General features: G+C 72.8%; 56 protein-coding genes and 1 tRNA gene. 33 read left to right on the forward strand and 24 right to left on the reverse strand.

Going from position 1 to position 55,087, the window contains the following annotated elements; genetic code table 11:
* Positions 1-36: 36 nt before the first annotated feature.
* Positions 37-2,070 (reverse strand): bifunctional glycosyltransferase 87/phosphatase PAP2 family protein, encoded by a 2,034-nt coding sequence (locus tag HPT28_RS18390; protein ID WP_308119353.1) that lies wholly within the window; start codon positions 2,068-2,070, stop codon positions 37-39.
* Between the two features lie 158 nt (positions 2,071-2,228).
* Between HPT28_RS18390 and HPT28_RS18395 the strand changes: the two genes are divergently transcribed.
* Positions 2,229-2,555, forward strand: a complete 327-nt coding sequence (locus tag HPT28_RS18395; protein ID WP_219092224.1) for an antibiotic biosynthesis monooxygenase — start codon at positions 2,229-2,231, stop codon at positions 2,553-2,555.
* 70 nt (positions 2,556-2,625) lie between these two features.
* On the opposite strand, the gene HPT28_RS18400 is transcribed toward HPT28_RS18395, so the two are convergent.
* Together HPT28_RS18400 and HPT28_RS18405 are read right to left on the reverse strand one after the other, a co-directional pair.
* Complete coding sequence (locus tag HPT28_RS18400) at positions 2,626-3,159, reverse strand: GNAT family N-acetyltransferase (RefSeq protein WP_219092225.1); 534 nt, start codon at positions 3,157-3,159, stop codon at positions 2,626-2,628.
* A gap of 123 nt (positions 3,160-3,282) precedes the next feature.
* Positions 3,283-3,906 carry a DedA family protein gene (locus tag HPT28_RS18405; protein ID WP_219092226.1) on the reverse strand — a complete coding sequence of 208 codons (624 nt, stop codon included), beginning with the start codon at positions 3,904-3,906 and terminating at the stop codon, positions 3,283-3,285.
* 182 nt (positions 3,907-4,088) lie between these two features.
* Between HPT28_RS18405 and HPT28_RS18410 the strand changes: the two genes are divergently transcribed.
* On the forward strand, positions 4,089-4,697 hold the full coding sequence (locus HPT28_RS18410) for a superoxide dismutase family protein (protein WP_219092227.1): 609 nt from the start codon (positions 4,089-4,091) through the stop codon (positions 4,695-4,697).
* Positions 4,698-4,770: 73 nt separating this feature from the next.
* Here the strand turns inward: HPT28_RS18410 and HPT28_RS18415 are convergent, their stop codons facing one another.
* Positions 4,771-5,448 carry an HNH endonuclease family protein gene (locus HPT28_RS18415; protein ID WP_219092228.1) on the reverse strand — a complete coding sequence of 226 codons (678 nt, stop codon included), beginning with the start codon at positions 5,446-5,448 and terminating at the stop codon, positions 4,771-4,773.
* Between the two features lie 209 nt (positions 5,449-5,657).
* Positions 5,658-6,398 (reverse strand): peptidase E, encoded by a 741-nt coding sequence (locus HPT28_RS18420; RefSeq protein WP_219092229.1) that lies wholly within the window; start codon positions 6,396-6,398, stop codon positions 5,658-5,660.
* A gap of 347 nt (positions 6,399-6,745) precedes the next feature.
* Between HPT28_RS18420 and HPT28_RS18425 the strand changes: the two genes are divergently transcribed.
* The 3 genes from HPT28_RS18425 to HPT28_RS18435 all read left to right on the forward strand — a co-directional run bounded on the left by HPT28_RS18425 (position 6,746) and on the right by HPT28_RS18435 (position 10,958).
* The gene (locus HPT28_RS18425; protein WP_219092230.1) at positions 6,746-7,330 is read left to right on the forward strand and encodes a TMEM165/GDT1 family protein; all 585 of its coding nucleotides are present in this window, start codon (positions 6,746-6,748) and stop codon (positions 7,328-7,330) included.
* Positions 7,331-7,614: 284 nt separating this feature from the next.
* Complete coding sequence (locus HPT28_RS18430) at positions 7,615-9,666, forward strand: MDR family MFS transporter (RefSeq protein WP_219092231.1); 2,052 nt, start codon at positions 7,615-7,617, stop codon at positions 9,664-9,666.
* 74 nt (positions 9,667-9,740) lie between these two features.
* Positions 9,741-10,958, forward strand: a complete 1,218-nt coding sequence (locus HPT28_RS18435; RefSeq protein WP_219092232.1) for a choice-of-anchor A family protein — start codon at positions 9,741-9,743, stop codon at positions 10,956-10,958.
* 47 nt (positions 10,959-11,005) lie between these two features.
* On the opposite strand, the gene HPT28_RS27475 is transcribed toward HPT28_RS18435, so the two are convergent.
* Both HPT28_RS27475 and HPT28_RS18445 read right to left on the reverse strand, forming a co-directional pair.
* The gene (locus HPT28_RS27475) at positions 11,006-11,665 is read right to left on the reverse strand and encodes a TetR/AcrR family transcriptional regulator (RefSeq protein ID WP_219092233.1); all 660 of its coding nucleotides are present in this window, start codon (positions 11,663-11,665) and stop codon (positions 11,006-11,008) included.
* 10 nt (positions 11,666-11,675) lie between these two features.
* A complete protein-coding gene (locus HPT28_RS18445; RefSeq protein WP_219092234.1) occupies positions 11,676-12,674 on the reverse strand; it encodes an NADPH:quinone oxidoreductase family protein in 999 nt (332 codons plus the stop codon).
* 620 nt (positions 12,675-13,294) lie between these two features.
* On the opposite strand from HPT28_RS18445, the gene HPT28_RS18450 reads away from it, so the two are divergent.
* A complete protein-coding gene (locus HPT28_RS18450; RefSeq protein WP_219092235.1) occupies positions 13,295-13,966 on the forward strand; it encodes a DUF1579 family protein in 672 nt (223 codons plus the stop codon).
* A 259-nt stretch (positions 13,967-14,225) separates the two neighbouring features.
* On the opposite strand, the gene HPT28_RS18455 is transcribed toward HPT28_RS18450, so the two are convergent.
* Positions 14,226-14,759 carry a flavoprotein gene (locus HPT28_RS18455; protein ID WP_219092236.1) on the reverse strand — a complete coding sequence of 178 codons (534 nt, stop codon included), beginning with the start codon at positions 14,757-14,759 and terminating at the stop codon, positions 14,226-14,228.
* Positions 14,760-14,858: 99 nt separating this feature from the next.
* Here HPT28_RS18455 and HPT28_RS18460 point away from each other — a divergent pair, with 99 nt between their 5' ends.
* The 4 genes from HPT28_RS18460 (at position 14,859) to HPT28_RS18475 (ending at position 18,990) form a co-directional block, all read left to right on the forward strand.
* Positions 14,859-16,043, forward strand: a complete 1,185-nt coding sequence (locus HPT28_RS18460; RefSeq protein WP_219092237.1) for a helix-turn-helix domain-containing protein — start codon at positions 14,859-14,861, stop codon at positions 16,041-16,043.
* Between the two features lie 85 nt (positions 16,044-16,128).
* Positions 16,129-16,326 carry a hypothetical protein gene (locus HPT28_RS18465; RefSeq protein ID WP_219092238.1) on the forward strand — a complete coding sequence of 66 codons (198 nt, stop codon included), beginning with the start codon at positions 16,129-16,131 and terminating at the stop codon, positions 16,324-16,326.
* Between the two features lie 572 nt (positions 16,327-16,898).
* Entirely contained in the window at positions 16,899-17,081 is a 183-nt protein-coding gene (locus tag HPT28_RS18470; protein ID WP_219092239.1) for a hypothetical protein, read from the forward strand.
* Positions 17,082-18,438: 1,357 nt separating this feature from the next.
* A complete protein-coding gene (locus tag HPT28_RS18475) occupies positions 18,439-18,990 on the forward strand; it encodes an HD domain-containing protein (protein ID WP_219092240.1) in 552 nt (183 codons plus the stop codon).
* Here HPT28_RS18475 and HPT28_RS18480 read toward each other — a convergent pair whose 3' ends face one another.
* On the reverse strand, positions 18,991-19,461 hold the full coding sequence (locus HPT28_RS18480) for an NUDIX hydrolase (protein WP_219092241.1): 471 nt from the start codon (positions 19,459-19,461) through the stop codon (positions 18,991-18,993).
* Between the two features lie 28 nt (positions 19,462-19,489).
* Complete coding sequence (locus HPT28_RS18485) at positions 19,490-20,221, reverse strand: helix-turn-helix domain-containing protein (RefSeq protein ID WP_219092242.1); 732 nt, start codon at positions 20,219-20,221, stop codon at positions 19,490-19,492.
* A gap of 156 nt (positions 20,222-20,377) precedes the next feature.
* Between HPT28_RS18485 and HPT28_RS18490 the strand changes: the two genes are divergently transcribed.
* From HPT28_RS18490 to xerC, 10 genes are all read left to right on the forward strand, one after another.
* A complete protein-coding gene (locus HPT28_RS18490) occupies positions 20,378-20,722 on the forward strand; it encodes a hypothetical protein (RefSeq protein ID WP_219092243.1) in 345 nt (114 codons plus the stop codon).
* A gap of 3 nt (positions 20,723-20,725) precedes the next feature.
* Complete coding sequence (locus HPT28_RS18495; protein WP_219092244.1) at positions 20,726-22,090, forward strand: FtsK/SpoIIIE domain-containing protein; 1,365 nt, start codon at positions 20,726-20,728, stop codon at positions 22,088-22,090.
* Between the two features lie 86 nt (positions 22,091-22,176).
* Positions 22,177-22,872: a DUF2637 domain-containing protein gene (locus HPT28_RS18500; protein ID WP_219092245.1), complete on the forward strand. Its 696-nt coding sequence runs from the start codon at positions 22,177-22,179 to the stop codon at positions 22,870-22,872.
* A gap of 16 nt (positions 22,873-22,888) precedes the next feature.
* The gene (locus tag HPT28_RS18505) at positions 22,889-23,086 is read left to right on the forward strand and encodes a mobile element transfer protein (RefSeq protein WP_219092246.1); all 198 of its coding nucleotides are present in this window, start codon (positions 22,889-22,891) and stop codon (positions 23,084-23,086) included.
* Positions 23,087-23,105: 19 nt separating this feature from the next.
* Positions 23,106-23,282, forward strand: coding sequence for a hypothetical protein (locus HPT28_RS18510; protein WP_219092247.1), 177 nt, complete (start codon positions 23,106-23,108; stop codon positions 23,280-23,282).
* A 20-nt stretch (positions 23,283-23,302) separates the two neighbouring features.
* The gene (locus tag HPT28_RS18515) at positions 23,303-23,638 is read left to right on the forward strand and encodes a hypothetical protein (protein WP_219092248.1); all 336 of its coding nucleotides are present in this window, start codon (positions 23,303-23,305) and stop codon (positions 23,636-23,638) included.
* Between the two features lie 91 nt (positions 23,639-23,729).
* Entirely contained in the window at positions 23,730-23,933 is a 204-nt protein-coding gene (locus HPT28_RS18520) for a hypothetical protein (protein WP_219092249.1), read from the forward strand.
* Complete coding sequence (gene repSA / locus HPT28_RS18525) at positions 23,926-25,317, forward strand: replication initiator protein RepSA (RefSeq protein WP_308119354.1); 1,392 nt, start codon at positions 23,926-23,928, stop codon at positions 25,315-25,317. The genes HPT28_RS18520 and repSA overlap by 8 nt, the downstream gene beginning before the upstream one ends.
* A complete protein-coding gene (locus tag HPT28_RS18530; RefSeq protein WP_219092250.1) occupies positions 25,314-25,502 on the forward strand; it encodes a helix-turn-helix domain-containing protein in 189 nt (62 codons plus the stop codon). Before repSA ends, HPT28_RS18530 begins: the two co-directional genes overlap by 4 nt.
* Positions 25,502-26,656, forward strand: a complete 1,155-nt coding sequence (xerC, locus tag HPT28_RS18535) for a tyrosine recombinase XerC (RefSeq protein WP_219092251.1) — start codon at positions 25,502-25,504, stop codon at positions 26,654-26,656. Before HPT28_RS18530 ends, xerC begins: the two co-directional genes overlap by 1 nt.
* Positions 26,657-26,724: 68 nt before the next feature.
* Here xerC and HPT28_RS18540 read toward each other — a convergent pair.
* A tRNA-Val gene (locus HPT28_RS18540) sits at positions 26,725-26,799 on the reverse strand.
* A 153-nt stretch (positions 26,800-26,952) separates the two neighbouring features.
* On the opposite strand from HPT28_RS18540, the gene HPT28_RS18545 reads away from it, so the two are divergent.
* Positions 26,953-28,218, forward strand: coding sequence for a hypothetical protein (locus HPT28_RS18545; protein WP_219092293.1), 1,266 nt, complete (start codon positions 26,953-26,955; stop codon positions 28,216-28,218).
* Positions 28,219-28,238: 20 nt separating this feature from the next.
* Positions 28,239-28,460, forward strand: coding sequence for a zinc ribbon domain-containing protein (locus tag HPT28_RS18550; protein ID WP_219092252.1), 222 nt, complete (start codon positions 28,239-28,241; stop codon positions 28,458-28,460).
* 82 nt (positions 28,461-28,542) lie between these two features.
* Here the strand turns inward: HPT28_RS18550 and HPT28_RS18555 are convergent, their stop codons facing one another.
* From HPT28_RS18555 to HPT28_RS18565, 3 genes are read right to left on the reverse strand one after another with little or no spacing between them, the layout of a single operon-like run.
* A complete protein-coding gene (locus HPT28_RS18555; RefSeq protein WP_219092253.1) occupies positions 28,543-29,352 on the reverse strand; it encodes an HAD family hydrolase in 810 nt (269 codons plus the stop codon).
* On the reverse strand, positions 29,349-31,775 hold the full coding sequence (locus HPT28_RS18560; RefSeq protein ID WP_219092254.1) for a phosphoribosyltransferase: 2,427 nt from the start codon (positions 31,773-31,775) through the stop codon (positions 29,349-29,351). The genes HPT28_RS18555 and HPT28_RS18560 overlap by 4 nt, the downstream gene beginning before the upstream one ends.
* A gap of 23 nt (positions 31,776-31,798) precedes the next feature.
* On the reverse strand, positions 31,799-32,998 hold the full coding sequence (locus HPT28_RS18565; RefSeq protein WP_219092255.1) for an HpcH/HpaI aldolase/citrate lyase family protein: 1,200 nt from the start codon (positions 32,996-32,998) through the stop codon (positions 31,799-31,801).
* A 222-nt stretch (positions 32,999-33,220) separates the two neighbouring features.
* On the opposite strand from HPT28_RS18565, the gene HPT28_RS18570 reads away from it, so the two are divergent.
* Entirely contained in the window at positions 33,221-34,117 is an 897-nt protein-coding gene (locus HPT28_RS18570; RefSeq protein WP_219092256.1) for a TerD family protein, read from the forward strand.
* A 59-nt stretch (positions 34,118-34,176) separates the two neighbouring features.
* On the opposite strand, the gene HPT28_RS18575 is transcribed toward HPT28_RS18570, so the two are convergent.
* The 6 genes from HPT28_RS18575 to HPT28_RS18600 form a co-directional block, all read right to left on the reverse strand.
* Positions 34,177-35,169 (reverse strand): zinc metalloprotease, encoded by a 993-nt coding sequence (locus HPT28_RS18575; protein WP_219092257.1) that lies wholly within the window; start codon positions 35,167-35,169, stop codon positions 34,177-34,179.
* A 514-nt stretch (positions 35,170-35,683) separates the two neighbouring features.
* Complete coding sequence (locus HPT28_RS18580) at positions 35,684-36,445, reverse strand: Tellurium resistance (protein ID WP_219092258.1); 762 nt, start codon at positions 36,443-36,445, stop codon at positions 35,684-35,686.
* Positions 36,446-36,580: 135 nt separating this feature from the next.
* Entirely contained in the window at positions 36,581-37,729 is a 1,149-nt protein-coding gene (locus HPT28_RS18585; RefSeq protein WP_219092259.1) for a DUF475 domain-containing protein, read from the reverse strand.
* A 203-nt stretch (positions 37,730-37,932) separates the two neighbouring features.
* Positions 37,933-38,508, reverse strand: coding sequence for a TerD family protein (locus HPT28_RS18590; protein WP_219092260.1), 576 nt, complete (start codon positions 38,506-38,508; stop codon positions 37,933-37,935).
* Positions 38,509-38,703: 195 nt separating this feature from the next.
* Positions 38,704-39,171, reverse strand: coding sequence for a peroxiredoxin (locus HPT28_RS18595; protein ID WP_219092261.1), 468 nt, complete (start codon positions 39,169-39,171; stop codon positions 38,704-38,706).
* A 137-nt stretch (positions 39,172-39,308) separates the two neighbouring features.
* Positions 39,309-39,749: a DUF3052 domain-containing protein gene (locus tag HPT28_RS18600; RefSeq protein ID WP_219092262.1), complete on the reverse strand. Its 441-nt coding sequence runs from the start codon at positions 39,747-39,749 to the stop codon at positions 39,309-39,311.
* A 438-nt stretch (positions 39,750-40,187) separates the two neighbouring features.
* Between HPT28_RS18600 and aceE the strand changes: the two genes are divergently transcribed.
* The 4 genes from aceE (at position 40,188) to HPT28_RS18620 (ending at position 46,038) form a co-directional block, all read left to right on the forward strand.
* Positions 40,188-42,920 carry a pyruvate dehydrogenase (acetyl-transferring), homodimeric type gene (aceE, locus tag HPT28_RS18605; RefSeq protein ID WP_219092263.1) on the forward strand — a complete coding sequence of 911 codons (2,733 nt, stop codon included), beginning with the start codon at positions 40,188-40,190 and terminating at the stop codon, positions 42,918-42,920.
* Positions 42,921-43,091: 171 nt separating this feature from the next.
* Positions 43,092-43,766, forward strand: coding sequence for a TetR family transcriptional regulator (locus HPT28_RS18610; protein ID WP_219092264.1), 675 nt, complete (start codon positions 43,092-43,094; stop codon positions 43,764-43,766).
* Between the two features lie 85 nt (positions 43,767-43,851).
* On the forward strand, positions 43,852-45,069 hold the full coding sequence (locus tag HPT28_RS18615) for an alpha/beta hydrolase (RefSeq protein WP_374226984.1): 1,218 nt from the start codon (positions 43,852-43,854) through the stop codon (positions 45,067-45,069).
* A gap of 54 nt (positions 45,070-45,123) precedes the next feature.
* The gene (locus tag HPT28_RS18620; RefSeq protein ID WP_219092265.1) at positions 45,124-46,038 is read left to right on the forward strand and encodes a DUF4429 domain-containing protein; all 915 of its coding nucleotides are present in this window, start codon (positions 45,124-45,126) and stop codon (positions 46,036-46,038) included.
* A 59-nt stretch (positions 46,039-46,097) separates the two neighbouring features.
* Here HPT28_RS18620 and HPT28_RS18625 read toward each other — a convergent pair whose 3' ends face one another.
* Positions 46,098-47,144, reverse strand: a complete 1,047-nt coding sequence (locus tag HPT28_RS18625) for an aldo/keto reductase (protein ID WP_374226985.1) — start codon at positions 47,142-47,144, stop codon at positions 46,098-46,100.
* Complete coding sequence (locus HPT28_RS18630) at positions 47,141-47,716, reverse strand: MerR family transcriptional regulator (protein ID WP_219092266.1); 576 nt, start codon at positions 47,714-47,716, stop codon at positions 47,141-47,143. The genes HPT28_RS18625 and HPT28_RS18630 overlap by 4 nt, the downstream gene beginning before the upstream one ends.
* A 71-nt stretch (positions 47,717-47,787) precedes the next feature.
* Here HPT28_RS18630 and HPT28_RS18635 point away from each other — a divergent pair, with 71 nt between their 5' ends.
* On the forward strand, positions 47,788-48,600 hold the full coding sequence (locus HPT28_RS18635) for a serine hydrolase (protein ID WP_219092267.1): 813 nt from the start codon (positions 47,788-47,790) through the stop codon (positions 48,598-48,600).
* Positions 48,601-48,671: 71 nt separating this feature from the next.
* Here the strand turns inward: HPT28_RS18635 and HPT28_RS18640 are convergent, their stop codons facing one another.
* Complete coding sequence (locus HPT28_RS18640) at positions 48,672-49,346, reverse strand: pirin family protein (protein ID WP_219092268.1); 675 nt, start codon at positions 49,344-49,346, stop codon at positions 48,672-48,674.
* Between the two features lie 78 nt (positions 49,347-49,424).
* On the opposite strand from HPT28_RS18640, the gene HPT28_RS18645 reads away from it, so the two are divergent.
* The 5 genes from HPT28_RS18645 to HPT28_RS18665 all read left to right on the forward strand — a co-directional run bounded on the left by HPT28_RS18645 (position 49,425) and on the right by HPT28_RS18665 (position 54,347).
* Positions 49,425-50,630 carry a CdaR family transcriptional regulator gene (locus HPT28_RS18645; RefSeq protein WP_219092269.1) on the forward strand — a complete coding sequence of 402 codons (1,206 nt, stop codon included), beginning with the start codon at positions 49,425-49,427 and terminating at the stop codon, positions 50,628-50,630.
* Positions 50,631-50,724: 94 nt separating this feature from the next.
* Entirely contained in the window at positions 50,725-51,654 is a 930-nt protein-coding gene (locus HPT28_RS18650) for an ACP S-malonyltransferase (RefSeq protein WP_219092270.1), read from the forward strand.
* A gap of 13 nt (positions 51,655-51,667) precedes the next feature.
* Positions 51,668-52,672, forward strand: a complete 1,005-nt coding sequence (locus HPT28_RS18655; protein WP_219092271.1) for a ketoacyl-ACP synthase III — start codon at positions 51,668-51,670, stop codon at positions 52,670-52,672.
* Positions 52,673-52,751: 79 nt separating this feature from the next.
* Entirely contained in the window at positions 52,752-53,000 is a 249-nt protein-coding gene (locus tag HPT28_RS18660; protein ID WP_219092272.1) for an acyl carrier protein, read from the forward strand.
* A gap of 81 nt (positions 53,001-53,081) precedes the next feature.
* Positions 53,082-54,347 carry a beta-ketoacyl synthase gene (locus tag HPT28_RS18665; protein ID WP_219092273.1) on the forward strand — a complete coding sequence of 422 codons (1,266 nt, stop codon included), beginning with the start codon at positions 53,082-53,084 and terminating at the stop codon, positions 54,345-54,347.
* 202 nt (positions 54,348-54,549) lie between these two features.
* On the opposite strand, the gene HPT28_RS18670 is transcribed toward HPT28_RS18665, so the two are convergent.
* Positions 54,550-55,044: a DUF3145 domain-containing protein gene (locus HPT28_RS18670; protein ID WP_219092274.1), complete on the reverse strand. Its 495-nt coding sequence runs from the start codon at positions 55,042-55,044 to the stop codon at positions 54,550-54,552.
* Positions 55,045-55,087 lie beyond the last annotated feature (43 nt).

Consider the following 55,087-nt stretch of genomic DNA (forward strand, 5'->3'; position numbering starts at 1 on the left):
CCGGCGCCCCCGGGTCGCCCGGTGCCGTCGGGCCCGTCAACGGACGGCGGCCCCCGGGTCGGTGAGCGGCTCCGCGCGCTCGGCCGGTGCCCGGGCCGCGGGCGGTGCCGCCGCGGTACCGGACGCGTGGGCCTCCGCCGGGCCCCCGGACTCCGGGACGCCCGCCGTGTGGTGCCGCCACAGCGCCGCGACGCCGAAGCCCCCGGCCACCACCGCGGCACCCCCGACCGCGTCCAGCAGGTAGTGGTTGGCCGTGCCCATCACCACCACCGTCGTCAACACCGGGTACAGGACGGCCAGCAGCCGCGGCCACAGCGCCGGGGTGACCCGGACGACCACGACGGCGGCCCACAGCGACCAGCCGACGTGCAGCGAGGGCATGGCCGCGTACTGGTTGGAGATGCCGGTCAGCACGCCGAAGTCGGGATCGTCGAAGTCCTGCGGTCCGTGCGCGGTGTCCACGTAGCCCAGGCCCGGCATCAGCCGGGGCGGCGCGAGCGGGTAGAGCCAGAAGCCCACGAGCCCGAGCAGGGTGGCGAACGACAGCGCCGTCCGCGCCCAGCGGTAGGTGGCCGGGCGGCGCAGGTAGAGAACGGCCAGGAGGGCGATCGGCACCAGGAAGTGGAAGGCGCCGTAGTAGAAGTTCATCGCCTTCGTCAGCCCGTCGGAGGCCGCGACGAACTGGTTCAGCCCGTGCTCCACGTCCAGCCACAGCGGGCGTTCCAGCGCGAGGATCTGCGCGCCGTGGGCCTCGGCCGCCTCCCGGCCCCCGGCCGCGAGCGAACGCACGTAGGAGTAGGCGAAGTAGCCGACGCGGATCAGCAGCAGCTCCAGCATGAGGTTGGGGCGGCTGAACACGCCCGAGGGCTCCGGACGCGCCCACACCTCGGAGCGTCGGGAGACGAACGGCAGCACGCAGGCGGCCAGCAGGGCCGCCAGCAGCGTGGCGTTCTCGCCGAACGGCGCGAGCCAGGCGATGTGCGGCACGAGCGCGGCGCCGTCCATCGTCAGCACCAGGACGACGAACACCGGCCACACGTAGCGGTCCCCCTTGCGCCTCCCCACCCGGCCCACGGCCGCGAGCAACACCCACAGGTGCAGGTGCGGCCAGGCGACCGGGGAGACGGCCACGGCGGTGCACCCGGTGACGGCGGCCGCCAGCAGCCACTGGCCGTCCCGCGCGTAGTGCCCGGCGCGACGCAGGCCCAGGGCCGCGACCACACCGGCCAGCACCGCCCACAGCGCCGGCTCCAGGGGCCCGGTGAACCCGAGCCGCAGCAGCAGCCCGTGCAGCGACTGGTTGGCCACGTCGCCCGGGGCAGCCCCCAGTCCCACCCCGGCAACGTGGTGCACCCAGTACGTCCACGCGTCCGAGGGCAGCACCGCCCAGGCCAGCACGGTGCCGACGGCGAAAGCGCCGCCCGCCCACAGCGCCGCCGTCCGGCGCCCGGGGCCGGCGCCCCGGGCCGAGGCCCACCACAGCACGACGGCGAACAGCAGGAGCGGCGGCTCCAGCGCGGCTGCGAGGCCGAGCAGCACCCCGGCGAAGCGCGCGTACCGGCCGGCGGCGAGGAACCCGGCCAGCGCCAGCAGGACCGGCACGAGCCCGGTGCCGCCCGCCGAGAAGGCGTCCCGCACCGGCAGTGACACCATGAGCAGGGCGACGACGGCGGGCAGCGGAAGCAGCGCCCAGCGCCGGGAACGCGGACCGGGCAGGGCCCGCACGACGAGCATGCCGAGCCCGGCGACGAGCAGCAGGCCCAGCCCCGTCCAGACGACGCCGAGCCCGGGATCGTCCCCGGCCCCGGCCAGCGGTCTGAGCAGCAGCCCGGCGAGCGGCGTGCCGGTGAACCGCCCGTCGGCGTACAGCGTGCCGTCCCCGCTGAGGGCACCGCGCTCGCCCAGCCACGCCACCAGATCCGTCAACCGCCGCTCGGGCGGCAGCCGCAGCACCGCGACGGCCTGCCGCGTCAGCAACCCCGCCGCCAGCAGCCACAGCACCACCGCGGCCACGGGCGCCACGCCCTCGAGCGGCCGCCTCTCGACCCGCTCCCCGCTATCCGCCGTCACACCCGCCCCGTTCGTACGTCCTGTCGGCGCTATTCTCGCCGACGCCGCCCCGATCGTTTCCCCCGCGTTTCCTCCGAGACCAGACGCGGCTCACGCGGGAACCACCTGAGCCACGACGCGCCCGGTCCGGAGGGCCACCGGTGGGGCAGGATGGGGCCATGAGCATCGTGAAGATCAACGTTCTGACGGTTCCGGCCGAACAGCGTGAGGTACTGGAGCGGCGCTTCGGCGCGCGGGCCGGTGCGGTGGAGAACTCGGACGGCTTCGAGTGGTTCGAGTTGCTGCGCCCCGTCGAGGGCACCGACCAGTACCTCGTCTACACCCGCTGGCGCGACGAGGCCTCGTTCCAGGCCTGGATGGAGGGCCCGATGAAGGCCGCCCACCAACGCGGCGGCGAGGACGCCCCGCAGCAGAAGCCGGCGGCGTCCGGTTCGACGCTGTGGTCGTTCGAGGTCGTCCAGCAGGCGGCGCCCAAGCAGGGCTGACGCCCGCTCGGCCCACCGGGCAACCCCCGCAGCCGGGAGACCGCGCCCCGCGCGCGGTCTCCCGTCGTCGTCACAGGCCGAAGGCAGGCGGGTAGGTGACGGGGCCGGCGGGGGGCGGGGCCGCGGTGAGGGGGAGGGCGAGGAACGCCTCGCCGGGCCAGTCGTGGCCCGGCGGCGGCGTGATGCCGAACTCGGCGCAGGGCCGGAAGCCGAAGCGCGGGTAGTAGTCGGGGTGGCCGAGCACGACGACGGTGCTCTCCCCGGCCTCGCGGGCGGCGTCCAGGGCGGCGTGGATGAGGGTCGTGCCCGCTCCGCCGCCCTGCCACTCGGGCAGCGTGGCGCAGGGGGCGAGGGCCAGTGCCTCGGCGGCGCCGATGTGACAGCGGCTCAGCAGGACGTAGGCCACGGGCTCGCCGTCCGGCGTCTGTGCGAGCCAGGACAGGTGGGGCAGCCACGCGGGGCCGTTCCGCAGGGCGTCGACGAGTTCGGCCTCGTGCGGGGTGTCGAACGCGGCCCGCAGGATGCGGCGGACAGTGGCGGCGTCCAGGGTGTCGCCCGGCACCTCGGTGCGGGTGTGCCAGGTCTGCTGAGGTTTGTCGGGCATGGCAGGCATCGTCCCATGCAGACGGCCACGTCGAGGCGGTCTGCCGCCGGTTCGGACGGGTCGGACGTCGGACAGGTCGGACGTCGGACGGGTCGGAGGTCGGACGGGTCGGAGGTCGGAGGATCAGCCGGGAGCGCCGTCGGTGTGGCCGCGCAGCAGACGGGCGGCGATCGCACCGGCCGCGCACAGCGCCGCGACGGAGACGGCGGCGCCACCCCAGCTCACGCCGAGTACCCGACCGCCGAAGTAGCCCAGGCACACGCTGTATCCGGCCCAGGCGAGGCCGGCCACGGCGGACCAGATGACGAAGCCGTGGACGCGGCGGCGGGTCGCGCCGGCCGCGATGCTCATCACCGTCCGGCCGGCTGGGGCGAAGCGGGCGAGCACCATGAGCGGGCCCCCGCCCCGGCGCAGTGCGCGGCCCAGCCGACTCTGCGCCGTCGAGAGTCTTCGTGAGCGGGCCACGAGGGCGGCGAAGCGGTCGCCGCCGCGCCGGGCCAGGAAGAAGGCGGCGACGTCACCGAGGACGGAGGCGGTGGCCGCACACAGGATCAGGAAGAACGTTTCGGGCAGCCGGGCCCCGGGAGCGGCGCCGGATTCGGTGAACCCGGCGGCCGCCGCGGTGGCGGCGGTGACCAGCAGGACACCGCTGGGCAGCACCGGCAGGAACACGTCCAGCAGGACGGAGAGCACGACGAGGACGTAGATCCACGGCTCGTAGACCAACGTCCCCAAAGATTCCAGCACCTTCGCTCCCGGTCCGGCTCCTCGGACGGGAGCTGCCTTCCGCCGTACAGCGTACGCGCGGTTCCCCCACACGGATCGCAGGGGTTCGCGTGGCGCCGCACTCGTCGCGGATCTGCGCCGGGGACGGGGCACAGTGTCCGCGACACCGCTCGAGGAGGACTCGAGAGACGAGGGAGAACGACATGGTCACTGGCCCGGCTACGGCGGCGATGGCCGCCGCGCTCGCGGTGCTGTCCACCACGGGGGCGAGCCCGGCGACGAAGGCGGCGCCCCCCACGCAGGGCGTGGTCCAGGTCACCCGGGCCGCCAGCTTCGTCGCGGCGGAGCGGCACCCGGCGGCTACCGCCGTGACGTACGCGCCGGATCTCGTGCCCGAGGGGGCCGGGGTGCGGGTGCGTCAGCAGCTGGACGACGAGGGGATGACGGTGGCTCTGGCGGTCCACGGGCTGGAGCCGGACCACACCTTCGGGGCGCACGTCCACACCCGGCCCTGCGGTCCCGAGCCGGCCGACGCCGGCCCGCACTACCAGCACGTCGTGGACCCGGTTCAGCCCTCGGGCGACCCGGCCTACGCCAACCCGTGGAACGAGGTCTGGCTCGACGTCACCACGGGTGCGGACGGCACCGGGAGCAGCCAGTCCCGCAAGACGTGGACGTTCCGTCCGGGCGAGGCCCGCTCGGTGACGCTGCACCGGCACCAGACGCGCTCGGAGCGCGGTGAGGCCGGCTTCGCCGGGGAGACCGTCGCCTGCTTCTCGGTGCCCTTCGTCCCCCGGGCGCCCATGGCCTGACGGGACAGCGGCGAGGGGACGGCGGGGGTCCGGGGCCGCGTGGCGCCCGGGCCCCCGCCGTCACGCGCGGGCGTCAGCAGCCGTTGAGGATCGAGCGCAGAGCGGACTTCTCGGCCGGGTCGATCTTCATGGAGTAGTTGTACTTGACCCAGACCCAGGAGCGGGCGTAGAGGCACCGGTAGCTCGAACGCGGCAGCCACTCAGAGGGGTCCCGGTCGCCCTTGGACCGGTTGGAGCTCGCGGAGACGGCGATGAGCTGGGCGGCGCCGAGGTTGTTGGCGAAGGAACGCCGCTTCGAGGAGGACCAGGAGTGGGCCCCCGAGCGCCATGCCTCGGCCAGCGGGACGACGTGGTCGATGTCGACGTCCGAGGAGTCGTACAGCGTGACGCCGTCGTACTGGGAGTACCAACGGCCACCGGTCGCCCGGCACTCGGCGTCCGTCGTGACGTTGTGGCCGTCGCGCTGCAGGACGACCTCACGGGTGTTGCAGCTGTCGCCCTGGGAGATCCAGTGCGGGAAGAGGTCGCGGTCGTACCCGCTCAGCGAGGCCTCGCTGTCGACGGTGAGCACGTCCAGCATGGAGAGCGCCGTCGCGGTGCTCGGCGGAGTGGGGGGCGCGGCCTGTGCGGTCGGGGCGGTGGCCAGCAGCCCGGCGGAGAGGCCGGCCAGGGCCACGGAAGCGGCGAGGACCAGTCGGGCGCGACGCGCGTAGAAGCGCGCCGTGAAGGCGGACAGGCGTATGCGGGGCATACGGACTCCCTGGGGTGAGGGGATGCGGCTGGTGGGGGTCGTGCCGGTGGCGCCTCCGGCATGCTGCTGCCGCCGGGTGGCGCCCCGGCGGGCCGCAGGTAACAGATTGACGACATGAACACGTCAGTTCAAGACCCGTGCACACCCCGGCTCCAACCGCGACCCCCACAGCCCGCCGGCCGCGCGGAAGTACGCGTGGCCCGCGGACCTCACACCGGAGAGCCGGGGGGTCGATCGGCGTGCAGCACGCGACACGGCACCGCCCGCTCCTCGACCCCGCCGCGCTCGCCCGGCTCCAACCGGTACAGCCGCGCACACGGCCTGCGCGTCACCACATCCGTCAACAGGCCGTCGGTGAAGAGGGCACCGACCCCGTCCTCCAGCGCCCACCCCGCCGGGAGCGCGCCCGCCTCCACGGCCGAGCGATACGACGAGCGTCGGCCCGGCTCACTGTCGTAGTGGGGACACACCGAGCCGGGCAGCAGCCCCAGCCCGTCGGACAGACGCGTCAGCGGACCGAAGGAGTCCGTGTGCGAGCCCTCGGCCCAGCAGTTGGCTCCGGCACTGATACCGCACAGCACCGTTCCGCGCGCGCAGGCCTCGCGCAGGATCCGGTCCACGCCGTGCGCGCGCCAGACGGCCAGCAGGTTCGCGGTGTTGCCCCCGCCCACGTAGACGACGTCCTGGGCCAGCAGGAACGCCCGCAGGGCGGCGTCGTCGAGTTCCCGCCGGAACAGGGGCAGCACGCTGGGCTCGCAGTCGCGTGGCCGGAAGGCGGCCAGGAACTTCTCGACGTAGGCGGGAGCGTCGCCACTGGCCGTCGGGACGAAGCACACCCGGGGCCGGGCCGCGGGCACGCCGGCAAGCACCCAGTCGTCCAGGAGGCCGTCGTCGTCGGTGGAGAAGCCGCCGCCGAGCAGAGCCAGACGTCGCCCCGGAACGACAGCCATGTGAAGCCCCCACACCCTGCACGGTCACTCGCGGACGGAGCACCGGCCCCCTCCAAGGGGAGGCTGCCAGGCCGGGGCGGCACCCGCAAGCGCACAAGCCCCGCCCACCCCGGGCCGTTCGGGGACCCGGGTGCGCATGGCCTACGCTGGGGGGACCTGAAGGGGAGTAGCCCTCCGCCGGACCGTCGACATACTGGGCGGCTCACACCGCCCCGGCGCCCGGAGCGCCACCGCGACCTGCGCGGTGCGCCGGCGAGACCTTCGGCCGCAGTGTCCCGTACGCTGCCGCGCCGAAGCATGTCTCACCGCAGGCCTCGGCGCGGCCCGAGCCCACGAGGTATCCATCCGTGTTCAGTGTCACCGTCGCCGCCGTCGTGTTCGGCGTCGTCTTCCTCGCCGAGCTGCCCGACAAGACCGCCCTCGCCGGCCTCGTCCTCGGCACCCGCTTCCGCGCGTCCTACGTCTTCGCCGGGGTCGCGGCGGCGTTCGCCGTCCACGTCGCGCTCGCGGTGGCCGCGGGCAGCGTGCTGACCCTGCTGCCCGAGCGGCTGCTCGCGGCCGTCACCGGACTGCTCTTCCTGGGCGGTGCGGCGATGCTGCTGTGGCACAAGGGCGCGGACGCGCAGGAGGAGGCGGTGGAGCGCCCCGCCGATCCCTCGTTCTGGAAGGTGGCGGGCAGCGGGTTCAGCCTGATCATGATCGCGGAGTTCGGCGACCTCACCCAGATCATGACCGCGAACCTGGCCGCCCGCTACGAGGATCCCCTCTCCGTCGGGATCGGCGCGGTGCTCGCCCTGTGGTCGGTGGCCGCGATCGGAATCCTCGGCGGCCGGGCGCTGATGCGCCGCGTGCCGCTGCGCCTGGTCACGCGCATCGCGGCTGGCGTCATGACCGCGCTCGGCGTGTGGAGCCTGTACGAGGCCCTCGCCTGAGGCCGGGGGCGTGGGCGGGGCGCCTCCTCGGCCGAGCAGCCGAGAGTGCCGGGGGGCGCCGGGGCGCTGGCACGGAAGGTCTCCGGAAACACAGAGCGGCCCCGCCCGCTGGTCAGGGATCCCACGTCGGTTGTGGGAACGGGCGGAGCCACTTTGTTTTGTCATCGTACAAAACAAACACGGCCAGCACCAGCCCGCCGCCCACCGGAAGCCCGCGGAGCACGCTCCGAACCCCGCCGTCGGCTCGACAGGACGGCGGGCGGAAGGTCCCCGACCATGGATCCATGACGCAAGCGCCGACCGCCGGGCCCATCACCGGCCAGGACAAGCGCACCCTCTACCTGGCCCTCAGCGCCCTCCTCATGGGTATGCTCCTCGCCGCACTCGACCAGACGATCGTGGCCACCGCGCTGCCCACGATCGTCAGCGAGCTCGGTGGCATGAACCATCTGTCCTGGGTCGTCACGGCCTACCTGCTCGCCGCCACCGCGGGTACCCCGCTGTGGGGGAAGCTGGGCGACCAGTACGGGCGCAAACGTCTCTTCCAGGGCGCCATCGTCCTCTTCCTCGTCGGCTCCGCGCTGTGCGGCGCCGCCCAGAGCATGGGGCAGCTGATCGGCTTCCGCGCCCTGCAGGGGCTCGGTGGCGGCGGGCTCATGGCGCTGTCCATGGCGATCGTCGGCGACCTCGTGCCGCCCCGGGAACGCGGCCGCTACCAGGGCGTCTTCGGCGCCGTCTTCGGCGTCACCAGCGTGCTCGGCCCGCTGCTCGGCGGCCTGTTCGTCGACCACCTGAGCTGGCGCTGGGTCTTCTACGTCAACCTGCCCCTCGGCGCCCTCGCACTGCTCGTCATCGCGGCCGTCCTGCACCTGCCCGCGCGGCGCGAGCGGCACCGCATCGACTACCTGGGTACCGCGCTCATCGCCGGTGTCGCCGCCGCCGTCGTGCTGGTCACCTCGCTCGGCGGCACGACCTGGGCCTGGGACTCCCCCGAGATCGTCGGGCTCGCCGCCCTCGGCGCCGTCCTGCTCGTCTGGTTCGTCCGGGTCGAGCGCCGCGCGGCCGAGCCCGTACTGCCGCTGAAGCTGTTCCGCATCCGCACCTTCACCCTGTGCTCGGTGATCGGCTTCGTCCTCGGGTTCGCCATGTTCGGCTCCCTCACCTACCTCCCGACGTTCCTCCAGGTCGTGCACGGCATCAGCCCCACCCTCTCCGGGGTGCACATGCTGCCCATGGTGCTCGGCATGCTCGTCACCTCCACCCTCTCCGGGCAGCTCATCACCCGCACCGGGCGCTGGAAGGTCTACCCCGTCGCGGGCACCGCGCTGACCGTCGTCGGCCTGCTGCTCCTGCACACCCTCGACGCGGACAGCGGCGGCTGGCGGATGAACCTGTACTTCCTCGCCTTCGGGCTGGGGCTCGGGCTCGTGCTCCAGGTCGTCGTCCTGGCCGCGCAGAACGCCGTGCGCTACGAGGACCTGGGCGTCGCCACCTCCGGAGCCACCTTCTTCCGCTCCATCGGCGCGGCCGTCGGCGTCTCCGTCTTCGGCGCGATCTTCGCCGCGCTGCTGGAACCCCGGCTCACCGACGCCCTGGCCGACCGGCCCCTGCCCCCCGGCGTCACCCCCGACGGGCTGGCCGAGGACCCGCGCGGCCTGGGGCGGCTCGACCCGGCCGGCCAGGCCGCGGCCCGGGAGGCGTACGCGGACTCGATCACCGACGTCTTCCTCTGGGCCGCACCCGTCATGGCCGTCGCCTTCGTGCTCGCCTGCCTGCTCCGCGAGACCCCGCTGCGGGCCAGCGTCCAGGCCCCCGACACCAGCGAGACCCTCGGCCTCAACCCCGTCGAACGCTCCTCTCGGGAGGAGCTGTGCCGCGCGCTCTCCGTGCTCAGCACCCGCGAGGGCCAGAAGGACCTCTACACCCGGCTCGTCGCCGACGCCGGGCTGGACCTGCGTCCGGCCGCGGGCTGGCTCCTGCTGCGCATGTACCGCGACGGCACCGTCGAGCCCGCCGTGCTCGCCGACCGGCTCCACATCGACCGGGGCGTCCTCCTCGCCGGAGCCCGGCAGACCGAGGAGCGGCACCTCGCCGACCGCGAGGGGCTCGGCCTCAGCCTCACCGCCCGCGGGCAGGACGCCGCGGCCCGGCTCGCCGCCGCCCGCGAGGACGCGCTCGCCGCGCTCCTCGGCGACTGGTGGACCCCCGAGCGGCCTCGCGACCTCACCTCCCTCGTCCACGAGCTCTCCCTGGAGCTGGGCGGCTCCGAGACGGAGACACCGCACCGGGACGCCGACCGCCCGCCCCACGGCCGACGCTGGGACAAGGGTTCGTGACGGCTTCATCACGGTCTCGCCCACGCACCCAATCCACTTGACCGGCTCCTCCCGCGCTGGCGATCATGCCTCGCATGCGGCCCCTCCCCCCACGCGCTGCCCTCGTCCCCGCCTTACTGGCGGTCGGTGGCCTCCTCCTCGCGACGCCCGCGCCCGCGGTCGCCGCCCCGGCCTGCGGCCCGCAGCTCGGCGCCGCCGGGGCGTTCACGGAGTTCGTGGAGGGTGACGCCGCACGCTTCGGCAGCACCGAGGGAGCCGTCGCCGTCGGCGGCGACGCCGACTTCACCCGCGGCTTCCGCCTCGCCGCCCACCCCGCCTCCGGCGACATGCCCGTCGACACCACGCTCGTCGTCGGCGGCACCCTGCACAACGGCTCGGCGGGCAGCGCCACCTTCACCGTCCTGGAGCGCGGCACCGCGGTCTACGGCGAGCTCGACGGCCGTCCCCCCGTCCTCAAGTCCGGCCTGGAGGTCGTCCAGGGCGGCTCCGCCGTCGACTTCGCGGCCGAGTTCCGGGACCTGCGCGACCTGTCGGAGCGGCTGGACGCGCTCCCGGCCCGCGGCAGCGTCACCGTCACGACGGCCAACGGCGGCGCCGTCGTCCGGCTGATGGGCGCCGACCAGGCGCTGAACGTCTTCCCGGTCAGCGCGGAGCAGCTGGCCTCCGCACGCCGGGTCGAGCTCGCCGTGCCCCGCGGCGCGACGACGGTCGTGAACGTCTCCGGCCCCGTCTACGCGGACGGGGCCCCGCGCATCGAGTCCCGGCCGACGCCGGAGGGCTCCACCGAAGGGGACGGCGGCGACCGTGCGGGCGCCGGGGGCCTCGCACCCGACAAGCTGCTGTGGAACTTCCCCGACGCCACGAAGGTCGTCCAGCCCGCCAAGGCCGACTGGCCCGGCACCCTGCTCGCCCCGCACGCCGACGTCGAGCTGGGCTCGGGCGGCCAGGTCAGCGGCACCGTGATCGCGGCGTCGCTCGACGGCCCCGGCTCCGACACCCGCCGGGCGCCCTTCACCGGCTGCCTCGACACCCCGCTCGCCCCGCCCGCGAGCCCCTCCGCCTCAGCCGGGTCCACCGGGTCCGCCGACGAGGACCTGGCGGGTTCCGGCTCCGACGGCACCATCCACGGCCGCGCCCTGCTCGCGGCCCTCGTCGGCGCACTGGCCGCCGGTGCCGCCGGGCTCTGGACCACCGCCGGCCGCCGCGACCGCGACCGCGGGCACGGGAACGGCCCCGCCCGGGCCTGCGAGGGCGGGCGCCTCGACGTCAGCGCCGACACCGGGCACGGCTGACTCCGCTACCGCGCCGCCCCGCACGCTTGAGCGCCGGTCAGCGCCGGTCAGCGCCGGTCGAGGCCCAGGTGCGTGACGAGTTCCGCCGGCAGCTCCGCCCTGAGCCCCGGCTCCGCCGTCGTCACGAGGGCGGGCAGCGCCTGGGCCAGCAGCAGCACCACGTCCTCCCGGGGCATCGGACGCTCCTTCGCCCAGGCCAGGGCGGTGTCCTCGACGAAGCTGAACCAGCCGCGCAGCACCAGCTCCGTCCGCGGCGTCCGGCTGACCGGCCCGAGGGCCGCGGCCGCCCGCTCCACGAACGCGCCCCGGATCTCCTCGTAGATCTCGACGACGTAGTCCGCTCCCCCGGCCGAACCGCGCAGCAGGGCGACGTACGGCTCCCGGCGGCGTTCGAGGAACCCGAGGTAGCCGTCGAGCGACTGCGTGAGCTGCTCGGCGAGCGGGGCCCCCGGATCCGGACGCGCCGCCCGCAGGATGCGGCGGGCGGCGGCCCGGACCACGGCGACGTAGAAGTCCCGCTTCGTGGCGAAGTAGTGGAACAACAGCCCGCGCGAGATCCCCGCCTCCGCCGCGATCTCGTCGATCGACAGCTCGTGGATCGGCCGCTCCGTCAGCATCCGCAGCCCGATACCGACGAGTTGGCGACGCCGGTCGTCGGCGCTCAGGCGCGCGCGGGCAGGGACGGGCCGGGAGGGGGAAGCGGGCATGCCCGCCATTCTAGGAAGCGCCTCCGGAACTCCCCTGAGACGCCACCTCCAGCACGACCTTCCCCAGCGCCGTCCGCGCCTCCAGCGAGGCGATCGCCTCGGCCGCCCGCTCCAGCGGATAGCGCACCGGCTCCGGCGCGGACACGGCCCCGGAGGCCAGCAGCGGCTCCAGCTCCGCCCACTGCTCGGCCAGGTAGCCGGGGTTCGCCAGCCACCAGCCGCCCCAGCTCACGCCGCGCACGTCCACGTTGTTCAGCAGCAGCCGGTTCACCCTGACCGTCGGGATCTCGCCACCGGTGAAGCCCACCACCAGCAGCCGCCCGGCCGGAGCCAGCGAGCGCAGGCTGTCGGTGAACCGGTCACCGCCCACGGGGTCGACGACGACGTCCACGCCCCGTCCGTCGGTCAGCTCCCTGACCCGGGCGAGCCAGCCCTCGGTGAGCACGACGTCCGTCGCCCCGGCCGCCTTCGCGACCTCCGCCTTCTCCTCGGTGCTCACCACGGCGATCACCCGCCCCGCGCCCAGCGCCCCGGCCAGCCGCAGCGTCGACGTCCCGACCCCGCCCGCGGCACCGTGCACGAGCACCGTCTCGCCGTCCCGGAGCCCGGCGCGCTCGCGCAGCGCGAAGTGCACCGTCAGGTCGTTGAACAGCAGCCCCGCACCGGCGGTGAGGGAGACCGCGTCCGGCAGCCGGAACGCCATGTTCGGCGGCACCGCGGCCACCTCCGCCATGCCGCCGCCGAAGCCGGTCAGCCCGACGACCCGGTCGCCCGCCGCGAACCCGGAGCCCTCCGGCGCCCGGCGCACCACCCCGGCCACCTCGCCACCCGGCACGAACGGCAGCTCCGGGCGGTACTGGTACAGCCCCCGGGACAGCAGCACGTCCGGGAACGCGACCCCCGCCGCGTGCACGTCCACCAGGACGGCACCGGGGTCGTCCGGCACCGCCGCCTCGCCCGGTTCCACGGCCTCCGGCCCGTCCAGCCGCGTGATCCGTACCGCCCGCATACGCCCCTCCGCTGTGTTCCGGTGTTATTGAGCAATGCTCGACAAGCTCGCGACTAGGGTACGGCCATACCCGCGGGTCCCGGCCACCCCCCTGTCCACCGTCACGCTCCACCCGGCAACCGCGCCGATCCGCCCGCGATCCTCGCCTTCCTGGCCGACGAGGAGCGCGTCGTCGCCCCGGAGACGGTCACCGTCACCCGCGCCCGCGAACGGGGCCGCGCGCTGGCCCAGTTGAGCAGGGCCAAGCGACGCGACGATGCTCACCGCTAATGGCCCAACAACGCTCCATAGGCGGGTTGTTGACATTGCCCAGCGGAATCCCGCGAGCCCGGTGACCCCGGTCTCCTCCTATACCCTGTGCGTGTTCACGCAGCCCATGGGGCCTCCCGGCGCAGCACCACTTCGGGGGAACGCCCGATGCCGACGCCCCGCGACAGCTCAACTAGGCACACGGGAGACGCAGTGCACATCGCCCCCGTCACGTTCCGGCCCGGCGAAGCCGGGTTAGCCCACCGGCACCTCCTGCCGGTCGCCGAGCCCACCGCGCCCGACACCCGCGCCCGGGCACCGCGGTCCTTCCCGGCCGGGCACACCACCGTCGCGCACCTCAGGAGGACGCCGTGATCCACCTACGCCGCAGGCTTCCCGTACTGGGACTGGCGCTGGCCGCCGTGATCGGACTGACCGGCGCCGTCGGCCCGTCCGCACCGCCACGGGCCGTCGCCACCGCCACCACGGCACAACAGGACAACTTCACCCCCGGCCCCTACCACTCCCGGCTGGAACCGCTCGTCGGCACCTGGCAGGCCGTCAAGTACAACTGGCTGCTCGGTGACGGGGACGAACCCGCCACGTCCCGGGACTTCACCGTGGACGTGCGGTGGATCGAGGGCACCGGCGGACGCTTCCTGTCGGAGGAAACCAGGGGAACCCTGGCCGGGATGGACTACTACCGGCACGGCGTCCTCGGCTTCTCCAACGTGGACCGGCGCTACGAGTGGACCACCTTCGACAGCGTCACCCCGACCACGATGACCTACCGCGGCGACCCCGTCGACGCCGAAGGCACGGCACGACGGGGCCACGGCGCCCGCACGGTCATCTCCATCCCCGGGGAGTTCACCGATCCCGGCGTACTCGGCCCCGAGTGCGCCGGCAAGACGATCCCGATGCGCACCGAGATCACCATCAGGCCGAACGACCGCCACGTCATCGACCTCTACTTCACCCCGCCCGGACAGGAGGAGCGGCTCGTCGACCGGGTGGTCTACCTCCGGCGGACCGACGCCTGAGCCTCGCAGACTGTCAGCGGCGCCTCGGGCCACCGGCACGCCGCCAGGCCCCCGGGCGGCGGCCGTCGGGGACGGCAGAGCACCCCGGCATCCCGTGCGGCCCCTCCGGGCCCGACGGCAGGGCTGACGTCCCAGCCGCGCGCCGCAGACGCGGCTGGCGTCAACGGAACTGCGGGTGACACGGACTCGCCTCGCCCGGGCAGCCGGGGAGGCTCGCCCCGACGCGGCCCCGTCCGATCCCAGTCGCGGGGCCGCGGCCTCAATCAGGCAACGCTGAGAGGGCGAGGCGCCACGGGTAGCCCTCCGGGTCTCCCTGCCCTGGCGAGTTGGGGACGAAGCCGTCGGGCTCTCCGAACAGGACGCGTACCCCGGCGCCGCGCAGCGTCTCCAGACTCCGGCCGAACTGCGGGTGGCTCGCGTAGGCGCTGTTGACGCACGGCATCACGACCAGAGGCCACCTCTTCCCGATCGCCTCCACCCCGTGCCCGGCCAGCCACGTCGGGGTCAGCCCCAGAGCAATGAGGTTCACCGTGTTCAGCGTGGCCGGGGCGATGACCGATGCGGTCGCCGCAGGCCAGCGAGACGTCTCACCGACACGCCTCTGAGCGTGCCGCACGGGATGCCCCGTCAGATCTTCCAGGGCTGCGAGGCGGTCGCTCATCCACTCCGCCGCCGTGGGCGTCAGCCCCACGCACACCTCCCACCCTTCGGCCTGGGCCTGCCGAACGGGCCGGTCCATGTACTGCACGGGCGGGGCGGCGCAGCCCAGGAGGTACAGAACTCGCTTCTTCATATCGGGAGTCCACCACACACGACCGCCCCCGGACCCAGGTGGGAGGCGGCGGGGCGCGGGTACCGTTCCGAGTGGGGAAGCACGGAACGGAGCACCATCATGCCCGTATCAGACCACGATCACATCGGCGCCCGCATCGCCGCCCACCGCAAACGCGCCGGGCTGACACAGCAGGGCCTTGCCCAACTCATCCCCTACTCCTACAGCCTGCTACGGCACGTGGAGGCCGGGCACCGCGCCGCCTCGCCACAGCTCCTCACTGCGGTGGCGCGGGCGCTGCGCGTTGACGTCTCCGCACTGGCAGGACCACCCATGGGCCCCGTCCAGTCCGCCCGCATCACCGCTCTGCTCCGGCCGGTCAGGGAAGCCCTCGACCTGCACGACCTGCCCCTGGATCCTGGCGTGACGCCGCGCCCCGCCGACCAGCTCACGACGGAGGCGGACGCCATGTGCCGCCTCGTGCGTGCCGCCCACCTCCAGCAGGCCGCGGCGGCCCTGCCCGGGCTCCTGGCCGAACTGACGGTCGCCTGCCGCGAGACACCAACTTCCCACACGTGGGCAGCATTGGCCTCAGCGTGCCGCAGCGCGCACGACATCGCCACGAAGCTCGGCAGGTACGACCTCGCCGCGCTTGCGCTGGACCGGATGGGCTTGGCCGCTGACCGGGCCAGTGACCCCGTGCTGGGTGCGCTGCGCCAGTACAAGCGCGCGCTGGCCTACCGCTCCCCGGAATCCCAGCACCGCATCGGTCTGGCCATGGCCGCCGAGGGGCGGCGCATGATCGAGCAGGCTGACGACAGCACGGTTGCCCGCGCGGTCCAAGGACAGCTCCATTTGGGCGCGGCCGTGATCGCAGCACGAGCCGATCTGCCTGCTGAGGCAGAGCAGCACCTCGCGCGGGCCGGAGCCATCGCCGCCCGGACAGGCGAGGTCGGGCGTATTTACTGGTTGTCGTTCGGGCCGACCAACGTGGCTACCCACGCCGTCTACGCCTGGCTGGCGCTGCGACGGTTCGAGGAGGCGTACACGGCCGCGCGGGCAGTGCGCATGCCTTCGGGCTGGGCCACCTCCCGCCGCGCCGGCTACCTCGTGGACCGGTCGGTGGCCGAGATGGAGACGGGGAGGACCGAGGCCGCGCTGAAGTCGCTGTCGGCCGCCCGCCAACTGGCGCCGCAGCAGACGCGAGTCCACCCGAGAGTGCGCGAGACAGTGCGGGCATTGCTTCACATGTGTCGTCAAGCACCCGATCCGTTGACTCGAATGGCCTCGTGGGTGGGCGTGTAGGTGTCACAGATGTGTGACATCTAGCGGGTAGTTGCGGCGTCACGCTGGGTCTCATCAGCGATCCAGCCCACGCCGGGAGACCTTCGTGCTCACGCCACCAGCCCCAGCAGCAGACGAAAGCTCCGCCTATCCACCCGCGCGCGCCCTGCGCCGCTGCGACCGCTGCCGCGAGCTGACCACCGACGCCGTGCCGCTCGGAGTGGTGGAGGACGACGGCGCGCCGCCGCGCGAACTGTATGCCTGCCCCGCCTGCACGCCCTCCAGCCCGAGGCAGGCGTCGTGATCGGCCGAGACCCCCAGCGGTGCGACCACTGCGGCCGGCTCTGTGCCGACACCCGGCCCGTGGAACTCATCGAGGCGGGCAGCGGCCCCGGGTGGACGCGGCGGGCCTGCCGCGCCTGCGTGCCGTCCTGCCCGCTCGACGAGGAGCTGTGCACCCTGGACCGCGCATGGTGAGCCCGGAGCCCGCGCCCGCCCCGCCACCCGAGTCCGGCGTGCGCCGACTGCCGCCCGGGCAGGCGCCGAAGCCGTGCCCGTTCCCCTGCTCGATCTGCCGCCGCAAGGGCCGCCAGTGACCCGCCGCCTGGTCGTGGCCGCCCGTGTCCGCGTCCCCCGCGCGGACCTGCCGCCGCACGCCGCCCATGTGCGGCCCTACATCTACCTGCCGTACTCCATCTGGGACCGCCCACCCCGCGGTCCCTACGCCGACTCCCGCCTCACGGCGGGTGATTCACCCGAAACCATCCCAGAAGGAACCTATGCCCGATAAGGTGAACGGCTACGACCTCGGCGCCGAGGAGATCGTCACGCCGGCGCCGGAGCCCGAGCCGCCGGCCGAGGAGGACGACGGGAGCGATGGCTAGTCACCCTGTCCCCGGCGAAGCCCCGCGGGCGGTGGACATGCTCCACCGCGGACTGCCGGACCGCAGCCCGCTGAGCAAGCGGTGCCCGAGGCATCCGGAGGCGCCGCAACGGCTGATCCTCCGCGCGGCCTACGTGTGCATCGCCTGCCTGCGCGACCGGCAGCGGTCGAGCTGACGCCCAGCCGGAGCCCCGAGCCTTCCGTTACCCGACAGCGGGCGGCCCGGGGCGGCCGAGGAGCGACGGCTCTGTGCACGTCAACGCACTCCAGGGTCACAGGGCACAGAGCAAGGACGCGGGGGGCCACGTCGACCCCTCCCGCTGCACTGCACGCCGGGGAGTGCCCCGCATCGGCCTCCTGTCGCTGGGGGCTCAGGCGGCGATGTGGACTCGCCACATCACAGGAGCCCCCGAGCCGCGTCGGCTCGGGGGCTCCTTGCAGGTCAAACCGGTGGGCGCAGCAGGGATCGAACCTGCGACATCTGCCTTGTAAGTTCGCTCGGATGCCGTCTCTGCTTGCCTCGGTCCTAAACGGCTGGCCGCTCACGTGCGCGCAGGTTTGGCGACGCTCGCCGACGTTGATGTCAGCGCTGGATGTCAACGCCCCCTCCAATGACGGCCCGGAGGTAGCTCCTGTTTCTACTGCCTGTCTGCAAGTCGCCATGATCCGCTACAGATGGGCCGCGGTCGTTCTGGTTGTCGAACTCCGTTACGCAATGCATCGGTTCCTGTGGGCCCCAGCACCCTCCCTTTGCCTGAGCCAAACGACGTACGGCCGCGTGTCACGTTGTACACCTACCAGCGCCCAAGGCTGCCTCGGGAACAATTGCTTGAAGCACGGAGATGCTAAGGAGATGACCCATGTCTAAGTGGACGGACGTTAGCGATCAGTCCTCGAAGCGCGAGCTGTACTGCGCGTGCCTAGTTGCCGCCTCCGCGATCACCGCTCAGGGGCTCCCTCCCACAGCACCGGGGGGCTGGTCTCGCGGTGGCCTCTCAGATGATCAGGCAGCTCAACGGACGGTAGACCTGGCGGACAAGCTCTACGAGCGGGTGACCACTGACGCCTGACGCACCGAGGTGGGATGAACACCTGCGGTACAGGCAAGGCCTCAGGCAGGGTGCTTCGGCGTGAGGTCGGTGGAGCGACTTTGGGCGGTGGCCTGCCCGGCTTGGGATCGAGCATGACCAGGGGGCCATACGCTTGCCCGCGACTTGGGCGGCCCTTGGCCTGCCCGCGTTTAGCCCAAGTGGCCCCCTGGTCTTGCTCGATGAGGGCCCCGAGCCGGGGAGGTGCCTAAAGTCGTGGAGCCGACCGACCCACGACGGCGCTCTCTGTGACCGCAACCCCGCTGGCTGGTGCGGCCGACGGCGGCGGCCGGCGCCGGTGGCGGAGACATGGAGGCGGCGGACGCCGACGGCGGACGCACCCCGCGCCGTGCGCGGGGTGCCTTGATGAAGTAGGGAAACTTGTACCGCCTGGGCTGCCCTCGTGGGCTGATGTGAGGGTCGGGTCCTCGGCTAACGTGTGGGCATGCCGTCTGCCCTGGATACTCCCGTAGGTGCCGCTGAGCTGGCTGAATCGCTGCTGCCCCCGCTGGGGAACAGGTGGCTGCACACTCAAGCCGTGGCAGAACAGGCTACGCACGCCGCTCCGGCCGTCCCCGAGGGTGAGCGGGATCTTCTCGTGGCTGCTGCGTGGCTGCACGACATCGGGTATGCCCCGGAGCTTCGGCAAACCGGCTTCCACCCGCTCGACGGTGCTCGGCACCTTGAGTCGCTGGGTGCTCCTCGACGTCTGGTGTGCTTGGTCGCGCATCACTCCGGGGCCGTCTACGAGGCCGAGCAGCGTGGCCTGGTCCAGGAGCTGGATGTGTACGAGCGTGAGGACAGTCCACTTCTCGACGCGCTGATCTTCGCGGACATGACGACGGGGCCAGCCGGACAGCGCTTCGACTTCGACCGCCGCATCGACGAGATCCTGGTGCGGTACGAACCCGGCAGCGAAGTGCACACCGCGATCAGCAAGGCCCGGCCGTATCTCGGTGGTGCGGTCAGCCGGACCCTGGCGCGCATCGATGGCTGATCATCCGATGTAGGGCTCCGCCGTGCCGGACAGGCCACGGTCGATCCGAAGCCGCATGGAAGGGTGGATGGTGAGCTCGTCCAGCTTGTCGGGCGCGACGAAGGCCACTTCCTTGCTCTCGCTGCTGGTGCGCCGCTCCCCGCCAGTGATCCGGGCCGTGAAGCAGATGGAGAACTGCTGACGGACTTCGCCGTCGTCGTAGGCCATGACGTGGCCAGGATGGGTGAACAGGCCGACGAGACCGGTCACCTCGATGTCGTAGCCGGTCTCCTCCTTCGTCTCCCGCACGGCGGCGGCCGGCGCCGATTCGCCGACATCCACGCCTCCGCCCGGCAGGGCCCAGAGGTCGTTGTCGGTCTTGTGGATCAGCAGGACTTCGCCCGCGTCGTTGAGGACGAAGGCGGTCACCGACGGGACGATGCTGTTCGCCTTGGGTGCCTGGGGGTCGTTGAAGTAGTCGACGCGAGCCATGCCCCCAGCCTGCCACGGTTGCCGCAGGTTACGCGGGCCTGCCCCGCTCCCAGGCGTAGTCGAAACTGCGGAGGTAGTGGCGGAAGGTCCGGCCTCCGGGGATGTAGCGGAAGTGCAGCACGGGGTTCTGTCCGGCTGGTGCTCCCAGCACGTGCGGGTTCACCAACAGCTCGTCGTCGAAGCGGTAGATGGAGTTGTAGAGGATTGTGTCGTGAAGCCGCAGCTCCACGCCGGGAGTGCCGAGTGCCGCAGCCATGTAGTGGTGGCTGATCTTCGCTCGTGCGGCCAACGCGTCCCCGATGCCTTCCTCGTCACCCCGCTGCCTGACCATCTCGGACTCAGGGTCACCCAGCATGACGCGGATCTGTGCACCCGCCTTGGCCTTGTCGGCCAACTGGTCGGCAAGATCCGGATGGTTGTCGAACAGGAAGAGTCCAGCGTAAACGAGGATCTCGACCTGGTCGGTCGCCTGCTCGATGAGCGAGGTCCAGAGATGGGACGGCACGGCCCCGCGGTTCGGGTAGAACGTCACCAGCTCTGAGGTGCTGGCGGACTCGGCCTGCTTCTGCGCGCCGGGCCAGAGGTACACCTCGTCGGCGGCAAGGAAGTTGGCGGCCTTCCAGCGGTGCGTGCGGTGCGGCGTGCGATCGAGGGAGATCCACCGCTCGACGCTCTTGGGATCGATCCCCACGTGTTCTGCGACCGACTGGATCGTCTCGCCCTTGGCTGAGATCGCTGCCCGAAGGCGCTCGTTTGGCACAGCCCTGTCCCTTCTCTGGAATGTCGAGGACGTTCTGACGGTAACTCAAACGTCCCTAAACGTCCATAGCAGGTCGTGATGCGTCCACCACGCTTCGCGGTTCTCTGGTCTCACCGCGAGATCGCGGTTCCCCTCCGAGAGACCTGGAGACAGAAGATGCGTCAGATTCCCGTGGACACGTCCTCCGCCGCTGTGATGGTGGCTCAGCCCGCCCAGGCGAAGGTGAACCGGCAGACCGGGGAGGTCGCCACCGACCGGGAGACCGGGGCCAAGCTCATGACCGTCGACGTGCTGTTCGTGATGGACGGGCAGTCGGAGGTGCTGAACCTGACCGTGCCGGAGACCGGGATCAGCGGCGAGCTGGCGATGGGCACCCCGGTCGCGCTGACCGGTCTGATCGCCCGGCCGTGGGAGACGGAGTTCAACGGCCAGAAGCGGCACGGGATCAGCTTCCGGGCCGTGGCGGTCACCTCGCTGGCCTCGTCCGCTCAGGCGGCCTGAGCCATGACGCCGCTGGTGATCGGTGCGGTCGTCCTGGGCGGGGTGGCGCTGTTGCTGCGGTGGCAGCGTCCGGCCTGGTACTGGATGGCCTTTGGTATCGCGGCTGCGGTGGGCCGGGTTGTGGTCCGCTACAGCTCGGTGATGGACGCCTGCGGGCTGACGGTGCCCCCGTCGAGGCTGCGGCTGGCCATAGCCCGTGTGACGCGTACGGAGCTTCCGGGTTCGCGGGTGCCGCGCATCCTGGCGCTGCGGGTGACGCGGACGGGCTTGGTGGTGCGGGTGAAGATGCGGCCTGGTCAGGACGCGTTCGACTTCATCGCCTCCACGGACCGGCTGCGGCACTCCTTCAAGATGCAGGCGGTTGCCTGCCGGGAGGTCAAGGCCGGTGTGGTGGAGCTGCGGATGACCGGCTACGACGTCCTGCGCCGGGTGCAGATGCCCGTCCGCCTGGACACCGGCCTCCTGCGGGTGCCGGTCGCCCTGCGGGAAGACGGGGAGGTGCACTGGCGGGACTGGCGTCAGGTGCCGCACGCGCTGAACATCGGCGCGACGCTGTCGGGCAAGTCCGTCTACCAGCGGCGCCTGGTCTCCGAACTCGCCCCGCAGCCGGTGGCCCTGGTCGGCATCGACTGCAAGAACGGCGTGGAACTGGCCCCGCTGGCCCGGCGGTTCTCCGCCCTGGCCGACAACCCCGACGACGCCCTCGGCCTGCTGGACGCGCTCTTGGGCCGGATGACGGGCATCTATGAGGTGATCCGGCGTGAGCAGCGGATCAGCTCGGACGTGGACGACGCGGAGATCACCGCCGACATCTGGGGCCTGCCCGAACACCTCCAGCCCACCCCGATCGTGGTGTTCGTCGATGAGGTCGCTGAACTCGCCCTGTGGGCCAACACCGCTGAGCGCAAGCGGCGCGACCAGATCATCACCGCGCTGGTCCGCCTCGTCCAGCTCGGCCGGGCGGCCGGGATCTACGTGGAGATCTGCGGTCAGCGCTTCGGCGCCGACCTGGGGGACGGGATCACGCTGATGCGGGCCCAGCTCACCGGCCGCACCGCCCACCGCGTCAACGATCACGGCTCGGCGAAGATGGCCTTCGGCGACATCGGCGAAGACGCGGTCCTGGCCACCACGCAGATCCCCACCGAGCGGCCCGGCACCGCTGTGGCCGGGGACTCCTCCGGCGGCTGGGTCACCATCCGCACCCCGCACACCACCCTCCGGCACGCGGTCAACACCTGCAACAAGCACGCCGACCTGACCCCCGAGCTGCCCGAACTCGCCCCCTGGCGCCCCAATCTCGCGCCCCTGGCACCTGCCGCTGCGGCACCGGCCTCGCTGGTCAAGCCCCACCCGGTCACCGACTAGACCAACCCCGCACTTCCGGCTGGCGCGGCCATCCTCGCGCCACATCCCTACCCCCGCCATGCCTGAACAGGAAGGAGGCACCCCTTATGAACCGGCTCCGCCGCATCGACGCCGTACTCGTCCAAGCCGTGATCGCTGGTGCCCTGTCCTTCGCCCACCTTCACGACCTCGCCGCCGCTGCCGGGCAGACCGGCTGGAAGGCGTGGGCCTACCCGGTCTCCGTCGATCTGCTGCTGGTCGCCGCCTGGCACCGCATCCGCACCCTGCAAACCGCCGCCTGTCCCGCCGGACTGGCCTGGTGCTGGTTCATCATCGCCCTGACCGCCTCCCTCGGCGCGAACGTCGCCACCGCCGGACTCCTCAACCTCGGCGACATCCCCGCCTGGCTACGCATCCTCGTCGCCGGATGGCCTGCCCTGGCCTTCTTCGGCGGCACCCTCCTCGCCCACACCACACCTCCCGACGCCGAACCGGCGACCAAGGCTGAGGCTGACCAGACGCCGAAGGCCCCGGCCGTCTCCCTCGACCGCCCGGCCATGCCCGACGCTGCCCCGGAGGTGGAGACGAAAGCGCCGGCCGATTCCCCGGCCCCCGAACTGCCCGCCGCCGAGCCTGCTCCCGCTCCGGCTGTGACGGTTCCGGCTGCGCTGCTGGCTCACGCCCGCAAGGTCGCCGACACCCACCACGCCCAGACCGGACGGCGCATCGACACCGACACCCTGCGCGCCCGCCTGAACGTGCCCGCCCCGATGGCCGACGCCATCGCAATCCAACTCACCTGACCAGAAAGGACCTGCCATGGCTGCCCGCGACTTCTTCCACTCCATCCAGCGCATCGGCCCCGTCCAGATCGGCACCACCCGCAGCCGCCGCAACGGCCAGACCCGACACGCGGCCGTGTGCTCCAACGACGCCTGCGGCTGGTCGGCCGACTACGCCACCCGCACCGCCGCCCAGCTCGCCGCCCGCACCCACCGCTGCCGCATCAACCGCTGACACCGAACGGAGACCCGCCATGGACGTCGAACTCCCCCTGATCGCTGTGGTCGCCCTCGTCGGCTACTTCGGCATCCGCCTCTACCGGCCCCCGACCTGGCTCCTGGTCGTGCTCCTGCTCGGCGGCTACCTGCTCGCCGACACCTTCCTCGCCCCCGCCATCGACGGCGGCCTCACCAACGTCACCACCGACTGACCCCGGAAGGGAGACCGACCATGCTCCGCCCCAAGTACCCCGCCACGTTCACCCCGGCCGACCTCGACACCACTGCCATCGCCCCGACGGCGATCCACCCGGCCCACACCAGCCCCGACCCGGCCTGCACCTGCCAGCACACCAACACCGCCCCCGGTGCGGCTCCGGCACTCGGGCAGTCCAGCAGCCCGGTCCTGCGGTCCGGGGCTCTGGTCGCCGCCGGTGCCGGTGGGGTGCTGGTCGTCGGCACCGTGCTGGTCTCTCTGCTCCTGGCCGTGGCCGTCACCGCCACCTCGGTCGCGGTGTGCGCCCTCGTCCTGCGCTCCATGACCCGCCCGCGCCACTACCGGCGCTGACCGGCCCCCGGGGCGGCCCGATACCGCCAAGCATCACCGCCCCGGAGGCCCCACCCCGTCCAGCCCAACGACCGAACGGAGACCACCCATCATGACCCACACCACCGGCCGTCGGATGCGGCACTGCCCCGACTGCGACGGCTTCCCCGCCGTCCACATCGACACCGGACGTACCAACGCCGACGGCACCCGCCACACCCTCCGCGTCACCTGCCGGACCTGCGACGGCACCGGTCTCGTCCGGCTCCACGCCCCGGCCCCGTCCTCGGCTGTCTCGGGGGCGGCGCGTGCCTGACCTCGCGGCCTTCGCGGGCCTGGACCCGGTCACCCTCGGCGACATGCTGCGGGTGGCCGGGTCCCCGGCCTTCGACCGCTGGCAAGACCAGGTCCGCCGCACCGGCGGCTGCGCCGACCCCATCCACCTCACCGGCTGGACCCTCACCAAGGACCGCACCACCGGCCAGACTCTCCACCGCTACTCCACCGAGGACGAACCCGGTGGTCGGCTGCGGGTGGCCTGCGGGAACCGGCGCGCCTCGCGGTGCCCGTCCTGCGCACGCCTGTACGCCGCTGACACCTACCACCTCATCCGCGCCGGACTCACCGGAGACGAGTCCAAGGACGTCCCCGCCTCGGTGCGGGACCACCCGAGAGTGTTCGCCACGCTGACGGCCCCCTCGTTCGGCCCCGTGCACAACCGGCCCGACACCGGCCGCTGCCGCTGCGGCACCCGCCACGACGCCGACGACGCCGCCCTCGGCACGCCGCTGGACCCGGACGGGTACGACTACGCGGGGGCGGTGCTGTTCAACAACCACGCGGGCGAGTTGTGGCGGCGCTTCACCAACCGGCTGCGCCGCGAGATCGCCGCCCGCGTCGGCCTCACGCAGAACGAGCTGCGCGAGCGGTGCCGCGTGTCCTACGGCAAGGTTGCCGAGTTCCAGCGGCGCGGCGCGATCCACTTCCACGCCGTCATCCGCCTCGACGGACCAGACGGCCCCGAAGACGCGCCCCCGGCCTGGGCTAGCGTGCAGCTCCTCACCGACGCCATCGACGCGGCCGTGCGCCACTCCTACACCACCGTGACCGTCCCCACCTGCGACACCGAGCCCGAACGCGCTCTGCGCTGGGGCACCCAGCTCGACATCCGCCCCATCCGGGCCCTCGGCGCCGGTGAGGAGCTGACCGAACAGGCCGTGGCCGCCTACGTCGCCAAGTACGCCACCAAGGCAGCGGAGACCACGGGCACGCTCGACCGGCGCATCGGGGAGCTCCACGAACTGAAACGGCACGACGTGCCCGACCACGCCCGGCGGCTCATCCGGGCCTGCTGGGACCTCGACGGCATGTATCCCGACCGGAAGCTGTGGGCCTGGGCCCACATGCTCGGCTTCCGCGGCCACTTCTCCAGCAAGTCCCGCCGGTACTCCACCACGCTCGGCGCCCTCCGCCAGGTCCGGGCCGACTACCGCGCCGAGGAACAACGCGAAGCCCTCGGCTTGGAGGACATCGAGCCGGACACCGTCCTCGTCCTGGCCGACTGGCAGTACGCCGGCCACGGCCACACCCCCGGCGAATCCCACCTCGCCCAAGGCATCGCCCGCGACCTTCAGCTCAACCGCGACACCGCACGCGAAGCCCTGCACGACCAACTCGCTCTGGAAGGAGCCGCCGCATGACCACCGCAACCGCCGAACTGCTGACCGTGCCGGAGGTCATGGCACGGCTCAAGCTCGGACGCTCCACCGTCTACGACCTCATCCGCTCCCACCGGCTGACCTCCATCACCATCGGCCGCGCCCGACGCATCCCCGCCGACTCACTGCACGACTTCATCCGCGAGCAGATCGAGGAGGCCGCCTGATGGCCGCTCAGCGCAAGCGCAACCCCAACGGCGCCGGAACCATCACCAAGCGCAAAGACGGCCGCTACCAAGCCGCCGTGTACGTCCTCCAGCCCGACGGCACCCGCGCCCGCAAGTTCGCCTACGGCAAGACCTGGACCGAGTGCGACGCCAAACGCCGCGAGCTGCTGGCCAAGGTGGAGAACGGCGTACCGGTGCCAACCAAGTCGGCCAAGCTCTCCGAATGGCTGCCGTACTGGCTGGACAACGTAATCAAGCCGCGTCGCAAGCGGACGACGTACGCCAAGTACGAGATCCACGTGCGGCTGTACCTCGTGCCCATGCTCGGGGCCAAGCGGTTGGAGTCGCTGAGCGTGGGCGAGGTGCGGCGTTTCCTCGCTCGGCTTGAGAAGCAGACCACCGCCGCGACGGCCCGGGAATCGCACAAGGTGCTGCGGTCGGCCCTGACTGCTGCCTGCAGGGAGGAGCTGATCACCCGGAACGTGGTCACGCTCGTGGAACCGCCATCCGTGGATTCTCGGGACCTCTCCCCCTGGTCGCTCGACGAGACGTTGGCGTTCCTGGCGGCGGCTCGTGGTGATGCGCTGTACGCGGCCTTCGTGCTCGCGATCGCGCTGGGCTTCCGTCGTGGCGAGATCGTCGGCCTTCGGTGGGAGGACGTGGACCTGGACAAGCGCGAGATCCGGGTGCGGAAGCAGCGGCAGCGGGTCGGCGGCGAGCTGTACGAAGACGATCCCAAGGGGCGGCGTCGGCGTCAGACCCTCCCCTTGCCCGCCATCTGCGTAGCTCCCCTGCGGTGGCAGCGGATGCGGCAGGCTGCCCTGCGGGAACGTGCCGGGGCCGACTGGCAGGAGTCGGGGCACGTCTTCACGACGCGGACCGGGCGGCCGGTGGAGCCCCGGAACGTCTACCGGTCGTTCACGCGCGTGGCCAAGGATGCCGGGCTCCGGGTGATCCGGCTGCACGATGCCCGGCATGGCTGCGCGACGCTGCTGACGGCGGCCGGGGTGGCGCCTCGGGTGGTGATGGAGATCCTCGGCCACAGCCAGATCGCGATCACCATGAACACGTACACGCACGTCGTGCAGGACACCCAGCGGGAGGCGGTGAGCCACATGGACCGCCTGCTCAGGAAGCGGCCTGACCGTGGCTGATCGCCCCCGTTGATGTCAGATCGCGATGTCAAAGACCCCCAGCCATGATCGGCTGGGGGTCTTCTTGCTGGTGGGCGCAACAGGGATCGAACCTGTGACATCTGCCTTGTAAGGGCAGCGCTCTACCGCTGAGCTATACGCCCGGGACATGCGCGCACCCCGTCGGCGGGGTGCATGACGAGGGTAAAGGATAACCGCCGCCGTGCGGTGCCGTGGGCGACGCGGGTTGGGTGGGCGGTGGGACAATGGGCGCCGGGCCACTGTCGAGAAGCCGGGGAGAGGATTGCGTGGCGGCGATGAGCGGGGGCGGCGTGACGCGGCGGTGGGGCTTTGGCGGTGGGCGTGCGCAGCAGGCCCGGGCCGAGGCGCAGGCGGCCAAGGACGCCGCGGCGGCCGCGTTCTACGAGCTGGACACGGCACAGCGCGAGTTGAGCATCTCGGTGGAGACGATCACCGCGGTGGACGGCTCACCGGCGGGGCGGCGGGTGGCCGAGGAGTTCGCGGAGTTCGGGCGCCGGGTGGACGAGGTGAGCCACGCGTACATCAGCGCGGTGGACCGGCACGACCTGGACCGGGAGGGGCTGGAGCCGGGGGCGGCCCAGCAGGCGCGCCGGGACCTGGAGGGGGTCAGGGGCGAGCTGGAGCGTGCGAAGGGGGAGCTGGAGCGGTTCGGGCGGGGGCTGGCCCCGCTGCTGGAACGGGCTGAGAGCCAGCTGGCGCAGGTGGCGCCGGCGGTGGAGCGGGCGCGGCAGGCCCTGCTGGCGGCGACGCGGGAGCTGGACGCGGCCCGGGAGGCGGGGTTCGGGGCGGACGAGTTCGCGGCGCGGCTGGCGGGGCTCGGCCCGGAGCTGACGAAGCTGAACGAGGGCGCGGGGCGGCACGGCGTCGCGGAGACGATCCGCCGGGCGGAGGACGTGCAGCGGCGGGCGGGGGCGGTGCGCGAGGAGGTGCGGCGGCTGCCGGAGCGGGCGGCGGAGATCGACCGCAGGCTGGCGTCGCTGCGGACCCGGGCCGAGGCGCTGGCGACGCGGGCGGACGGGGTGGAGCCGGTGCTGAGCGAGCTGCGGAGGCGGTTCAGCGCGGCGTGCTGGGAGGACCTGCAGCGGGTGCCGGAGCGGGCGCGGGACGCGGCGGGGCAGGCGCGGCACAAGCTGACGGAGGCGGAGGCGGCCCGGCGGGAGCAGCGCTGGGCGGACGCGACGGTGCTGCTGGGCACGGTGCGGGCGCTGTTGAACAGCGGGGACAGCGCGGTGGCGGCGGCCTCGGAGCGGCTGGATCGGCTGACCGAGGTGGCGTTCAGCCACGAGCGGGAGACGGAGCGGGCGCGGTTCGCGCTGCGGGACGCGCAGAGGCTGGCGATGGCGGGGCGGAGCACGCCGGATCCGCGGCATGCCCGTCCGCTGGACGACGCCGTGGAGCGGCTGGACCGGGCGGTGGGTGCGCTGGAGGGTGGCGGTCGGCATCCGGACTACTGGCATTTCCTGACGGAGCTGGACGCGATCCGGGAGACGGTGGCGGCGGTGGTGCGGGATATCCGGGAGAGCCGGGGCGGGGCGGGCTGAGCCGCGGTTATCCTGCGGGTATGCCGAGGTATGAGTTCCGCTGCCGTGAGTGCGGCACGTCGTTCGAGGTCAGCCGCCCGATGGCGGAGTCCGGTGCGCCCGCGTCCTGCCCGCAGGGGCACGCGGACACGGTGAAGCTGCTGTCGGCGGTCGCGGTCGGCGGCACGGCGTCGGCGGCCTCGGCGGGTCCGGCCGCGGCCGGGGGCGGCGGGGGCTGCTGCGGAGGCGGCTGCTGCGGCTGAGGCCCGGGGGCCGAGGGCGGGGCCCCCGGAGCCGCGAGGCTGGGGCCCGGGGGCGGAGAAACGGGGGCCGCCGCGGCGGAGCCTAGGGCGCTACGGCGTGCAGGGCCTCGCGGAGGATGCGTTCGCCCGCGTTCACCCCGCGCTCGGGCAGAGCGGTGATGTGGGGGGCGGTCCAGCCGGTGTCGGCGAGTTCGCCGTGGCCGGGGCGCCAGCCGGCGTCGGCGGCCAGGAGCAGGTCGGCGTCGAGGAGTGAGTCCCCGGCGGCGAGGGTGCGGGTGGCTCCGGTGCGCCGGGCGACCTCGGCGACGGCGGCGCTCTTGGTGAGCGGGCGCGGGACGGCGTAGACCTTGCGGCCCTGGACGGAGACGGTCCAGCCGCGCGGTGCGGCCCAGGCCTCCAGTTCCTTGACCCAGGTCCGCGGCATGAGGGCGCGGTCGACGACGAGGTAGGCGAAGAGGTCCTCGGCGGTGCGTTCCTTGAGCAGCCAGGCGGGGTCGGCCGTGCGGTGGAGGTGCTCCCGGATCTCGTCGAGGGGCGCGCAGGCGTCGTCGAGGCGGGCGCGGACGGTGCGGTGCCAGTCGTGGTCGGTGTGACCGTCGACGAGGAGGTGGCCGCCGTTGGCGCAGACGGCGAAGGGGGTGGGCGGTCCGGGCAGGTGGATGCGGCGGTACTGCTCGCGGGTGCGGGTGGTCGTGGGGACGAGGACGGCGCGCCCGGCGAGCTCGGTGAGCAGTTCGGCGGCGCGTTCGGTGAGGTAGGACAGGGGCGCCGCCTGGTAGACCTCGACGCACAGGAGCCGGGGGGCTTCGGCGTCGGGCGTGGTGAGGCCGAGCGCGGCGGCGGAGTAGATGAGGGTGCGGTCGAGGTCGCTGGCGACGAGTACGGGGTTCATGAGACGGCCTTTCCGTCGCCGCCGGTGGCGCCGCGGGTGTAGCGGGGGTGGATGAGCCCGACGCAGGTGTAGGGCAGGTCGTCGGTCTCCTCGACGGGGACGCCGCGCTGGCGGGCGAGGAGGCGGACGTGGTCGAGGTCGGCGCCGGCGTCGCGGCGGGCGAGGACGCGCCAGGGGACGCGGCGCAGCAGCACCCGGGTGGTCTCGCCGACGCCGGGCTTGACGAGGTTGACGTCGCCGATGCCGTACTCCTCGCTGATGCGCTCGACGGCGCGCCAGCCGTCCCAGGTGGGGGTGCGGTCGGCGGCGAGCAGGGCGCGGGCGTCGGCGGTGGCCTCGGCGGTGACGTCGGGGAAGCGGGCGGCGACGGTGTCGAGGAAGTGGCCGGAGAGGTCGTCGGGGGCGAGGTCGCGGTAGAACTTGGCGCCGTGGAAGTCGCCGGGGCCGACGAGGTCGGTGCGCAGGACGGTGCGCGAGACGAGCCCGGAGACGGTGGAGTTGAGGCAGGCGGAGGGGATCAGGTAGTCCTCGCGGGTGCCGTAGGTGCGCACGCAGCCGCCGGGGTCGGCGAGGACGGCGAGTTCGGGTGAGAACTCGGGGAACGGGCGCAGGGCTTCGGCCAGTTCGCGGGTGATGGCGCCCTTGCCGGTCCAGCCGTCGACGAAGACGACGTCGGCCGGTTCGTGGTGGGCGGCGAGCCAGCGCAGGGCGGTGGTGTCGATGCCCCGGCCGCGGACGATGGAGACGGCGTAGTGCGGCAGCTCGAGCCCGTGGGCGTGGCGGGCCCAGCGGCGCATGAGGACGCCGACGGGGGTGCCGGCCCGGGCGAGGGAGACGAGGACGGGGCGCGGGCCGCGTTCGGCCAGGACGGTTTCGGTGACGGCTCCGACGGCGCGGGCGACCCGGGCGGCGGAGTCGTCGAGGGCGGCGTGGAAGAGGCGCTGGTAGTCGGGGCTGGGCCGGTACTCGACGGGCAGCGACTCGGCGTAGTGGGCGCCGCCGCGCTGGATGGCCTCCTCGCGCTCCTCGATGGGCGCCTCCAGGGTGACGTCGGAGAGGTCCTGGAGGAGCCAGCGGCAGTCCTGGGCCGGGTAGGAGGAGAAGTCCGGGCCGTGCAGGGGCGGCGGCAGCGGGGCGGCGGAGGGCAGGGTGGCCCAGACGACGCGTCCGGTGCGGGCGGCGAGCCGGGCCAGCAGGCCGTCGGACGCGTGGAGGGCCGGGGTGTCTCCCGCGGTGTCGGTGAGGAGGACGACGGCGTCGAAGGCGGGTTCCCGGTGGTGGCCGCGCGGGGGGACGTTGTAGGCGTACCGGGGGCCGGGGCCGTCGGCGGGGGTGTCGTGGGCGGGGAAGGTGATCCGGTGCCGGATGGCGTACCCGGGGTCGTCGACGGCGAGGACCGGGGAGCGGGTGGTGGTGGAGTACCTGACCTCGACGCCCTCGCCGACACCGCCACCCGTGGCGCCGGTGAGGGCGTCGGCGAGGCGCAGCGGGGCGTACATCAGCTCCTCGGTGCCGAGGACGAGGACGCGACGGGCCCCGGGGGGCAGGGCGGCGGCGAGGCGGTCGGCGAGGGCGGGCAGGGCCGCTTCGAGCCGGGCGCGGTGTTCGGGGGTGAAGCCGTGGCGGCCGCCTTCGGGCAGCCCGGTGGGCCAGGGCAGGTCGACGCGCACGACGTCGCCGGGGGCACGGATGGCGTCGGGGGTGCCCGCCTCGGCGGCCGCGGAGGCGGACGCCTCCGCCTCGGCGATGAGGGCCGCGGCGCGGTCGAGCGCGTCGGGCGGCAGGGTGAGCGTGCCGTTGGCGAGGGCCACGACGTCGATGCGGGCGCCCAGCTCGGCGGCGAACTTCTCCAGGGCCGCGGTGTCCTGGGCCGAGCGCATGTCGGTCAGGGCGACGACGACGTACCGGTCGCGGGCGTGGTGGCGGTGGAGCGCGGCGATGGTGTTGCGCACGGTGCGGCCGGTGGAGAACTCGTCGTCGACGAGGACCAGCGGGCCGTCGCCGGTCAGCAGCTCCGGGTCCGCGGGCAGCAGCAGGTGGGAGGTGTGGTGGGAGTGCTCCTCCTCGAACCCGGCGGCCCGTGGGTGGCCGGGGACCGGGCGGCGGGTGGAGTGGAGGTAGGGGGCGTGGCCGAGTCCGTCGGCGACGCAGTGCCCGAGCCCGGTGGCGGTCTCCGCGTAGCCGAGGACGACGGCGCGGGCGGTGTCGTCGCCGAGGAGTTCCCTGACGCGGTGGCCGAGGCCGAGCCCGGTGCCGTAGACGACGTCGGGGCGTTGGGGGACATGCTTGCCGAGCACCTGGGAGACGAGCAGGTGGGCGCGCTTGGGGTTGCGGCGCACGGCGAGCCCGAGGAGGTCGCGTATGCCCTCTCCGCTCAGCTCGACGCCGAGCCGTTCGGCCGTCCAGGTGCCTGTCCAGATCACGTGTTCGTCCCGTCCTGTTCCGTTCACCGGTGTTCGTGCGTGGCCGCGGCGAGGAGGTCGACGAAGTCGACGCCCTCGCGGGCGACCCCGAAGACCTCGGCACGCAGCAGGGTGCGTTCGGCCCAGGACCGGTGGGGTTTGACCTCGTTCATCTTGTTCGTGTACGCCGAGCGCAGCACTCCCCCGCCGTGGCGTTCGGGGCGCAGGATGTCGGTGGCGTCGCTGTACTCCTCGTGGGTGACGACGGAGAGGGCGTGCACCGGGGCCACGTGCGAGGGGTGGATGCACGTCTTGCCCTGGAGGCCGTTGGCGCGGTCGAGCTGGATCTCGCGCAGCAGCCCGTCCATGTCGTGCTCGATCAGCTCGGCGCGCAGCTCGTCGGCGCCACGGCCGCGGAAGGGCGAGCTGCGGAGCTGCGGCTTGAACATGCGCTCGGAGAGGCGGAAGTACTCCCACACGGGGCCGGTGATGGTGCATCCGGTGCCGTCGTCGCGGCCGAGCACGTTGACGACGTCGGCGATGACGGTGGCGACGAGGCCGACGTCGTACGCGGTGATGTGCGGGGTGCGGCGCAGGCCGTAGACGGAGCAGAAGTCGGTGACGCCGAGCCGCAGTGCCAGCACGCGGTCGCGGTACTTGTCCACGGCGCGGGCGATGCCGGCCAGCGTCACGGCGCGGGTCTCCAGGTGGAGGAGTTCGGGGGACTCCAGGACGGGCATGGCGAACAGCCGGACGCCGTGCTCGCCCTCGGCGCGGGTGAGCGCCTCCAGGAACGGGACGCCGCGGTCCTCGGTGAACTTCGGCAGGACGAAGCCGGAGAGCAGGCCCACGGCGGAGCCGAGCCGTTCGGTGAGGGTGGTGATCTGTCCGGGTTCGCGGACCCGGACGAACAGCAGCGGCAGCGGAGCCGAGCCCTCGGGGCCCCGCGTGGCCCCCGGGGCCTCGAGGAACAGGGCGCGGAGTTGGCGTACGAGGTTCTCCTCGGCCTGCGCCACCTCGCCGTCGCCTATGGAGTCCTCCAGGCAGAGCACCATGGAGACGACGCCGCGCCGGGCCAGCCGCCGGACGTCGTCGGCGAGCCGCGGGCGGGTGGCGGGGCTGTAGAGCGTCGCCCCCAGCGCCACGGCGAGTGTCCGTGCCGTGGACTCGCGGGTGAACTCGACGGGTTCGTGGTGGAAGAGCGCCTGGCGCTCGGACGGTGCGAGGTGCCCGAAGTGGCGCATGGATCCCCCGTATCGCAGGTGCTCACCGGGTGGTGCGGCGGCCCCGGCCGGTTCATCGTACGTGCGGGACCCGTTCGGGAGTTCCCCTGACCGTGAATATCACGGTACCGCAGGGCGAACCCCTGGTTTCCGGACGGCGGGATTCCCCGTCCTTCGCCGCCCGCGGACACCGGTGGCCCGTCCAGCTTGCCCTGCCGGTCACGGGCTCGGCAGGATGGCCGTATGACGCAGGTGATGGCGAAGGGCTCCAACATCGAGTTGCGGGCCGCCACCGTGCAGGCCGTGCTGCGCTGGGCGGGCGCTCCGGCCGGGTTGGACATCGACGCCTCGGCGCTGCTGCTGGGCGCCGACGGCCGCGTCCGGTCCGACGACGACTTCGTCTTCTACAACCAGCCGCGGCATCCCTCCGGGCTCGTGCGCCACCTGGCCAAGACCCGGGAGCCTGAGGGGCTCGCGGACACGGTGGAGGCGGACCTCGCCTCGCTCGACCCGACGGTGGACCGGATCATGCTCACGGCCTCGGCCGACGGAGGCACGTTCGCCGAGGTGTCCGGGGGGCTGCGGCTGCTCGTGCGGGAGTCGGCGGGGATGACGGCCATCGCGTCCTTCGACATCCAGCCGGAGACGGGTTCGGAGACGGCCCTGATCTGCGGCGAGCTCTACCGGCGCGGCGGCGGCTGGAAGTTCCGGGCGCTGGGGCAGGGCTACAGCAGTGGCCTGGTGGGCCTGGCGACGGCGTTCGGCGTCTCCGTGGACGAGGCCGGGGAGGCTGAGCCACAGGCCGAACCGGTGCCGCGGCCCCGGGAGTCCGAGCCGCGGGCCGGGTCGGAGCACGGCACGGTGCCGACGCCACCGCCGGAGCCGGACGTTCCGGAGCCGGAGCCGGTGCCGCCGCCCAGCCCGGAGCCCTCTCCCCCGTCCCCGGGGCCGACCCCCGAGCCGGAGCCGCCGGGCCCGGTACCGCCGCCTCCGCCGCCGGAGCCGCCCGCGTATCCGCCGGTGCCGCCCCAGCAGCCGGGCGCCGGGCACCGCCCGGGTTACGGCTATCCGCAGCCGGTGGGCGGCCCGGCGTTCACCCTGCCCCCGCAGGGTCCGCAGTTCGCTCCCCGGTACGGCTGAGCACGGCCCGAGGCGGCCCGGCCGGGTTCGGCCGGGCCGCCTCGGGCGCTGGGTGAGCGTCAGGCGCGGTACGCCGTCCAGTGCTCGTTCATGCGCACGACCTGCCCCTGCGTGAACTGGTACATGCAGGAGTCGTAGGTGTAGTCCATGAAGTTGTGGATGGGGTCGACGCCCGACTGGCGTCGGCAGGAGTCGCGGCCCTCGGGGCACTCGTAGGCAGCGCTCTTCTCCGCGGCGGTGTCGTCGACGTAGTCGCCCTTGCCGCGGCAGCCGCCCTGGAACGTGTGGTAGAGCCCGAGCCAGTGGCCTACCTCGTGGGTGGCGGTGTCACCCTCGTTGTAGTTGGCCGTGGAGCCGCCGGGCAGGGACGAGTGGAGGAGGACGACGCCGTCGTCCGACGGGTTGCGCTCGTAGGAGCTGGGGAAGGTCGCCCAGCCGAGGAGGCCGTCCGCGTCGGTGGAGTAGATGTTGAGCGACTCGGGGCCGCCCTGGCGCAGGGTGGCCTTCATCTCGGCCTCGGTCTGCGAGCCGTAGCCGGCGCTGAACCAGGCGGCGTTGTCCGTGAAGTCGGTGGCCTGGAGCGAGAACTGGAACGGCGAGGCGGCGTTGCCCTCGCCGACGCCGGCGAACGCGTCGTTGAGCACGTCGATCTGGGCGGCGACGTCCTGCTCGCTGATCCGGCCGGTGTTGCCGTCGTGGATGACGTGCCAGTAGACGGGGATGGTGATGGACGCGGAGGCGGCCATGGCGCCCTGGCGGCCGTCGAGCCGCCGCTCCCCGAGCCGCTTGCGCAGGTCCTTTTCCATGGCCTCGGCCTTGGCTGCGGAGACCTCGTTCGGCTCGACCGCACCGTGCTCAGCGTGCTCGTGGCCGGGGACGGGCTTGCGGGCGTCGCTGTGGGCGCCGGGGGTCTCGACGCAGTCCTCGGCGGCGGGGGCCGCGGCGGCGGTCTGCCCCGGAGCCGTGAGGGGGGTGAAGGCGAGGGCGCCGGCCACGGCGAACGCGGCGGCGAGGGTTCTGCGCGAGCGGGCTGTGCGCAGGGAGCGTGCCATGAGCACTCCTTGTGGGGTAGGGCGCGCGAGGGATTTCCTCGGTGCCGCCCCGGAGGCTATGGCCTGTTCATGTCATCTGGTCAGAACCGAACAGGCCCGATAGAGGAGGGGGTCAAAATGGACACAGAGCAAAGGAGTTACAGCGTGGAAACATCTTGGTGTGGAATTTTCTTGACCGTTGAGCAGTTCACGCCATTTTTGACAGCGCGCCAAACGCACAGCGTGGACATGCCACGCACTCGGTAGCGGCCAGAGAGTGGCTGAAAATCGCCTGTACGGCGACGCGCCTCCATGCAGCACGACGCCGCCCCCGCGGAAGGCTCCGCGGGGGCGGCGTCGTTTGGGCCACGGCGGGCACGGCGTCGGCACGGATGTCAGGGGGCGGACGTTCCAAGAGGTGCGCGAAGGAGCCCAAAGGGGCGGCAGCCGCGGCAGGCGGCCTGCACGGCCCCGGGACAGCGGCAACCGCCCCGGGAGACGGGCGGACGTGCGGCCGCGGGACGCCGGGGCGAGGTCAGCGGCCCGAGGGCGACTTGTAGCCACGCCCCCAGGTCATGCCCCAGCCGTAGAGCCGGTCCAGGTCGGCCTGGAAGCCGTAGACGTAGCGCACCTCCCGGCGGGCCACCAGGTCGCCGTTCCGGTCCCGCTCGATCATCAGCACGGCGCAGGACCGCGCGTCGGGAGCCCGCTCGTCGAGCCCCACCTCCACCTGCGGACCGTTGCTCGGCACGAGCGTGACGACGGCATGCGTGCGGTCGAACGCCGGGGTGCCGTCGTAGATGTAGACGAAGAACAGGAGCCGCTTGATCTCCTCGACGTGGTCGAGGTTGACGTAGATGATCTCGCCGGAGCCGGTGCCGAACCGGTCGTCGCCGCTCAGCTTGACGTACGGCGGCTCGTGCATGGCGCCCAGGAACCCGCCCAGCGGCTGGACGACGCCCTTGGAACCGTCGGTCAGCTCGTACATGCAGGCCAGGTCCAGGTCGACGTTGACCATGCCCTGGGTGTGCGCGTTGACCGGTTCCGGCCTGAGCAGCTGGAGCGGATTGCGCAGGGAGAACCGCCGTCGCGTCCGTTCCTCCAGGTCGGAACTGCGCATCCGCCAGGAGAGGGTGACGCGCAGCGTGCCGCTGTCGGCGCCCTCCTGGGAGAGCGAGACGCGGGGATGCCTGCGCGTCAGCTCCACGGCGTAGCTCATCGGGCCGCCGACGGTGTCGAACTTCGGCCCACGCCCTCGACCGACGCCACTGCGCCAGTGCTCCCACAGGGAGACCATCCCTGCCCCCAATCCCGGTCCCGACTCGTCGAACACGAAGGGGGCGGCCATCCGGTGCGGACGGCCGCCCCGCTCAGAGGCTTCCGCGATCCGGCCGCCGCGACACCCGCCGCGGGCAGCCGGATCGAGCGGTGTTCAGACCCCCGAGGTGACGCGCTTCTCCTGCGAGGGGCTTCCGCCCCCGCCGCCCGTCTCACCGCGGTGCAGACGGTTGTAGCGGACCGAGGACCAGAACGAGAGCCCGATGAGGGTGACCCCGATCAGGCCGGTGATGACCTCGTGGATCTCGTAGCGGATCGTGACGAGCAGGATCGTCGCCAGGGCGCCGATCGCGTAGTGGGCCCCGTGCTCCAGGTACACGTAGTCGTCCAGCGTGCCCTGGCGGACCAGGTACACGGTGACCGAACGGACGTACATCGCGCCGATACCCAGACCCAGCGCCATCCAGAAGATGTTGTTGGTGATCGCGAACGCGCCGATGACGCCGTCGAAGGAGAAGGAGGCGTCGAGCACTTCGAGGTACAGGAAGAGGAAGAACGCCGCCTTGCCGCCGACCCCCAGGGCGGTGACCTTCTTCCCGGAGCGGCGGGCGGCCTCCTCGGCCTCGTGTTCGCGCTCCTCGTCCTCCTCCAGCTTGTTCTCGAAGAATCCGGAGAGCCCGCCGACGATGAGGTAGGTGATCAGACCGGCGATCCCGGAGAGCAGCACCGTCGTCGTCTTGTCCGCGTGGCCGGCGTACTGGTGGGCGTGCGGGGCGAGCGCGGTGGCCGAGGCGAGGAGGGCGATCAGGGCCAGGCACACCGACAGCGCGTTGACGCCGCTCAGCCTGCTGAGGGGGCGCTCCAGCCAGCCGACCCACCGGTGCTCCCGCTCGTCGAACAGGAACTCCAGGAAGATCATGAGCAGGAACATGCCACCGAAGGCGGCGATCGACGGATGCGCGTCCGTGACCATCTGCTCGTAGGTGTCCGGCTCGCTGATCGCGAGGTCCACGGCCTCGAAGGGACCCACACCCGCCGTGATGGCGACGATGGCCACGGGGAAGACGAGCCGCATGCCGAACACGGCGATGAGAATGCCGATGGTGAGGAAGATCTTCTGCCAGAAGGCGTTCATCTTCTTCAGCACACCGGCGTTCACGACGGCGTTGTCGAAGGAGAGCGAGATCTCCAGGATCGAGAGGATCGCGACGACGGCGAACCCCTTCCAGCCCCAGAAGAAGGCCGCGAAGGCCAGGCCCGCGGCGGTCACGCCGAAGGACCACCCGAAGGTTCTCAGAACCACTGCTTACCCAATCTGTCGCACGGAGGTCTTCCGTGCCAGCCTCTAGGCCCGAGCACGGCTCACGGTCCGCGGCCCGGAACGCGTGAGGTTCACGCCGAAGTGTAGGAGGGCACCGCGAGGGGGTGACGCCTGCCCCGGGCAGCGGGGACGCGGCACCCCGGGCCGCGGTGCCCACCGCGGCGTGAGCGTCGGGGCCGGGCGCGTCAGACGTTGACGCCGAAGTCCTGGGCGATGCCCCGCAGGCCGGAGGCGTAGCCCTGGCCGATGGCGCGGAACTTCCACTCGGCGCCGTGCCGGTAGAGCTCGCCGAAGACCATGGCCGTCTCGGTGGAGGCGTCCTCGGTGAGGTCGTAGCGGGCCAGCTCCTTGCCGTCCGCCTGGTTGACCACGCGGATGTAGGCGTTGCGCACCTGGCCGAAGCTCTGCTGCCGCGTCTCGGCCTCGTAGATCGAGACCGGGAAGACGATCTTCTGCACGTCGGCCGGGACGCCGGCGAGGTTCACCTTGAGCGCCTCGTCGTCCCCGTCGCCCACGCCCGTGGTGTTGTCACCGGTGTGCTCGACGGAGCCGTCCGGGCTGGTGAGGTTGTTGAAGAAGACGAAGTGCTGGTCGCTGAGGACCTTGCCCTGGCCGTCGGCCAGCAGGGCGCTCGCGTCGAGGTCGAAGTCGGCGCCCGTGGTGGTGCGGGCGTCCCAGCCCAGGCCCACCAGGACGGCCGACAGGTTGGGGGCTTCCTTGGTCAGCGAGACGTTGCCGCCCTTGCTGAGGCTGACTCCCACGCGTCCTCCAGAGGTGCGAGGCCGGGAGTTCCACCCCGGCCGCTGTCGATGGGGTTTCGGGTTGGTGGCCGGCTCGGCGGGGGCCGACCGGGACCGGGTGCCGTCTGAGACGACAACGATCCGGGGGCCGGTGCCGGTTCCCGTGCCGCCGAGGGCGGCAACGATCCGGGAACCGGCCTACGGCTCGGGGGGCCGTCAGCCCTGGGCGATGGCGTCCAGGGCGCGGACGTACTCCTGGAGGTCGCGCGCGTCGGGCAGACCGTTGACCACGGTCCAGCGGACGGCGCCCTCCTTGTCGATGATGAAGGTGCCGCGCACCGCGCAGCCCTTCTCCTCGTCGAAGACCTCGTAGGCCCGGGAGACGTCGCCGTGCGGCCAGAAGTCCGACAGCAGCGGGTAGCCGAGCTGCTCCTGCTCGGCGAAGACGCGCAGGGCGAACGGCGAGTCGTTGGAGACGGCGAGGAGCTGCACGTCGTCGTTGACGAAGCGCGGGAGCTCGTCGCGCAGGGCGCACAGCTCACCGGTGCACACACCGGTGAAGGCGAACGGGTAGAACATCAGGACGACGTTCTTCTTCCCGCGGAAGTCGCTGAGGGAGACCGTCTCGCCGTGCTGGTTCTTGAGCTGGAAGTCCGGGGCCTTGGTGCCGACCGCGATGGCCATGGGGCGTGATCCTCCGATGGGAGAAGACGATGGAACGTGCCTCGCCACACCCTATGCCCTGTGCCGCACGTTCCCCCGTCCCGCCCGGTGCGGGCCGGGGGGACGGGGGGAACGAGGGCTGCGGCGCCGGCCGGGGCTCAGCCCTTGCCGGCGCGGCTCGTCTTCGGGGTGACCAGCCGGCTGCCCGTCCAGTCCATACCGACGTTCATGGGCTTCGTCTGCTGGAGGCCCGCCGTCTGCACCGCCTCGCCGATCTCGCTCGCCTCGACGTAGCCGTCCCGGCCCGTCTTCGGCGTCATGAGGCAGATCGGTGCCCCGTCGTCGACCAGCGAGATGGCGTCCACCAGCGCGTCCGTCAGGTCGCCGTCGTCCTCGCGGAACCACAGCAGCACGGCGTCGGCCAGGTCGTCGTACTCCTCGTCGACCAGCTCGGTGCCCGTGACGGCCTCGATGGCCTCGCGAAGTTCCTGCTCGGTGTCCTCGTCGTAGCCGAGCTCCTGGACCACCTGCCCGGGCTGGAAACCCAGCCTTGCGGCGGGGTTGGTCCGCTCCTCCGCGTGGTCCGCGGTCGCGCTCACGGATTGCCTCCTGTCTTGGTTCCTACGTCATGGGCCCCCGCGAGTACGCGAGGTACTTGGCCGTAGTCCACACGTGCGGGGCGGATCGCGCAAGTACCTGGCCGTTCAGTCGGCCCAAACGGTGACGTGTCGCCGCAGTTCGGACAGCGACAACGACACCGGACGGCGGCGGGGGCGGCCGAGAGTCCGGCTCGACCGGCCCTCCGGGGACCCGATAGGCCACGCTTGCTCCCCTACCCGCTCATCAGCGAAGCAAGACCCCCGTGGGCGTATCGTTGCGATTTGGCCGACCGGTGCGGCCGGCCGCGGCCGCCGACGCGGCGCCCGGCGCGGGAACCTACCGGTTACCTCCGAGTAGAGGTGACGTGGACGGGCCCGCGATGGACGATGGAGTCGGCGCGACACCAGCAGTGCACTACCGAGCAGCGAAGGAACAGCGTGGCTTCCGCATCCGATCGCAACCCGATCATCATTGGCGGCCTTCCCAGCCAGGTCCCGGACTTTGATCCCGAGGAGACCCGGGAGTGGCTCGACTCGCTCGACGCGGCCGTCGACGAGCGGGGCAGGGAACGTGCCCGCTATCTCATGCTCCGGCTCATCGAGCGCGCCCGCGCCCGCCGGGTGGCTGTGCCGGAGATGCGCAGCACGGACTACGTCAACACCATCGCCACCAAGGACGAGCCGTTCTTCCCCGGGAACGAGGAGATCGAGCGCAAGGTCCTGAACGCCACCCGCTGGAACGCGGCCGTCATGGTCTCGCGCGCCCAGCGTCCGGGCATCGGGGTCGGCGGCCACATCGCCACCTTCGCCTCCTCCGCCTCCCTCTACGACGTGGGCTTCAACCACTTCTTCCGGGGCAAGGACGAGGGCGACGGCGGAGACCAGGTCTTCTTCCAGGGCCATGCCTCCCCGGGCATCTACGCCCGCGCCTTCCTGCTGGACCGGCTCACCGAGGCCCAGCTCGACGGCTTCCGGCAGGAGAAGTCGGCCTTCCCGAACGGCCTGTCGAGCTACCCGCACCCGCGCTCCATGCCGGACTTCTGGGAGTTCCCGACGGTCTCCATGGGCCTCGGCCCGATCGGCGCGATCTACCAGGCGCGGATGAACCGCTACATGGAGGCGCGCGGCATCGCCGACACCTCCCGCTCCCACGTCTACGCCTTCCTCGGCGACGGCGAGATGGACGAGCCGGAGTCGCTCGGCCAGCTCTCGTTGGCGGCCCGGGAGGGGCTGGACAACCTCACGTTCGTCGTCAACTGCAACCTGCAGCGGCTCGACGGGCCGGTGCGCGGCAACGGCAAGATCATCCAGGAGCTGGAGTCGCAGTTCCGCGGGGCCGGCTGGAACGTCATCAAGCTGATCTGGGACCGCTCCTGGGACCCGCTGCTGGCCCAGGACCGGGACGGCGTGCTGGTCAACCGGCTCAACACCACGCCCGACGGCCAGTTCCAGACGTACGCGACCGAGACCGGCGCCTACATCCGCGAGCACTTCTTCGGCGACGACCACCGGCTGCGGGCCATGGTCGAGGACATGACCGACGACCAGCTCCTCCACCTGGGCCGCGGCGGCCACGACCACCGCAAGGTGTACGCGGCGTTCAAGGCGGCCAGGGAGCACAAGGGCCAGCCGACGGTCATCCTGGCGCAGACGATCAAGGGGTGGACGCTGGGGCCCAACTTCGAGGGCCGCAACGCCACCCACCAGATGAAGAAGCTGACGGTCGACGACCTCAAGCACTTCCGCGACCGGCTGCACCTCCCGATCGCCGACAAGGACCTGGAGGACGGCCCGCCGCCCTACTACCACCCCGGCCGGGACTCCGAGGAGATCCAGTACATGCACGACCGCCGCCACTCCCTGGGCGGCTACGTGCCGACCCGGGTGGTGCGGGCGAAGCCGCTCGCCCTGCCCGGCGAGGAGGCCTACGCGGCGCTGAGGAAGGGCTCGGGCAACCAGCAGGTCGCCACGACGATGGCCTTCGTCCGGCTGCTGCGGGACCTGATGAAGGACAAGGAGATCGGCAAGCGGTTCGTGCCGATCGCCCCGGACGAGTACCGCACGTTCGGCATGGACTCGCTCTTCCCCACGGCCAAGATCTACAGCCCGCTGGGGCAGACGTACGAGTCGGTGGACCGCGAGCTGCTGCTCGCCTACAAGGAGACGCCGACCGGGCAGATGCTGCACGACGGCATCTCCGAGGCGGGCTGCGCGGCCTCGCTGATCGCGGCGGGCTCGGCGTACGCGACGCACCACGAGCACCTGATCCCGGTCTACGTCTTCTACTCGATGTTCGGGTTCCAGCGCACCGGTGACCAGTTCTGGCAGATGGCCGACCAGCTCGCCCGGGGCTTCGTCCTCGGGGCGACCGCCGGGCGGACCACCCTCACGGGTGAGGGGCTACAGCACGCCGACGGTCACTCCCAGCTGCTGGCGTCGACGAACCCCGCGTGCGTCGCCTACGACCCGGCGTTCGGCTTCGAGATCGCGCACATCGTCAGGGACGGGCTGCGGCGGATGTACGGGGAGGAGTCGGAGGACGTCTTCTACTACCTCACCGTCTACAACGAGCCCATCCACCAGCCCGCCGAGCCCGAGGGCGTGGACGCCGAGGGCATCCTGCGCGGCCTGTACCGCTACCGGGCCGGGGAGCGCGGCCAGCAGCCGGCCCAGATCCTCGCCTCGGGCGTGGCGATGGGGTGGGCGCTGGAGGCCCAGCGGATCCTCGCCGAGGACTGGGGCGTGCGGGCGGACGTCTGGTCGGCCACGTCGTGGAACGAGCTGCGGCGGGACGCGGTCGCGGCCGAGGAGCACAACCTCCTGCACCCGGAGGAGGAGCAGCACGTGCCCTACGTGACCCGCGCCCTGCGGGACGCGGAGGGCCCGGTCGTGGCCGTCTCGGACTGGATGCGCTCCGTTCCGGACCAGATCGCCCGCTGGGTGCCGGGGACGTACCAGTCGCTCGGTGCGGACGGCTTCGGTTTCGCCGACACCCGCGGCGCGGCGCGCCGGTTCTTCCACATCGACGCGCAGTCGATCGTGCTCGCGGTGCTCACGGAGCTGGCACGGGCCGGCCAGGTGGACCGCTCGGCGCTGAAGCAGGCCATCGACCGGTACCAGCTCCTGGACGTGCGGGCGGCCGACCCGGGTTCGGCCGGCGGGGAGGCGTAGTCCCCCGCCCGGGAGGCCCGCGCCGGGGCGCGAGCCAGCGGGCGCGCCGGTCAGCACGTTCCCGGCGCCCTCCGCGGGGCGCGGCGCGCGGCCCCCGGTGCCCCCACGCGGTGGGGGCACCGGGGGCCGTTCCCGTACCCTGAGCTGCTCGAACACTCAGGAGGTGCCACCGTGACGGGACTGCGCGAGCGCAAGAAACAGCGCACCCGGGACGCGTTGCTGCGGGCGGCGAACGAGCTGTTCGTCTCGCGCGGGTACGAGGAGACGACGGTCGACGAGATCGCCGCCGCCGTGGACGTCTCCCAGCGCACGTTCTTCCGCTACTTCTCGGGCAAGGACGAGGCGGCGTTCGCGATCCAGATGATGGTCGAGGAGCGCTACATCGAGGCCCTGCGGGCGCGTCCGGCGCACGAGGCCCCGGTCGTCGCACTGCGCCAGGCCGTCGAGGACGGCTGGAACGGCATCAGCGAGGCGATCGAGCGCATCGTGCCCATCGAGCTGCACATGCGCATGTGGCACCAGATCGAGACGACACCGGTACTCACGGCCTCACACATGCGGCGCTCGCTGGAGATGGAGCAGCGGCTGGCGCAGATCATCGCCGACCGGGAGGGGCTCGATCCACGCACCGACCCGCGGCCCCGGGTGCTGGTCGCCGCCTTCTCGGCGGTCATACACGTCGCGATGCACCAGTGGGCACAGGGCGAGGAGGTGACCCTCGAGAGCGCCCGGCAGGATGCGCGGCGCTGCCTGGACGAGCTGAACCCGGAGCTGTTCGCCGAGTGGGGCGGCACGCGTGCCGCCGCGGAACCGCGACGGATCTGCCGTTCCCGCCGACGGCGGTGACCACGGGCTTCGCGGCCCTCCCAAACGTGAGGTACGTCACGGAGTCTCATGATCACGCCGTGGCGTCTTCTAGGGTGTGGCTCCAGTGACGTCCCTTTCGCACCCGCACACTCCGGCCGCCGGCACCCCGGCCGCCGAGCCGTCCGCCGACGGCGCCTCGGGCGGCTTCACGCTCTCGCGCTTCCTGCTGGCCGTGGCCGTCGTCTTCGTGCTGCTGGTGACGACGGGCTGGACGGCCCGGCAGATGCAGAACGGGACCCCCAGCGCCCGGACCGCGGCACTGGCGGCCTGGGAACAGGGCACCATCGCGGGCCGTGACCTGCCCGACGTCGACGCCGCCCCGGCGCGGGTCGCCGCGTTCTTCGACGCGCTCACCCCCGGGCAGCGGCGGCGGCTGGCCGACCGGCACTCCCTGGTGGTGGGGAACCTGAACGGCGTCCCCGTGCGGCTGCGCTACCGGGCCAACCGGGTCGCGCTGACGGAGGCCGCCGAGCGGGAGCGCCGCCGTCACGCCGACGAGCAGCTGAGCCCGACGGGCCGGCACGCCGCGGGGCGCAGGATGCACCGGTTCGACTCGATGCTGGAGGAGGGGCGGCAGATCCTGGCCTTCGACCCGACCGGACTCGGCCGGGCCGCGGAGGTCTTCGGCGATCTGGAGCGGGCGGAGCGGATCTCGGTCGTGGTGCCGGGGGCCGACGTGGACCTGCTGACCTTCGAGCGCACCCGGATGAAGTACACGGCACCGGCCGGGATGGCCGAGGCGCTGCACGAGGAGCAGCGGGCGGCCGCACCGGCGATGCGGACGGCGACGATCGCCTGGGCGGACTACACGGCACCCCGGGGGACCAGCGTGGACACCGCGACCGGGGAGCTGGCCCGGGCGGGGGCGGAGCGGCTCCTCGACCTGCTGTCCGTCCTGCCGGGCGAGGGCGGGGTCGCGCTGCTGTGCCACAGCTACGGGTCGGTCGTGTGCGGGGTGGCCGCGCCCGACGTGCCGGGCCGGGTCACCGACGTCGCGGTCGCCGGCAGCCCCGGGGTACGGGCCGGCTCGGCCCGTGACCTGGGCCGGGAGGTCCGGGTGTGGGCGATGCGCACGTCCGACGACTGGATCGGCGACGTCCCGCATCTGAGCCTCGGCGGCCTGGGCCACGGCCCCGACCCGATGTCGGAGTCGTTCGGCGCGCGACGGCTGACGACGGATGGCGCCGAGGGGCACACGGGCTACTTCGTGCCGGGCACCGGCAGCCTGGAGAACCTGGCCGCCGTCGGAACCGGGGCCTACCGTTCCGCTGAACTGCGCTGATTCCGCCGTGCGGCACACAGGACGGGCGGGCTCCCGCCGCTTACGATGGGCCACATGGGTGATGTGCTGGCCGGAATCCACTCCGCCTGGGAGTTCGACACCGACTCCGTGCTCATCCGCTTCGAACGGGGGATTCGCACGCCGAAACTGTTCCAGGTACTCCGTGAGCGCCGCGTGCCGTACGCGGCGCTGGCCGGCGTGGAGCTGAGCCCCGGCGCGCGGCGGGGCACGGTGGCGCTCCGGGCGGTGCTGCGCGAGGGGGCGGACCCGCTGCTGGAGGCAGCGGCGGGCCAGCTCAGGACGGGCTGCGACCCGTACCGGCTGGTCCTTCCGGCCGAGCGCGAGGCGCTGGCCGCCTCCTACGCCACGGAGCTGCGCGGCGTGCTGACCCCGGACGCCGGCCACCCCGCCGACGAGCACCTGGTGCGGGCGCCCGAGCCGCCGCTGCAGTTCAAGGCGTACGACGGCAAGGCGGCGTTCGACGGCACGACGGTCTCCTTCCGCTGGTTCTGGACCGGGGCCTCCTCGGCGAAGTGGAAGGCCGGGGACCAGTTCTTCGACGTGAGCGAGCTGGAGGGGGTGGAGTGGCGCTCGCCGGAGGTGCTCGGCGGCCACCTCCGGCTGCTGCGACGCGCCGAGGAGGGCCGGGACGTCCGCCCCGGCGAGCCCGACCAGGACCCGACCGCCGTCGTCTTCGGGCTCGGGTACGGGCTGGTGCACGAGTCGCTGCCGCTGGCCGCCGCGGTGCTGGCCGCCGTCCGGGCCGAGCGGGGCGCGGAGCGGGAGCAGCGGGCCGCGGGCGCCCGGGGCCGCTCCGGGGCCCGGAGCGCGGGGGCGCCGGGCGCGCTGCGGTCCGACCCGGCCGACATCGCCGAGCGCATACGCCACCTCGGCCGGCTGCACGAAGCGGGCCTGCTCACGGACGAGGAGTTCTCCGTGAAGAAGGCGGATCTGCTCGCCGAGCTGTGAGACCCGCGCCGCGCCGCGCCGTGGCCGCTCGCGCGGCCCCGGCGCCCCCTTGGGCGGGGCTACTCGCGCCCGGCGCTGGTGAACGCCATGTCCGCGTACCGGTCCCCGGCGACGTGGGCGGCCAGCGGCTCCAGCTCGGCCAGCTCGGCCGCCGTCAGCTCGACGTGCGCGGCCGCGGTGTTCTCCGTCACGCGCTCGGCCCGCCGGGTGCCGGGTATGGGCACGACGGTCAGCCCGTGGACCGTCGCCTGCCGGTGCACCCAGGCCAGGGCGACCTGCCCGGGGGTGAGGCCGCGGCGGGCGGCGATGGCCCGCAGCGGCTCCAGCAGCGCGGCGTTGGCGGTGGCGTTGTCCCCGTTGAAGCGCGGCAGGGTGCGGCGGAAGTCGTCGCTGGTCAGCTCCTGGTCGGCGCGGACGAAGGAGCCGGTGAGGAAGCCGCGGCCCAGCGGGGAGTACGGCACGAAGGCGACGCCCAGCTCGCGGGCGGCGGGCACGGCGGTGCGCTCGACATCGCGGCTGAACACGGACCACTCGGACTGCAGGGCGGCGATGGGGTGGACGGCGTGCGCGGCACGCAGTTCGGGGCCGGTGACCTCGCTGAGGCCCAGGGCCCGCACCTTGCCCTCGGCGACGAGCTCGGCCATCGCCCCGACGGTCTCCTCGATGGGCGTCCCCGGGTCGCGGCGGTGCAGGTAGTAGAGGTCGATGACGTCGACGCCCAGCCGCCGCAGGCTGCCCTCGACGCAGGCGCGCAGGTAGGCGCGGTCGTTGCGGATGCCGCGGGCCGACGGATCGTCGCGGTCGAGCACGATGCCGAACTTGGTGGCGAGGACGATGTCGTCGCGGTGGGCCCGGACGAAGGGGGCGAGGAACTCCTCGTTCGCGCCGAAGCCGTACATGTCGGCGGTGTCGAAGAGGGTGACGCCGCGTTCGAGGGCACGGGCGAGGGCGGCTTCGGCCTGGGCGGCGTCGGTGGGACCGTAGGCGAAGCTCATGCCCATGCAGCCGAGGCCCTGGACGCCGACGGCGAGCCCGCCGCCGAGCTGGACGCGGGGCATCGGGGGCTGCTCGGTGGCCTCGGCTGGCTGCGGGGTTTCGGGGTTCATCGGTCGGTTCCCTGCCTCTCCTGCGGGCCCTGCCGGGCACCGGCGTAGATGTCGATCTTGAAGTCGAGCACGGCGAGCGTGTCCTGGAGTTCGGCGACCCGGCGCCGGACGTCGGCGCGGGTCGCGACGAGCAGCTCCAGGCGCTCGGCGTAGGTGTGGGCGCCCGCCCGGACCAGCTCCGCGTAGCGGACCATGTCGGCCACGGGCATCCCGGTCAGCCGGAGCTTGCCCACCAGCGAGACCCAGTCGAGGTCCCGGTTGGTGAAGCGGCGCTGCCCGGTGTGGGAGCGGTCGATGTGCGGCATCAGGCCGATCCGCTCGTACCAGCGCAGGGTGTGGGCGCTCAGGCCGGTCAGCGCGGCGACCTCGCTGATGGTGTAGCGGTCGGTGCCGTCGGGGCGTGGGTGCGGGATGTCGTCGGCCAGGCAGGGGCGACCCCGGGCTGCCGGGCCGTCGGGCACGGCGCCCGCCGCGGCGTCGGGCGCGGCGTCGGGTGCGGCGTCGGGTGCGGCGTCCGGCACGGCGTCGGGTGCGGCGTCCTGGGTGGTCTTTTCCGGGTCCAGCACGGTCATGAACGGAACGCTAGGACCTTGGAGTGCACTCCAGGCAAGCGTGTTCGGACCCGTCCCGTAACCTCGGTGCCATGGACAGCCTGCGGATGATCGACAACTGGCCGGTGACGACGGCGGCGGCCGTGGTGGTGCGGGGCGACGGCACGGTGGCCGGCGGCCACGGCCCGACCGGGCACCGGTTCGCGCTGGCCTCCGTGACGAAGCCGCTCACCGCCTACGCCGCGCTCGTCGCCGTCGAGGAGGGCGCGGTCGAGCTGGACGAACCGGCCGGCCCCCGAGGCTCGACGGTGCGGCACCTGCTCGCGCACACCTCGGGGCTCGCGTTCGACGAGCACCGCGTCATGGCGGAGCCCGGCACTCGCAGGATCTACTCCAACGCCGGTTTCGAGGTCCTCGGCGACCACATCGAGAAGGCGGCGGACATCCCGTTCGCCGAATACCTCCGGCAGGCCGTGCTGGAGCCGCTGGGCATGGCCGCCACCGAACTGAACGGAACGCCCGCCGCGGCGGCCGTCTCCACCGCCGACGACCTCGCCCGGTTCGCGGCGGAGCTGCTCTCCCCGACGCTGGTCGCCCGGCAGACGCACGCTGAGGCGACGAGCGTGGCCTTCCCCGGGCTGCGCGGCGTGCTGCCCGGCTACGGCAACCAGTCCCCCAACGACTGGGGGCTCGGCATGGAGATCCGCGGCGACAAGTCCCCGCACTGGACGGGGGCTTCCTCCTCCCCCGCCACCTTCGGCCACTTCGGGCAGGCGGGCACCTTCCTGTGGGTGGACCCGCGGGCCGGTGCGGCCTGCGTGGCCCTGGCCGACCGGGACTTCGGGGAGTGGGCGGTCGAGGCCTGGCCGCCCTTCACCGACGCCGTGCTGGCCGAGCTGGGCTGAGCTCCCCCGGGGAAATCACCCGAACGTGTCGCTCCGCGGGAGCCGTGCGGCCTCGGGCGCGGCGCGCGGCCTCACCCGTAGGACGGTTCGGCGTGCATCTCCCACACCAGCAGCTCCGCCCCGGTGGGCCCGGCCGTCGCCACGAGCCCCTCGGCGCCCTTGACGCGCGCGGCGTCGGCCGCGGCGAGCCAGGAGCCCTCCAGCTCCAGGCTGCCCCGCACCACCTGGAGGTAGGTCCAGGGGGCCGCGGGCAGGACGGTGTGCCGCCGGGCGGGCAGCCGGCGCACGTGCAGGACGGCCTGGGAGCGGTCCAGCGCGTAGGGGGTGCCGTCGGCGATGCCGCGGACGACGTCGTACTCGGGGGTGCCGCCGAAGGTGTCGGGTACCAGCCACATCTGCCAGAACCGCAGCGGGCCCGAGCCCTCGTTGCGCTCGGTGTGCCGTACGCCCGCGCCCGCGCTCAGCCGCTGCAGGTCGCCGGGGCGCACGAGGGTGCGGTGCCCGGCGGAGTCCGTGTGCGTGAGCTCGCCGTCCGTCACCCAGGTGACGATCTCCAGGTCCCGGTGGGGGTGCTCGGCGAAGCCCGCTCCGGCGGCCAACCGCTCCTCGTTGCAGGCGACGAGCAGCCCGAAGCCCGTGTTGTCGGGGTCGTAGTGGCCGGAGAAGGAGAAGGCGTGCCGGGTGTCGATGCCCGCCGCGGCGTCCCCGCCCCGGTACCGGTCGGCCGCTCTGCGCACGTCAAGCATGCGGTCAACCGTACTGGCCGCGGTGGGGGCCGGAGGGCCCGGTCCCGGGACCGCGGACCGATAAGGCAGGCTTGTCCCGTGCCCGAACCTGCTGAGATCCCGCCGAACCACCTGTCCGACCACCCGCACGCCGCCACGCTGCGGCGGCTGCAGCAGCACTCCGGCAAACTGGCCGCCGCCGCCATCGCGCGCATGGACGAGCAGCTGTCCTGGTACCGGGCGATGCCGCCGGAGAACCGTTCGTGGATCGGGCTGGTCGCGCAGGCGGGCATCGCGGCGTTCACCGAGTGGTTCCGGCATCCGGAGACCCCGCGGGCCATCAGCACGGACGTGTTCGGCACAGCCCCGCGGGAGCTGACCCGGGCGGTCACCCTGCGGCAGACGGTGGAGATGGTCCGCACCACGATCGAGGTCGTGGAGAGCGCCATCGACGAGGTGGCCGCGCCCGGCGACGAGGCCGTCCTGCGCGAGGCCCTCCTCGTCTACGCGCGGGAGATCGCCTTCGCCACCGCCCAGGTGTACGCGCAGGCCGCCGAGGCGCGGGGCGCCTGGGACGCGCGGCTGGAGTCGCTCGTGGTGAACGCGGTGCTGTCCGGCGAGGCGGACGAGGGCGCGGTCTCGCGGGCCGCGGCCCTGGGGTGGAACTCCCCCGACCACGTGTGCGTGGTCCTGGGCAACGCGCCGGACGGGGACAGCGAGCTGACGGTCGAGGCCATCCGCCGGGCCGCGCGGTACGCCAAGCTGCAGGTGCTGACCGGGGTGCTGGGGAGCCGGCTGGTCGTCGTCGCGGGAGGCTGCGAGGACCCGCTGAAGGCCGCCAAGTCGCTCATCGGGCCGTTCGCCGCCGGTCCCGTGGTGGCCGGTCCCGTCGTCGACGATCTCCTCTCGGCGCCGCGTTCGGCGCGGGCGGCGGCGGCCGGGCTGCGGGCCGCCGCGGCGTGGCCGGACGCGCCGCGTCCGGTGCTCGCGGACGATCTCCTGCCCGAGCGCGCGATGGCCGGCGACCCCACGGCGCGGGAGCTGCTGGTGGAGGAGATCTACAGACCGCTGGAGGAAGCCGGCTCGGCGCTCCTGGAGACGCTGAGCGTGTACCTGGAGCAGGCGAGCAGCCTGGAGGGCGCCGCCCGGATGCTCTTCGTGCACCCCAACACCGTGCGCTACCGGCTGCGACGTGTGACTGACGTCACCGGATGGTCGCCTTCCGACGTACGATCCGCGTTCACTCTGCGTATCGCGCTGATTCTGGGGCGTCTCGCCGAACGGACATCATCAGCGCGTCCTTGACGTGCGCCTTTGTACGAGGTCCACAATTCCCCACACCGTTCTTCGTCTCGGTCCCCACCGGCGGGGACCTTCGTCCTCAAGAGAAAGTGGAAGGGTGCTCGTACTCGTCGCTCCCGGCCAAGGCGCCCAGGCGCCCGGCTTCCTGAATCCCTGGCTCGAACTGCCCGGCGTTCCGGACCTGCTGAAGCAGTGGTCCGAGATCACCGGTCTCGATCTCGTGCGCTACGGCACCGAGGCGGACGCGGAGGAGATCCGCGACACGGCCGTCGCCCAGCCGCTGCTGGTCGCCGCCGGGCTGGTGTCCACCCGGGCCCTCCTGGAGGGCACCGACCCCGGGCGCCTCGGCGCCGTCGCGGGCCACAGCGTCGGTGAGCTGACCGCCGCCGCGACGGCCGGTGTGCTGTCGGACGACGACGCCATGGCGATCGTGACGCGGCGGGGCCAGGCCATGGCCGAGGCCGCGGCCGTCACCGAGACCGGGATGTCCGCGGTGCTCGGCGGGGACGCCGACGTCGTCGTGGCGCACCTGGAGAAGCTCGGACTCACGCCCGCGAACATGAACGGGGCCGGCCAGATCGTCGCGGCCGGAACCGCGGAGCAGCTCGCCGCGCTCGCCGCCGACAAGCCCGAGAAGGCCCGGGTGCGCGAGCTCAAGGTGGCGGGCGCGTTCCACACCCACCACATGGCACCGGCGGTGAGCGCCCTGGAGCGGGCCGTGGCGGATGTCGCCGTCGGCACGCCGTCGCCGCGCCTGGTGTCCAACCGGGACGGGCAGGTCGTCACGGACGGCCCGGACTTCGTGCGGCGCCTGGTGGGCCAGGTGGCCAGCCCCGTCCGCTGGGACCTGTGCATGGAGACGTTCCGCGAGCTGGGCGTCACGGCGCTGATCGAGGTGTGCCCCGGCGGGACCCTGACGGGGCTGGCCAAGCGCGCCCTGCCCGGCGTCACGACCCTGGCGCTCAAGACCCCCGAGCAGCTCGACGCAGCACGTGAACTGATCGCCGAGCACGGCACCGCCGAATAGGAGCACCGAGCCCATGCCCGCGAAGATCAAGCCCGCCCAGGGCTCCCCGTACGCGCGTGTCGTCGGCGTCGGCGGTTACCGCCCGACGCGCGTCGTGCCGAACGAGGAGATCCTCCGGCACATCGACTCCTCCGACGAGTGGATCAGGTCCCGCTCCGGCATCGCCACCCGGCACTGGGCCGGTCCGGACGAGACCGTCACCGAGATGACGCTGCACGCGGCGGGCAAGGCCATCGCGGACGCGGGGCTGACCCCCGAGCAGATCGGCGCCGTGATCATCTCCACCGTCTCGCACTTCAAGCAGACGCCGTCGGTGGCCACCGAGATCGCACACCGGCTGGGCGCCACCGGGGCGGCGGCCTTCGACATCTCCGCCGCCTGCGCGGGCTTCGGCTACGGTCTGACCATCGCCAAGGGTCTGATCGTCGAGGGCAGCGCGCGGCACGTCCTCGTCGTCGGCGTCGAGCGGCTCTCGGACCTCACCGACCTGACGGACCGCTCCACCGCCTTCCTCTTCGGGGACGGCGCGGGCGCGGTCGTCGTCGGCCCGTCCGACACCCCGGCCATCGGGCCGACGGTCTGGGGCTCCGAGGGCGACAAGCACGACACCATCACGCAGACCGTCCCGTGGGACGTCTACCGCGAGGGCACGCCGGAGAAGTACCCCGCGATCCGCCAGGAGGGCCAGACGGTCTTCCGGTGGGCCGTCTTCGAGATGGCCAAGGTCGCCCAGCAGGCGCTGGAGGCGGCCGGGGTCACCCCCGGTGACCTGGACGTCTTCATTCCGCACCAGGCCAACATGCGGATCATCGACTCGATGGTGAAGACCCTCAAGCTGCCGGAGCACGTCACCGTCGCCCGGGACGTGGAAACCACCGGCAACACCTCGGCCGCCTCGATTCCGCTCGCCATGGAGCGGCTGCTGGCGACCGGGAAGGCCAAGAGCGGCGACACGGCGCTCGTCATCGGCTTCGGGGCGGGTCTCGTGTACGCGGCGACGGTCGTTACGCTCCCCTAGTCGGTTACCCCGGCCGGTCGCCAGACCGGCCACTCTTTACCGCAACACATCAGCGCAAACAGCAGAAGGAGCGCCCAACATGGCCGCCACGCAGGAAGAGATCGTCAAGGGTCTCGCCGAGATCGTCAACGAGATCGCCGGTATCCCCGAGGAGGACGTCGAGCTCGGCAAGTCCTTCACCGACGACCTGGACGTCGACTCGCTGTCGATGGTCGAGGTCGTGGTCGCCGCCGAGGAGCGCTTCGACGTCAAGATCCCGGACGACGACGTCAAGGAGCTGAAGACCGTCGGCGACGCCGTCAACTACATCCTCAAGCACCAGGACTGAGTCCCGCTCGTTATGCGTGTGTCGCCACCCGGGTCTGCCGGGTGGCGGGTCACAACCCCTACCCGTGGAGACAGGAATTCCGTGAACACGACCAATCGCACCGTGGTCGTCACCGGTATCGGCGCAACCACACCGCTGGGTGGCGACAGCGCATCGACCTGGCAAGGTCTGCGAGACGGCCGGTCCGGCGTCTCGCCCATCGACGCTGACTGGGCCGCCGACATGCCCGTCCGCATCGCCGCCCAGGCGGCCGTCGACCCGACCGACGTGCTGCCCCGCCCGCAGGCCCGCAGGCTGGACCGCTCGGCGCAACTGGCCCTCGTCGCCAGCCGTGAGGCCTGGGCTGACGCGGGCTTCGAGGGCCGGGCCGGCGAGCCCGGTGCCGCGGTGGACCCGGCCCGTGTGGGCGTGGTCGTCGCCTCCGGCATCGGCGGCGTGACCACGCTGCTCGACCAGTACGACGTGCTGCGGGAGAAGGGCGCCCGACGCGTCTCCCCGCACACCGTCCCGATGCTCATGCCCAACGGCCCGTCGGCGAACGTGAGCCTGGAGGTGAACGCCCAGGCGGGCGTGCACGCGCCGGTGAGCGCGTGTGCCTCGGGTGCCGAGGCCATCGGCTACGGCATCGAGATGATCCGCGCCGGCCGCGCCGACATCGTCGTCGCCGGGGGCACCGAGGCGTGCATCCACCCGCTGCCCGTCGCCGCCTTCGCCAACATGATGGCGATGTCCAAGAACAACGAGGCGCCCGAGCAGGCCTCCCGCCCCTACGACACCGCACGCGACGGCTTCGTCATGGGCGAGGGCTCGGGGCTCGTGGTGCTGGAGTCCGCCGAGCACGCGGCGCGGCGCGGCGCGCGGGTGTACTGCGAGGCCGTGGGCCAGGGGCTGTCGGCGGACGCGCACCACATCGCCCAGCCCGAGCCGACCGGCCGGGGTATCGCCGCGGCCCTGCAGCACCTGCTGGACAGCACGGACCTCGCCCCGGAGCAGTGCGTGCACGTCAACGCGCACGCCACCTCCACGCCGCAGGGTGACGTCGCCGAGATCAAGGCCCTGCGCAAGGTGCTCGGCGAGAAGCTGGACCAGGTGGCGATCTCCGCCACCAAGTCGATGACCGGACACCTGCTGGGCGGGGCCGGCGGCGTCGAGACGGTGGCCACCGTGCTCGCGCTGTACCACCGCACGGCTCCGCCGACGATCAACATCGACGAGCTGGACCCGGAGGTGGACGCGGACATCGTGCGCGGCTCGGCCCGGGCACTCCCCGAGGGCACGATCGCCGCCGTCAACAACTCCTTCGGCTTCGGCGGCCACAACGTCGTCCTGGGATTCCGCACGGTCTGACCGCGGCGGCGGCACCGGAGGGGCCGGAGAACACGGGGAAGGGGCCACACCTTCGGGTGTGGCCCCTTCCCCGTGGGCCCGGCCCCTCCGGGCTCCCGGCAGGTCCGCGCCGGAGGCGCGGGGCTGGCAGGAGCGGCCCCGGAACAGGGCGCGTGCCCGTCGTCGTCACGCGTCGGCCGTCGGCCCGTCGGCGTCCTCGTCGTCAGACGACCTGGTGCAGCCAGCGCACCGGGGCGCCCTCGCCGGCGTGGCGGAAGGTCTCCAACTCGTCGTCCCAGGGCTGGCCCAGCAGCCTGGACACCTCCTCGGCCAGGTCCGTCTCGCCCCGCGCCGCGCGCTCCATCGCGGCCCGCAGCCGGTCCTCGGGGATCAGGATGTCACCGTGCGGGCCCGTGACCGCGTGGAAGATCCCGAGCTGCGGGGTGGAGCTGTAACGTTCGCCCTCGGCTCCCGCGCAGGGCTCGGCCGTCACCTCGAAGCGCAGCAGGTGCCAGCCTCTGAGGGCGGAGGCCAGCTTGGAGGCCGAGGCCGGATCGCCCTGCCAGCTCAGCTCGGCCCGCCAGGTGCCGGGAACCGCGGGCTGTTTGATCCAGTCGAGGCTGACGCGGGTGCCGAGCACACCGGCCACCGCCCATTCGACGTGCGGGCACAGCGCGCGCGGCGCGGAGTGCACATAGAGAACGCCACGTGTTGTCACCGGGACCTCCCGTGCGGTTCGAAGTCCGCCGCCTGCCATTGTT

The sequence above is a fragment of the Streptomyces sp. JJ38 genome (assembly GCF_019303475.1).
Classification (GTDB): domain Bacteria; phylum Actinomycetota; class Actinomycetes; order Streptomycetales; family Streptomycetaceae; genus Streptomyces.

What these genes read in the sequence shown, in the direction of transcription:
- HPT28_RS18395 (WP_219092224.1), top strand. Translation starts at nt 2,229, where the DNA reads ATGAGCATCGTGAAGATCAACGTTCTGACGGTTCCGGCCGAACAGCGT.
- HPT28_RS18400 (WP_219092225.1), bottom strand. Translation starts at nt 3,159, where the DNA reads ATGCCCGACAAACCTCAGCAGACCTGGCACACCCGCACCGAGGTGCCG.
- HPT28_RS18410 (WP_219092227.1), top strand. Translation starts at nt 4,089, where the DNA reads ATGGTCACTGGCCCGGCTACGGCGGCGATGGCCGCCGCGCTCGCGGTG.
- HPT28_RS18415 (WP_219092228.1), bottom strand. Translation starts at nt 5,448, where the DNA reads ATGCCCCGCATACGCCTGTCCGCCTTCACGGCGCGCTTCTACGCGCGT.
- HPT28_RS18420 (WP_219092229.1), bottom strand. Translation starts at nt 6,398, where the DNA reads ATGGCTGTCGTTCCGGGGCGACGTCTGGCTCTGCTCGGCGGCGGCTTC.
- HPT28_RS18430 (WP_219092231.1), top strand. Translation starts at nt 7,615, where the DNA reads ATGACGCAAGCGCCGACCGCCGGGCCCATCACCGGCCAGGACAAGCGC.
- HPT28_RS18435 (WP_219092232.1), top strand. Translation starts at nt 9,741, where the DNA reads ATGCGGCCCCTCCCCCCACGCGCTGCCCTCGTCCCCGCCTTACTGGCG.
- HPT28_RS27475 (WP_219092233.1), bottom strand. Translation starts at nt 11,665, where the DNA reads ATGCCCGCTTCCCCCTCCCGGCCCGTCCCTGCCCGCGCGCGCCTGAGC.
- HPT28_RS18445 (WP_219092234.1), bottom strand. Translation starts at nt 12,674, where the DNA reads ATGCGGGCGGTACGGATCACGCGGCTGGACGGGCCGGAGGCCGTGGAA.
- HPT28_RS18455 (WP_219092236.1), bottom strand. Translation starts at nt 14,759, where the DNA reads ATGAAGAAGCGAGTTCTGTACCTCCTGGGCTGCGCCGCCCCGCCCGTG.
- HPT28_RS18460 (WP_219092237.1), top strand. Translation starts at nt 14,859, where the DNA reads ATGCCCGTATCAGACCACGATCACATCGGCGCCCGCATCGCCGCCCAC.
- HPT28_RS18470 (WP_219092239.1), top strand. Translation starts at nt 16,899, where the DNA reads ATGGCTAGTCACCCTGTCCCCGGCGAAGCCCCGCGGGCGGTGGACATG.
- HPT28_RS18475 (WP_219092240.1), top strand. Translation starts at nt 18,439, where the DNA reads ATGCCGTCTGCCCTGGATACTCCCGTAGGTGCCGCTGAGCTGGCTGAA.
- HPT28_RS18480 (WP_219092241.1), bottom strand. Translation starts at nt 19,461, where the DNA reads ATGGCTCGCGTCGACTACTTCAACGACCCCCAGGCACCCAAGGCGAAC.
- HPT28_RS18490 (WP_219092243.1), top strand. Translation starts at nt 20,378, where the DNA reads ATGCGTCAGATTCCCGTGGACACGTCCTCCGCCGCTGTGATGGTGGCT.
- HPT28_RS18495 (WP_219092244.1), top strand. Translation starts at nt 20,726, where the DNA reads ATGACGCCGCTGGTGATCGGTGCGGTCGTCCTGGGCGGGGTGGCGCTG.
- HPT28_RS18500 (WP_219092245.1), top strand. Translation starts at nt 22,177, where the DNA reads ATGAACCGGCTCCGCCGCATCGACGCCGTACTCGTCCAAGCCGTGATC.
- HPT28_RS18505 (WP_219092246.1), top strand. Translation starts at nt 22,889, where the DNA reads ATGGCTGCCCGCGACTTCTTCCACTCCATCCAGCGCATCGGCCCCGTC.
- HPT28_RS18510 (WP_219092247.1), top strand. Translation starts at nt 23,106, where the DNA reads ATGGACGTCGAACTCCCCCTGATCGCTGTGGTCGCCCTCGTCGGCTAC.
- HPT28_RS18515 (WP_219092248.1), top strand. Translation starts at nt 23,303, where the DNA reads ATGCTCCGCCCCAAGTACCCCGCCACGTTCACCCCGGCCGACCTCGAC.
- HPT28_RS18520 (WP_219092249.1), top strand. Translation starts at nt 23,730, where the DNA reads ATGACCCACACCACCGGCCGTCGGATGCGGCACTGCCCCGACTGCGAC.
- HPT28_RS18530 (WP_219092250.1), top strand. Translation starts at nt 25,314, where the DNA reads ATGACCACCGCAACCGCCGAACTGCTGACCGTGCCGGAGGTCATGGCA.
- xerC (WP_219092251.1), top strand. Translation starts at nt 25,502, where the DNA reads ATGGCCGCTCAGCGCAAGCGCAACCCCAACGGCGCCGGAACCATCACC.
- HPT28_RS18545 (WP_219092293.1), top strand. Translation starts at nt 26,953, where the DNA reads ATGAGCGGGGGCGGCGTGACGCGGCGGTGGGGCTTTGGCGGTGGGCGT.
- HPT28_RS18550 (WP_219092252.1), top strand. Translation starts at nt 28,239, where the DNA reads ATGCCGAGGTATGAGTTCCGCTGCCGTGAGTGCGGCACGTCGTTCGAG.
- HPT28_RS18555 (WP_219092253.1), bottom strand. Translation starts at nt 29,352, where the DNA reads ATGAACCCCGTACTCGTCGCCAGCGACCTCGACCGCACCCTCATCTAC.
- HPT28_RS18565 (WP_219092255.1), bottom strand. Translation starts at nt 32,998, where the DNA reads ATGCGCCACTTCGGGCACCTCGCACCGTCCGAGCGCCAGGCGCTCTTC.
- HPT28_RS18570 (WP_219092256.1), top strand. Translation starts at nt 33,221, where the DNA reads ATGACGCAGGTGATGGCGAAGGGCTCCAACATCGAGTTGCGGGCCGCC.
- HPT28_RS18575 (WP_219092257.1), bottom strand. Translation starts at nt 35,169, where the DNA reads ATGGCACGCTCCCTGCGCACAGCCCGCTCGCGCAGAACCCTCGCCGCC.
- HPT28_RS18580 (WP_219092258.1), bottom strand. Translation starts at nt 36,445, where the DNA reads ATGGTCTCCCTGTGGGAGCACTGGCGCAGTGGCGTCGGTCGAGGGCGT.
- HPT28_RS18595 (WP_219092261.1), bottom strand. Translation starts at nt 39,171, where the DNA reads ATGGCCATCGCGGTCGGCACCAAGGCCCCGGACTTCCAGCTCAAGAAC.
- HPT28_RS18620 (WP_219092265.1), top strand. Translation starts at nt 45,124, where the DNA reads ATGGGTGATGTGCTGGCCGGAATCCACTCCGCCTGGGAGTTCGACACC.
- HPT28_RS18625 (WP_374226985.1), bottom strand. Translation starts at nt 47,144, where the DNA reads ATGAACCCCGAAACCCCGCAGCCAGCCGAGGCCACCGAGCAGCCCCCG.
- HPT28_RS18630 (WP_219092266.1), bottom strand. Translation starts at nt 47,716, where the DNA reads ATGACCGTGCTGGACCCGGAAAAGACCACCCAGGACGCCGCACCCGAC.
- HPT28_RS18635 (WP_219092267.1), top strand. Translation starts at nt 47,788, where the DNA reads ATGGACAGCCTGCGGATGATCGACAACTGGCCGGTGACGACGGCGGCG.
- HPT28_RS18640 (WP_219092268.1), bottom strand. Translation starts at nt 49,346, where the DNA reads ATGCTTGACGTGCGCAGAGCGGCCGACCGGTACCGGGGCGGGGACGCC.
- HPT28_RS18655 (WP_219092271.1), top strand. Translation starts at nt 51,668, where the DNA reads ATGCCCGCGAAGATCAAGCCCGCCCAGGGCTCCCCGTACGCGCGTGTC.
- HPT28_RS18660 (WP_219092272.1), top strand. Translation starts at nt 52,752, where the DNA reads ATGGCCGCCACGCAGGAAGAGATCGTCAAGGGTCTCGCCGAGATCGTC.